Consider the following 55,342-nt stretch of genomic DNA (forward strand, 5'->3'; position numbering starts at 1 on the left):
TTGGGAGCAACCGCAGCCCCCAACAAGAGCAATTATGCCATCTCACCATGAGGGCGCCGGGCATGACACCGGCAGCCGATCGACGGGGGAGAGGTGGCGAGCGAAGCGAGCCGGTGAAGGACGGCCCTACTGGAACGGCGTCTCCAGAAAGCTGCGCAGCTTGCGCGAGTGCAGCCGGTCGAGCGGCATCTCGGCCAGCTTCTCGACGGCGCGGATGCCGATCGACAGGTGCTGCGAGACCTGCCGCTTGTAGAATTCGCTGGCCATGCCCGGCAATTTCAGCTCGCCATGCAGCGGCTTGTCGGAGACGCAGAGCAGCGTGCCGTACGGCACGCGGAAGCGAAAACCGTTGGCGGCGATGGTGGCCGATTCCATGTCGAGCGCGATCGCCCGCGACTGCGAAAGCCGCCGCACCGGTCCGCGCTGCTCGCGCAGTTCCCAGTTGCGGTTGTCGATGGTCGCCACCGTGCCGGTGCGCATGATGCGCTTGAGGTCGTAGCCTTCCAGCCCGGTGACCTCGGCTACGGCTTCCTGCAGCGCCACCTGGATCTCGGCCAGCGCCGGAATGGGCACCCACACCGGCAGATCGGCGTCGAGCACGTGGTCCTCGCGCACATAGGCATGCGCCAGCACGTAGTCGCCCAGCGCCTGGGTGTTGCGCAGGCCGGCGCAGTGGCCGAGCATCAGCCAGGCGTGCGGCCGCAGCACGGCGACGTGGTCGGTGATGGTCTTGGCGTTGGACGGCCCGACGCCGATGTTGATCATGGTGATGCCGGCATGCCCCGGTCTCTTCAGATGGTAGGCCGGCATCTGCGGCGTGCGCGGCGGCAGCGCGCCGGAGACGGGCGCGGTGGCGCCCGCCGGGGTCAGAAGATTGCCCGGCTCGACGAATTCGGAATAGCCGCCTCCGCCCTTGGCCATGAGGTCGCGGGCGTAGATGCAGAACTCGTCGATGTAGAACTGGTAGTTGGTGAACAGCACGAAGTTCTGGAAATGGTCGGGCGTGGTCGCCGTATAGTGCGGCAGCCGGTGCAGCGAATAGTCGATGCGCTGCGCGGTGAACGGCGCCAGCGGCCGCGGCTCGCCTGGGATCGGCTCGTATGTGCCGTTGGCGATCAGGTCGTCGGTGCCGTCGAGGTCCGGTACGTCGAAGAAGTCGCGGATCGGCCGGCGCAGCCGCTCGGCGACCGAGCCGTCGACATGCGTGCCTTCGAGGAAGGCGAAATGCAGCGGGATCGGCGTGTCCGATTCCGACACCACCACCGGCACGCCGTGGTTCTTCATGATGAGCTGCAACTGCTCGACGAGATAGGTCTCGAACAGATCGGGCCTGGTGATCGTGGTGGTGAAGTGACCGGGCACCGACATGTGCCCGTAGGCCTGGCGGGAATCGACCTGGGAATAGGAGAGGGTGGTGACGCCCACCTCGGGATAGTAGGCGCGGTAGCGGCCCTTCAGGTCCTTGTCGCTGCCGATGCCGGCGAAGGAGGAGCGCAGGAATTCCGTATTGCGGGCATAAAGGCGCTTCAGCGCCTCGACCGCCTTGGTGGCGTCGGTGAAGGTCTGCCGGACAAAGGGCTCCGGCGAGATGATGGTCTGGGCAGGTTCGGGATAGATTCGCTTTTCCATGAGCCATTATAGAGGGCAAACATGACAACCGGGAGAGGGCTGGAGCGGCCGATCGATTGAGGCAGAGGCTCCCGCGAGTTGGAAATGCCTCGCGGCCGTGTCCGGCCTCCTTGCGGCTTAGCCCCGCTGCAGGCTGACCAGCAGGACGAAGCCGGCGCCCATCTTCTTGGCCTGCGGCGCCTCGATCTGCAGGCTGCGGTCGCCGCCGACGGCCGGGACGGCGAGAACCGGCGCGGCGAGCAGCAGGCTGACGAGCGCGGCGCGAGCCATCAGCGGCACGATCTTCAGCGTCTTGGCGGCGAGGCGGAGCATGTGTTTGCCCTCAGTCGTGGAGACTACGTCTTGTTTGTAACGGGACTATGCCGGTCCGGCGCTGAACCCGTCCTGAGAGCGCCGTTCATTCGGCGTTCAGCTTTTTTCATCGAAGCACAGCCGCCCGGCGCCTTGCGTGGGGGCTTTCGCCGCCTAAGTCTTCGGCAGCGCAAACCGGGAGACTTTTCGCATGACCACGCAGACGCAGCCGATCGAGCTCCACTACTGGCCGACGCCGAACGGCTGGAAGATTTCCATCATGCTGGAGGAACTCGGCGTCCCCTACACGGTGAAATACGTGAACATCGGCAAGGGGGAGCAGTTCGAGCCGGCCTTCCTGAAGATCGCGCCCAACAACCGGATGCCGGCGATCGTCGATCCGGAAGGGCCTTCTTCAGACGGAAAATGGGGCGGCGAGCCCATCTCGGTGTTCGAGTCCGGCGCCATCCTGCAATATCTCGGCCGGAAGTTCGGACAATTCTATCCCGCCGACGAGCGCCAGCGCACCGAGGTCGACCAGTGGCTGTTCTGGCAGATGGGAGGATTGGGACCCATGGCCGGCCAGGCCCATCATTTCCGCCAGTATGCGCCGGAAAAGATCGACTATTCGATCAACCGCTACACCAACGAGGTGAACCGCCTCTACGGCGTCATGAACAAGCGGCTGGCCGACCGCGATTTCCTGGCCGGCGCCTATTCGATCGCCGACATGGCCTGCATCGGCTGGGTCAGGCCCTACAAGAACCAGGGCCAGGATCTGGAGGAATTCCCCAACCTCAAGCGCTGGTTCGAGACCTTGCTGGCGCGCCCCGCCGTCGAGCGCGGCCTGGCGGTCGGCGAGGAGCACCGCCGCAACATCGCCGACGACAAGGAGGCGCAGAAGGTTCTGTTCGGGCAGCGGGCGAGAGCGTGAAATGGAGCGAATAGCGATCGAAGGAGCGAATAGCGAATAGGGAGTAGCGAATAGGGTTTGGCTTGCGCGAGCCGACCCCAGTCGCAACTGTCTTCTATTCGCTATTCGCTATTCGCTATTCGCTATTCGCTATTCGCTATTCGCTATTCGCTACTGCTTCGTCCACGTCTGGCTCCGGCAGATCAGCCCGCCGAGCACGCAGCCCTTCATGCGCATGCTGCCGCCGGTAAGCGTCGCCTTGCCGGCGTAGGTCTTGTCGGTGGCCGGGTCGGTGATCGAGCCGGAATACTGGCCGCCGCCCTGCGCAGACACCTTGCCGATGCCCTTGCCCTTGTGCTTGCCGGTCTTCAGCGTGATGCAGTAGCCGCCGCCGCAATCGCCGATCGCCGCGGTCTCGCCGCTCTGGGTGCGCCAGTTGCCCTCGATCGGGTCGGCATAGGCGGCGCCGGCCGTCAGCATCATGGCCGCGAAGATCATCGTCGTCCTGCGAAACATTTCCGTCCTCCCGTCGATCCGGCGTGGTTTCACGTTCCGGCATCTTACGAAAACGTAAGCTAATCGAAGTCCGCTCCGGCGGAAAGCCGGTGCCGCTGCGGAAGATCGCCGTAATTTTTCGCCGCCTCACGCCCTCGGCACCGGCCGCGAAGCGCATTCGTGGTGAAGGAAGCGTTGACGGCGGCAGCGTAAATTTTCGGAGAATTTTCACGGCACCGCCCGGTCTGCAAGGGATACGATCCTTAATGAATTCCGAGGTTTACCGCTTGTTTGGGTTTTGTTTGCCGCCGGTTAACGACGCCGCTTAACGCCGGTTTCAAGCCTCCCCGGCATCCTTCGAACCATCGAACGAGCGAACCGGACGGGACAGCCGGGCTCTCGGGACAAGGGACAGGGACAGGCAAATGGCACGCTTTGAGATATTCGACGTCGACAGCGGAACCCTCGGCGCTTCGGCCCAGGCAGACGTACTGTGCGAGTTGGGGTTGATGTATGCGACCGGCCGCGACTGCGCCGCCGACGCGATCGCCGCGCACAAATGGTTCAACATCGCCGCGATCAAGGGCTCGGTCCGCGCCGCGGAACTGCGCTCCGAGCTTTCGGCCGGCATGTCGAAGCAGGAGATCGCGCTGGCGCTGCGCCAGGCGCGCGAGTGGATGACGACCCACTGACAGGGAATTCCCGCCGCGGCAAAACGCGCTCCAACGCGTTCGCGGCAGGCTCGGATACGATCCGGAGGCGGAAAACCGTCCCGGGCGACGGTATCCGATCGACCGCCAGCGCGGCGGTAGACCGCGCGGCACGACAGGCGAGGCATGGCGAGAGCTTGCCCGATGCCGCGACCGGTTCCTCCGCCGGTCGCGGCATCGCGCTTTCCCGGCAGGTTCATGGACCAGTTGCCGGGCCGTCGCTGGCGCTGACGTTGCGTCGCCCCATCATGGCATCCCAGCCACCTGACAAGGGGACGCCGCTCGACTATCCTGCGGCGACAAAAGGGAGGAGTTTTCCATGAAAAGACTGAAACATCTCTTCGGCGCGGCCGCGCTCAGCCTTGTTCTTGCCGACCCCGCCTTTGCCCAGGACATCTCGATCGCCGTGGTCGGCCCGATGACGGGCCAGCTCGCCAACATCGGCGACCAGTTCAAGCAGGGCGCCCAGGCGGCCGCGGCGGCGATCAACGAGAAGGGCGGCGTCGGCGGCCGCAAGATCAACATCGTCATCGAGGACGACGTGTGCGACCCCAAGCAGGCGGTGTCGGTGGCCAACCGCATCGTCGCCGAGGGCATCAAGTTCGTCGACGGCCATGCCTGCTCGGGATCGAGCATCCCGGCTTCCGCCGTCTATGCCGAAAGCGGCGTGCTGATGATGAGCCCTGCCTCGTCCAATCCGGAGCTGACCGACGCGGCGGCCGAGAAGGGTTGGCCGACGATCATGCGTCTCTATACCCGCGACGACGCGCAGGGCGCCTTCATCGGCCCGTGGATCGCCGAGAAATTCAAGGGCAAGAACGTCGTCGTGCTGCACGACAAGAGCGCCTACGGGCAGGGCGTCGCCGACGCGGTGCGCGAGACCATGAACACGGCCGGCCTGAAGGAAATCCTCTACGAGGGCCTCAACGCCGGCGAGAAGGACTATTCGGCGCTGGTCACCAAGTTGAAGGAGCTGAAGGCGGACGTCGTCTATTTCGGCGGCTATCACCCGGAGGCCGGCCTGATGCTGCGCCAGTCGGCCGAGCAGGGCTTCAAGTTCCAGCTGATCATGCCGGATTCGATCGCCTCGCCGGAATTCTGGCAGATCGCCGGCCCGGCCGGCGAAGGCACCATGTTCGTCTTCCCGTCCGACCCGCAGGCGAAGCCTGAGGCCAAGGAGGCAGTCGAGAAGATCAAGGCCGGCGGCTTCGTGCCGGAAGGGTTTACGCTGTTCTCCTACGCGGTGGTCCAGGCGATCGCGCAAGGCGTCGAACGCGCCGGCAGCGACGATCCGATGAAGGTCGCCGAGGCGCTGAAGAACGGTGAGCCGATCAGCACCGTGGTCGGCGAGGTCACCTTCGACGAGAAGGGCGACCTGAAGAACGCCAGCTACGACATCAACCAGTGGCACGACGGCAAATACGCGCCGATCGTCCAATAGGTTTGCGGTCTCAGGCAGCCGGCGGCCGGGCTTCGTCCCGGCCGTTTGCTTTTATGACGGTGCGTCCTTCGAAGCTCGCCCTGGAGGACGGCCGCTTGCTGTTCGCTCACTCCGCGAACCTGACCAGCACCGCACCCTCCGACACCTGCGCCCCCTCGACCGCGATCTCGGCGATCTCGCCGTCATGCGCGGCGGCGATGGTGTGCTCCATCTTCATGGCCTCCAGGACGAGCAGCGGCTGCCCCTTCTTGACCGCATCGCCCGCTGCCGCGCGCACCACCTTGACCAGGCCCGGCATCGGCGCCCGCATCGACCCCGCCGCCTCCGCGTCGTCGCTGCGCTCCAGCGGATCGGCGACGATGAAGTCGTAGCCGACGGCGCCGCGGAACACGGTGACGTGGCCGGGCCAACGCACCACGCGCCTCTCCCCCCTCGAGGGGGAGACGTCGGCGAAGCCGACAGAGGGGGTCGGTACGGCCGTGCTCGACCCCGCCTTCCCCGCAGGTTGCACGGTGGCGTCGCGCACGGCCGGGACGACCCCACCCCCGGCCTTCGGCCGGACCCTCCCCTCGAGGGGGAGGGAGGGCGCTGCGCCTTCGACCGCCACCTTGGCCGCACCGCCTTCGACCGCGATCCGCGCGAGAATCTCCTCCTGCCCGTAGCGCAGCGTCGTCCGCCACGGCGCGGCATGGAAATGGGCATAGCCGGCCAGCGCCGACCAAGGATCGGCCGACGGAGCCTGCTCGTCGAGACCTGACGCGGCAAGCGCCGCGTCGGCGACGACCGTTTCGTCCGGCGGCGGAAGCTGTGTCAGCGCCTCCTGCTTGCGGCCGATCAGGCCGGTATCGACGTCGCCGGCGGCGAAGTCGGCATCGGCGGCGAGCGCCGCAAGGAAGGCGAGGTTGGTGACCGAGCCGGCGACCTCCGTCGCCTCCAAAGCTTTGGCCAGCGCGGCCAGCGCGCCGGGGCGGTCCGGCCCATGTGCGACCAGTTTCGCGATCATCGGGTCGTAATAGGGCGAGATCGCATCGCCCGCCCCGACCCCGGTCTCGACACGCAGGGCGGTGCCCGCTGCCGTGGCGTCGGGAAAGCTCAGGTGATGCAGCGTGCCGGTGGCCGGCAGAAAACCTTTTGCGGCGTCCTCGGCATAGAGCCGCGCCTCGAAGGCGTGGCCGGAAAGCCGAATCTTGTCCTGCGTCTTCGGCAGCGGCTCGCCAGACGCCACCCGCAACTGCCATTCGACCAGGTCGATGCCGGTGACCATCTCGGTGACCGGATGCTCGACCTGCAGGCGTGTGTTCATTTCCATGAACCAGAAGCGGTCGGGCCGCAGCCCTTCGGAGGCGTCGACGATGAACTCGATGGTGCCGGCACCGGAATATCTGATCGCCTTGGCCGCCTTCACCGCGGCGTCGGTCATGGCGGCGCGCATCGCCCCGGTCATGCCGGGGGCAGGCGCCTCCTCGATCACCTTCTGGTGGCGGCGCTGCGCCGAGCAGTCGCGCTCGTAAAGGTGGACCGCGTTGCCGAGATTGTCGCCGAACACCTGCACCTCGATGTGGCGCGGCTTCTCGACATATTTCTCGATCAGCACATGGTCGTCGCCGAAGGCGGATTTCGCCTCCCGCCTGGCGCCGGCCAGCGCATCGGCGAAATCGTCGGGGTCGTCGACGCGGCGCATGCCCTTGCCGCCGCCGCCGGCGCGCGCCTTGATCAGCACGGGATAGCCGATCTCGCGCGCCTTGGTGGCAAGCAGCACCAGCGCCTGGGTGTCGCCGTGGTAACCCGGCACCACCGGCACGCCGGCCTTCTCCATCAGTGCCTTGGCGGCGTCCTTGAGGCCCATGGCGCGGATCGCCTTGGCCGACGGGCCGATGAAGACCAGGCCGGCCGCCGTCACCTTGTCGACGAAATCCGGATTCTCCGAAAGGAAGCCGTAGCCGGGATGGATCGCCTCGGCGCCGGTCTCGAGCGCCGCCTGGATGATCCGGTCCGCCCGGAGATAGCTCTCTCCGACCGGGGAGGGACCGATATGCACCGCCTCGTCGGCGAGGCCGACATGCAGCGCCCGCCGGTCGGCGTCGGAATAGACGGCCACCGTCCGCACGCCCATGCGCCGTGCCGTGCGCATGACGCGGACGGCGATCTCGCCGCGGTTGGCGATCAGGATTTTTTGGAACATCGATCCTCCGGAAGCGTCAAGGCGCATGGTGCTGCGCTTTGACGCGAACCGCAATGGCGGATTGACGCACCGTCATCGCCTGCCATGCGGTTGACAGTTCATACAAACGCTGAAATCTCCACACCGCCTCCCCATATGGAGGCGGATGCATTTCGCAAGAGGAGAAGGTGCGATGAAATTGTCCCGCTGGCCGCGGTTGGCCGTGTTGTTCGCAGGGCTGTCGCTGGCGCTGTCCGTGGTCGCGGTGGATTACGCCGAAGCGCGCCGCGGCGGCAGCTTCGGCAGCCGGGGCACGCGCACTTTCCAGTCGGCGCCGCCGACCCGTACGGCACCACAGCCGGCAGCCCCGGTCGAGCGCACCATGACCCCCAATCCGGGGCCGTCCACCACCAACAGCGCCGCGCGCCAGCCGCAGGCCGGGCCTCAGCGGCCGGGCTTCATGAACGGGTTCGGCGGCACGATGATGCGCGGCCTGCTGATCGGCGGCCTGATCGGCCTGCTGCTCGGCCAGGGCTTTGGCGGGCTGGCCGGCATGCTCGGCCTCATCCTGCAGGTGTTGCTGATCGGCGGCCTGGTCATGCTGGCGCTGCGTTTCTTCCGCTCGCGGCAACAGCCGGCGCTGGCCGGCGCCGGGGCGCCGATGGGCTACGCCCGCGACGAGACGCCGCGCGAGGCAGGCGGCACCAGCGGCGGCTTCCGCATTCCGAGCATCGGCTCGGGGTCTGCCGCGCCGGCTGCGCCCGTCAGCGAGGACATTTCGCTCGACCAGCGTGACCTCGACACCTTCCAGCACCTGCTGGCCGAAGTGCAGGGGGCGTTCGCCGCCGAGGACCATGCGGCGCTGCGCCGCCTCGTCACCCCTGAGATGGTGTCGTTCCTCTCCGAGGAACTCGCCGACAACGCGCAGAACGGCGTCCGCAACGAAGTCACGGACGTGCACCTGCTACAGGCCGATGTCGCCGAAAGCTGGCGCGAGGACGGCCGCGATTACGCCACCGCCGCGTTCCGCTACGAATCCCGCGATGTGATGCGCGACCGCTCCAGCGGCGAGATCGTGTCCGGCGACCCCGACGAGATCACCGAGACGACGGAACTCTGGACCTTCGTGCGCCAGAGCGGCGGCGACTGGAAGCTCTCCGCCATCCAGGAGGCGTGAGAAGGCGGGCTTTCTTCTCCCCCTCGGCGGGCAGGGTTTTACCCCCACCCCTAACCCCTTCCCACAAGAGGGAGGGGGACCGGCTGACCTTTCCGCCGAGCACTAATCGTCGACGGTTTTGCGTTGCATGGCGGCCGCAAAGTCCCCCTCCCCCTTGTGGGGAGGGGCTAGGGGTGGGGGTGCCTGTTAGTGCAAGCCGCTCCTCATCCGGCCCTTCGGCCACCTTCTCCCCGCGTGCGGAAGGTCCGGACGACGCCTCACCTTGCGGGCGCAGCCAGCGCGAACATGGCGCCCTGCGGATCCATGCACTGGATGATCCAGCTCCCGCCGGGCACTTCCATCGGTCCGTTGAGCACCTGGCCGCCGCCCGACCTGACGCGCTCGGCGGCGGCGTCGATCGCCTCCACGTTGAAATAGAACAGCCAGGCCGGTGCGGGCACCTGCTCCGGCATGTTCATCATGCCGCCGGTCTGCTGGCCGTCGACGGCGAAGAGCTGGTAGGTGCCCATCGGCCCCATATCCATCGCCTCGTCCTTGGTCCAGCCGAACTGACCGGAGTAGAAGTCGAGCGCCGCCTGCCAGTCGCTGGTGTAGAGCTCGTGCCAGCCGACGCGTCCGGGAGCCGTGGCGGGCAGCGTCGGCCCGCCATCGCCCTGCGGTGCGAACAGGAGGAACACGGCGCCCTGCGGATCGGCGACGACGGAGAAGCGGCCGACGCCTGCGATATCGGAGGGCTCGCGATGCACCGCGCCGCCGGCCTTGCGCACGCCCTCGGTCGCCTCGTCGACGTTCGCGGCATGGATATAGCCGAGCCAGGCGGGCGGCTGGCCCATGGCGCGCGCCTCTTGCGGTATCTCCATGATCCCGCCGAGGCTGACCTCGCCGGTCTTCATGATCCTGTAGAGGAAGTCGGAGCCGGGAAAGGCTTCCGCAGTCCAGCCCACTACCTTGGTGTAGAAGGCTTCCGCCGCCTCCACATCGCTTGTCATCAGTTCGTACCAGACGAAATTCGAGGCCATGGTTCGCTCCCTTGTTGTCCGCGTCCGCCGCCCGCTGCTGTACCGGACGATGCGCCTGCCCATGGCAAACGGCAACCGACCGGCGCGAGCATGCTGACAGCGCGATGGCGACAGCGGCATGACTGGGGCGCATACGGTGCCAAACAGCATGCCGGCGGACGGATTTGGCCTTGTTTTCGTGGGAACCGAGGAATTTTTCGTCGTGGGAGAGCAGAAATTCGTGCCGGGAAGAACAGAAATTCGCGCCGGATAAGCGGAAAAGTAAGCTGGCTGCGGCGCCCCGCCGGTTGCCAAACCGCAGCTCCTTGACCAAGGGAATGGGATGGACATGACGTTTCCGATGAAGGCAGGCCTGCGGCTGGCATTCGCCGCCGCCTGCTTCGCGCCCGCGCCCCTGGCGGCGCAGCAGGCCTGGCAGCCGGTGGAGAAGATCGAGGCCTACGCCATTACCGGCCAGAGCGGCATCGAGCTCTACGAATCGATCGGCGAGCGTGGGCCCAAGGCCGGCATCGGCCGCGCCGTCGCGGTCACCACCTTCAAGCTGACCTGGTCGCGCGACTACCGGCCGGAAGGCGGGGGCTGCCGTCTTGCCGCGGCAAAACCCAAGCTGACGATCGTCTACCACCTGCCGAAACCGGCCAAAAAACTGCCGCCGGCCACGCAGGCGCTGTGGGACGACTTCATCGCCGGCATCGAGGCGCATGAGCGCGTGCATGGCGAATTCATCGTCGACATGGTCAGGAAGATCGAGGCGGTGTCGGTCGGCCTCACCGTGGCCGACGATCGCAAATGCACGAAGATCCGCGAGGAACTGACGAAGCACCTAGCGGCCCTGTCGCAGGAGCAGCGGACGCGCGGCCGCGACTTCGACAGGCAGGAGCTGCGCGACGGCGGCAATGTGCACCGGCTGGTGCTGAGGCTGGTGAACGGCGACCGCGCGATGCCGCCCGGTGCGATGCCCCTGCCGGGGGAGATGCCGCTGCCGGGCGTGGCGCCGTTGCCCGGCGTAGCGGTGCCGTAGCCGGCGACGATTGCGATCCTGGGCGGCCTCCGGCGGCTTGGCTCGAGAGAAGCGCCGGGCAACATTCGCCGAGAGGCCGCGCGCCGGCGCGGCCGTCACCAGCGATGTCCAGCGCTTGCGCTGTCATGCCTATTTCGACACGTAGACCGCGCAGGCGCCGGCGACCTTGAGCTTGTATTTCGTGCCGACGGAATTGCAGTCGGCAAGGGCGCGCCTTTCGGCTTCCTTCTGCGACGGCGCATTGAAGGCGCGCCCGCAGAAGAAGGCTTCGACGCTGTAGCTGAGCGGCGTCTGCGCATAGGCCGAGTGGCCGGGCGCCGCGATATAAGCCTCGTAGACCTGCTGGCAGGGTCCTTTCATTCCGACCGGAAACTGCACGGGATAGCGCTTCTTGCCGATCTTCCCGGCAAGCGACTCCGCCTGGACCGGACCGGCGACCAGAATAGAGGCGGCGAGAATAGCCAGCGCCGCCCGAAGGCACGATTTCATCATTGTCCCCAACCCCCGTTGGCAATTGTAGGAGAACTTCTAGCTGCAATTCCTGCTTGTGGCCAGTGGAGCAGATGGCGAATTTGATCTGTCCAGATCACGTGGCCCAAGGATAATCCCGATGATCCCCGCCGCCGTTAAGCTTGCGTATACGATGGCGTGACTTGGGCGCGCGAACACATGCCCGGGCTGGCCAGACCGCTTGAATTCCGGCACGGCTCGGTCATTCTCGACGCGCGAACGCCAGGCGCTCGCGGGGGAGGGGCATCGTCATGGCGTCGGAAATTCCGGTTCTCGTCGTCGGCGCGGGTCCGACCGGCCTGTCGCTGGCGATCACGCTGCGGCTCCACGGCGTGCCCGTGCGCATCGTCGACCGCAACGCCGCGCCGGCTGCCGTGTCGAAGGCGCTGGCCGTGTGGAGCGGCAGCCTCGAGGCGCTGCACGCCATGGGCGTGGTGGACAAATTTCTGGAACGCGGGGTGCGGCTGAAATCGCTGATCGCCGGCGACGGCAGGCGCCGGCTCGGTGCCATCGCGGTCGGCGACGGCATCGACAGCCCCTATCCCTATCCGCTGCTTCTGCCGCAGTCGCGCACCGAGCAGATCCTGACCGCACGGCTGGCCGAACTCGGTGCCACGGTGGAGCGCGGCGTCGAGCTGACCGGCCTCGACCAGGACGATGACGGCGTGAGCGCGACCTTGAAACATGCCGATGGCGGCGAGCAGAGGATGCGGACAAGATACCTCGTCGGCGCCGACGGAGCGCGCAGCTCCGTGCGCCACGGCGTCGGCATCGCGTTCGAGGGTTATACCGAGCCGCAGATGTTTCTGCTCGGCGACGTCAAGATCGACGGCGCCGGCCTTGACCGGCGCAGCCTCTACATCTGGTGGCACGGCGGCAATACGGTGGCGCTGTTCCCGTTCGAGGATGGCATCTGGCGCATCTTCACCATGCGCGAGGACAGCGAGGACGCGTCGCCGCCGACGCTGGAGGAATTGCAGACGCTGATGGACCGGCATGGCCCGCTCGGCGCGCGCATCAGCGACCCGACCTGGCTTTCCTCCTTCCGCACCAACGAGCGGCTGGCGGCAAGATTCCGCGTCGGCCGCGTGTTCCTGGCCGGCGACGCCGCGCACATCCACAGCCCGGCGGGCGGGCAAGGGATGAACACCGGCATCCAGGACGCCTTCAATCTCGGCTGGAAGCTGGGCCACGTTCTGCACGGCCGCGGCGATGCCGAGCTTCTGCTCGACAGTTATGAAGCGGAGCGCCGGCCGGTGGCGCGCGAGGTGATCCGCGGCTCGGCGCAGCGGCTGCACGTCGCCTTCGCCCCGGGCAAGGTCGCGACCTTCCTGCGCGACATCGCGGTGACGGTGGTGGGCAACCTGCCGGCGGTGCAGAAGATGCTGACGGTCGAGCTGTCGGAGACGACGATCGTCTACGAGGACGGCCCGCTGGTGGCGCTGGGCAACCCGCCGCGGCGGCCGAAGCGCACAGACGTCGGCACGCGCGCGCTCGACGCGACGTTCCTCGACGCCGCGAGCGGCGAGCCGCGCGCATTGTGGGGCGAATTTTCGCCGACCCGCCACACGCTGCTGCTGTTTTCGCAATCCGGCAAGGCGATCGGGCTCGGCGACGTCCCGGAGGGCTTTTCCGATGCGGTCAGGATTGTGGCGCTGGACGAGACGAGCGACCCGAAAGGCGAGGTGCGCGACCGCTACCACGTCTCGGCGCCGGGCTGGGTGCTGGTGCGGCCCGACCAGGTTGTCGCGGCGAGGGGGGCAGGGGAGGAGATCGGAAGGGTGAGGAGGTATCTGGAGAGGGTAGGATAGACGGTGCGATCTGCCCTTCCAGGACGCCGGGGGCGAGCACCGTTCCTTAGAACTTCCCTTTGAGGAGTTGCGCTACCTCAGTTTGGACATGAGCGAGCGAAACGCCTTCGACATCGAAGCGTTCGTACAATGACGATACGAGCGGTAGAATGTGTTCGGCAAGCCGTTCGGTAATTCCTTCTGCTGGAATTTCGGCCTCAAGGAGAACCTCGTCGCTTCGCGAAGGGCGTCCAACAAGCGTCATGCCGGAAAGCGGATTTGCCCAATTCCGCAATTGCCGACCCTGCAGGCCGGTATACAGCGCCCGAAAATGGACGCTGATCGCACCGGGACTAGCCTTGGCCATAAGCCTGGAAAGCCGTTCCGCATGCAGCAGTACCTCGCCTATGCGCCAGATTGGCAGCGTCGTGTCGAAGACGCTTGCAGGGGGGAACGTCTCCTGTCCGTCCTCTTGGTAGCCGCGGATCAGAAAAAGTCGCCCGGAAGGAGTCGCTCGCCAGAAATCGCAGTGCGCAGGATCGCTCTCGAAGGCCCTATCGACATATTCCTTCGGCTCAAACCATACCTCAACGGTTCCATCCACTTGGCGCGGTGCAAGATCTTCGCGATCCAGTATGAGGAAGGCCGGCCAGCCAGTGTGCCGCGTAATCGCCTGCCGCAGAATGTTTTCGTAATCGCGCAGGGAGAATGTCTTCAATTCTCCTTCGAGATAATAATCTATCCGGTAGAAGCCGTCCGGAAACCGAGCGACATTGCCGCTTGGCAATGCATTGGTGAGAGTTCTCCAGCGCTCGATGGCTTCCCTTAAGAAGCGTTCCTGAGCGCCGCCCTGTGCCGGCTCGTCGAGAAGCCCGACCACTCGCAGGATATCGAATGCTTTTGCCAGAGTTAATGTGGTTTCTCCGCGGTCGAAACCTGCAAGAGTGGGAATGCTCACGCCGGCAAGGGCGGCATGCTCACGCTGAGTCAAGTTTTCTGCCTTGCGACGGGCGAGAGCCTCATCAACAAGCTGTTGCCAGTTTAGGGGCTTCAGCCCGCGAGAATTCTGAGACATTGATTGCCCACAATCTCCGCGAAACGGGTTGCAAATCCGCTGGGTTCTTCGCCTGGTGGCGGACGTAGGACTGGCGTTGCCCTTTCTACCCGCCTTTTGAGTTCGGAGAACGTTTGTTCGGTGACGCGGTCGTTCAAGCCGATGGCTTTGCCGAAACGACGAAAAAGGCCGCCGTCGAGTTCCTCGATATGTTGAAACTTGCCACCGATCGCCAGTCCGAAGGTTTTGTCGAAATTGTCGTAAAAAGCCGTATTGAGCACATCGTAGGCGGGTGACAGGCGCAGACCAGTTGACGTTTCGAGGAGCGAGAAATTCTTGAGATGGGCGTCGCAGTTTCCGATCAAGGCAAAGGCCACGAGGCGTCGGAAGTAGCGGGCCAGATCGATCGTCGGCCTCGAAGAGTGGGTCCTTATGATTTCGGCTACCTCTTCGTATGAGCTATCGTATTTGCCGGAATGGTCGTTGTTTCTCGGTTTAACAAGGATTTGAGCGCAGTCTTCCTGACGGAATTTTTCACCATTCGGGCCGCGATCGAAGCGAGTAATTATGAGCGCCGTGTCGTTTCCGACTCGTCCCTGCTCGAAGTCCGTCACCTCTTTCTTGCCGAGGACAGCAGCGGTCCAACGCAAGCTGCGAAGTTCGTTTCGCACAAGGCTGTCGATCGCCTCCGAATTGAATTTCGCAATGAAAGGCGCCGGCCCTGTCGGTCCGGCAGGGGCAAAGCCATCGCTATTTCGGACCACCAGAAGCTTTTTCTGAACGCCTGACACCGTCCTGCCGGGCGTCGGGCCAACTTCCGCGATGGTTTGCAGCGGGGCGGACGCCGAGGGCCTAATGCCGACCGCGCCGATGCAGTCCACGCCGTAACGCAGCAAAAGCCCGAAATCATCCTGACTATCCACGTGAGCGCTGCGCGCCTGACGTTCTCGCAACCAGCCCTCAGGTCCCAGGTGCTGGAAAAATGGGTGGAGGCCGTTCGCCCATTCATGTTCGCGCCGCGTAGCGGGAAAACAGCAGGCGATATCCGCGTCCCAGCCTTCCGCATAGGAAAAACGCGTGCCGCCGGTAACCGTCCGTTGGAGGGTTCCTGCAGGCCTATCCTTGAAAAGGACCTCGGCAATTAGTGGGTGTGAAGTTATGGGTTGTTCCTTGAAGCAAGCGCCGCAAAATTTTACCAATTATGAAATTATACCTTCCTATCTAGGGGAGTCATCCAAAAAAAGCAAGGATAACTTCATTTCTAAAAAGTGGGGCATCCCTAGGGAGGCATAGGTTCGCGAATTCGCGTGTCTATACCCTATTTCCGCTGGGATAAAATCAAACCTTGTTTTGGCCATGGCTACCAATTCCCTCACTCTCCGGCTCACGCCCCCATTCATTCCCGGTTCACCAGGCTCTCTGTAGGACGGTCGCCGCGGGGCGATGAGGAGATTTGTTCATGGCACTGATCAAGGGCACCAATGGCGGCGAAGTCATTCGCGGCACGACCGCGAGCGACGAGATCTACGGTTTCGGCGGCAATGACAGGATCTACGGCTATGAGGGCCACGATCTTGTTTCCGGCGGGGCCGGCAACGACACGCTTTACGGCGGCTCCGGCGACGACGACATCTATGGCGACAGCGGCATCAATACGCTTTATGGCGGCTCCGGCGCGGACTGGTTCCGCTCGAGCGACCGCTCGACCGGCCTGAGCGACGATTTCATCGCCGATTTCGAGCTGGGCCAGGACCGCATCGACCTGCGCGAATGGGGCGTGTCCGATTTCAACCAGGTGCAGGCGCTGCTCGGCAACACCTCGGACGGCGGCGCGATCCTCAACGCCTATCTCGGCGGCATCAACCATGTCATCGAGATCGCCGACGTGGCCCGCGGCGAGTTCGTCTCCGCCGATTTCGTGTTCGACGGCTCGACGCGGGACCGCGACATCGCCGGCACGAATTCCGCCGACGTGCTGTTCGGCGGCCGCGGCCACGACCTGATCGACGGCAATGGCGGCAGCGACAAGCTTTTGGGCGGTCTCGGCGACGACGACATCTATGGCGAAAGCGGCAACGACCAGATATGGGGCGGGCTCGGCAGCGACCTGATGTCGGGCGGCTCGGGAGACGATGTTTTCCGCTTCGTCAGCGTCTCCGAGATGACCAGTGCCTCGGGCCGCGACGTCATCGCCGATTTCCAGATCAACGACGGCGCCGGCTATGACGACCTGATCGATCTCTCGAAGCTCGACGCCGATTTGACGCGTGCCGGCAACCAGGCCTTCGACTTCATCGGCCGGGACAGCTTTGTTGCCAACAGCCCGGGCGAGCTGCGCTATACGTATAATTCGGCCGGCGACACCGTCATTGTCGGCAACATCGACAACGATACATCAGCCGAGTTCCAGATCGTGCTGATCGGCCGCCACGTTCTCGATGTGAGCGACTTCATCGTCTGATCGCCGACGGGATCGGCTGACCCCGACTTTTCGGCGTTGCAGCCGGCTGCCGGCATCCCTTTCTGAAAAACGAAGGCCCGCCTGGCGGGCGGGCCTTGCCGGATCGACCGCGGACCGATCCCTCAGTGCGGCACCGGTGCCCCGTGGCCGGGCGGCCGAGCCGTCGGCGCCTCAACCTTGGCCGCCAGCTCCCGGCGCGAGATGTAGGTGTAGAACATCGGCACCACGAACAGCGTGAACAGCGTGCCGACCAGGATGCCGGTGAAGATGACCAGGCCCATGGAGTAGCGCGCGGCGGCGCCGGCGCCCTGGGCGATGATCAACGGCACCACGCCCAGCGCCATCGCCGCCGTGGTCATCAGGATCGGCCGCAGCCGCACCTTGGCCGAAGCGATGATCGCGTCATGCCGGCTCATCCCGTGCTCCTCGCGCTGCTGGTTGGCGAATTCCACCAGAAGGATGCCGTGCTTGGTGATCAGCCCGATCAGCGTGATCAGTCCGACCTGCGTGTAGATGTTGAGCGTGCCCAGCCCGAGATTGAGCGGTATGATCGCGCCGAAGATCGACAGCGGCACCGACATCATGATGATCAGCGGATCGCGGAAACTCTCGAACTGGGCGGCAAGCACCAGGTAGATGACGACCACCGCAAGCCCGAAGGCGATCATGATGGTGTTGCCCTGGTCGCGCTCCAGCCGCGACTGGTCGGCGTAGTCGACGAAGAAGCCTTCCGGCAGCAGCGGCCGGGCGATGTCCTCAATGGTCGCCAGTCCGTCGCCGGTCGTCACGCTGGGCACTGGCAGCGCCGAGATGGTCGCCGAGTTCAGCTGGTTGAACTGCTCGATCGAAGCCGGCGACGAGTTCACCGCGATGTTCACCACCGCCGACAGCGGCACCATGTCGCCGCTGATGCTGCGCACATAATACTTGCCGAGCGATTCCGGATTGTGCCGGTAATTGTCCGGCACCTGCATGATGATGTCGTAGCTGTTGGAGTCGCGGTCGAACTGCGCGATCTTGCCGCCGCCGACCAGCAGGCCGAGCGTCGAGGCGATGTCGCTGATCGGCAGGTTGAGCGCCGCGGCGCGGTCGCGGTCGATCGTCACCGTCACCTCGGGCGCGTCGAAGCTGAGCGAGTTCTGCACGACGATGAAGCGGCCGGACGCCTGCGCCTGGTTCTTGATCTCCTCGGCGACCTGGAACACCTGGTCGGGCGAGCCGGTCGACTGGATGACCATCGAGATCGGCAGGCCGCCGCCGGCGCCCGGCAGCGAAGGCGGCGCGAACACCAGCGCTTCGACGCCGGCCACGTGCGACAGCCGCGCCTGGATGTCGGCCTGCAGCTCCTTCTGCGAGCGGCCGCGCTCCGCCCAGTCCTTGAACGCCCACACCGAGAAGCCGGAATTGGTGGCCCCGCCGATGCCGACGATGGAGAAGGTCGCCCTGAGTTCGGGGATGTCCTTGGTCAGCTCGTAGATCTGCTGGGCGTAGCGCGCCGTGTAGTCCGACGTCGCGTAGCGCGGAGCGGTCATCAGCGAGAACAGCGCGCCGGAATCCTCTTCCGGCGCCAGCTCGCTGGAGGTCTTGGTGAACATGTAGCCGGTCACCGCGACCAGCGCGACGACCACCATGAGCGTCACCGGTCGGTAGTTCAGCGAGCCGGAGACGAGGCGTTCGTAGCCGTTGGCGAGACGGTCGAAGGTGCGGTCGACGAACTGCTGGAAGCGGCTGTGGCCACCGGCCTTGAGGATGCGCGCCGACATCATCGGCGTGACGGTGAGCGCCACGATGCCGGAGATGACGACCGCGCCCGCCAGGGTGAGGGCGAACTCGCGGAACAGCGCCCCGGTGAGGCCGCCGGTGAACATCAGCGGCGCGAACACGGCGGCCAGCGTGATGGTCATCGCCACGACCGGCCCGGAGATCTCCTTCATGCCGACGAACGCCGCCTGCATCGGCGACAGGCCTTCCTCGATGTGGCGGTGGACGTTCTCCAGCACCACGATGGCGTCGTCGACCACCAGGCCGATGGCCAGCACCATGGCCAGCAGCGACAGCAGGTTGATCGAATAGCCGACGGCGAAGAGCAGGAAGCAGACGCCGATCAGCGACAGCGGGATGGTGACCACCGGCATCAGCACAGAGCGGAACGAGCCGAGGAACAGGAGGATGACCACCACGACGATGGCGACCGCCTCGGCGATGGTGGTGAAGACCTCGCGGATGGATGCGCTGATCGTCTCGGTGGCGTCGTAGACCATGGTGATGGTCATGCCTTCGGGCAGGCTCGCCTGGAGCGCCGGCAGTTCATTTATGACCGCGCCAGCCGTGTCGAGCGGGTTGGCGGCGGGCGTCGGGAAGATGCCGATGAAGGTGCCCGGTTGGCCGTTGAAGCGCACGATCGTATCGGTGCTTTCGGCGGCGAGCTCGACATTGGCGACCTCGCGCAGGCGCACCACGCTGCCGTCGGCCGACTTGAGCGGCAGCGCGCCGAAGGCCTCGGGGGTCTGCAGCGTCGACTTCATGGTGATGGCGTAGGCGACGTATTCGTTCTTGGTCTTGCCCGGCGCGGCCAGGAAGTTCGACGAGTTGATCGCCGCGAGCACGTCCGAGGCGGCGAGGCCGCGCGCCGCCAGCCGCACCGGATCGATCCACACGCGCATCGAATAGTTGGCGGCGCCCAGCACCTGCACCTCGGCCACGCCCTCGATGGTGGAGACGCGCGGCCGGATGACGCGCTCGATATATTCGGTGAGCTGCTCCGACGTCATGTTGGGGTTCTGCATCGCCAGATACATGATGGCGAACTGCTGGCCCGTGCCCTTGACGATGGTCGGATCCTCGGCGTCCTGCGGCAGGTCGCCGGTCACCTGCTGAACCTTCGACAGCACTTCCGTCAGCGCCACGTCCGGATTCGAGCCGAGCTTCATGTGCACCGTCACCACGCTTGCGGACGGGCTGCTCTGCGAGGTCACGTAGTCGATGTTCTCGGTGGTCGAGACAGCCCTGGCGATCGGCGCGGTGATGAAGCCCTGGATCAGGTCCGGGCTGGCGCCGGCATAGGCCGTCGTGACGGTGATGACCGTCTCCTCGACCTCCGGATATTCCCGGACGGAGAGGTTGAACATGCCCTGGAAGCCGAGCAGCAGGATCATCAGGGCCAGCACCGTCGACAGGACGGGCCGGCGGATGAAGACGTCGGAGATACTCATTTCGAGGCCGCCTTGAGCTCGGGCGTGACGCTGTTGTCGATCTTGACCGGCGCGCCGTTGGAGAGCCGGTTCTGTCCGGCGGTCACGACAACGTCGCCGCCCGACAGGCCGGAAAGGATCTCGACCACGCCGTCGGAGCGCCGCCCGGTCTTGACGAAGACCTGGCGGGCGACCAGCGCCGGCTCCGCGGCCTGCTGGGCCGCCGGCACGGCGCCGGTGGTCTCTCCGGCCTGGCTGGTCTGCGGGGCTTCAGGCGCCGCCGGCGCCGGTTCGTCCTTCTTCTCGGCCGGCTCGACCACATAGGCGTAGTCGCCGTAGAGGCTGGTCACCACCGCCGTCTGCACGACGGCGATCACGTCCGATTCCGTCGGGAGCTCGACGCGCACCTGCACGAACTGGCCGGGCGTGAGCTGCCCGCCCGGGTTGGAGACTTCGGCGCGGACCGACACCAGCCGCGTCGCCGGGTCGACCTTGGGATCGATGCCGGTCACCGCGCCGGAGAAGCGCCAGTCGTCCTCGGTGGTGCGCAGCCGCACCGACTGGCCGATCTCGAGATGGCCGAGCTGCTGCTCGGGGACGGTGAAGTCGACCCGCATCGTCTCCAGATCCTGCAGCGTCGCCACGATCGTGCCCGGCGTCAGGTACTGGCCGTCATTGATCCGCGGGATGCCCATGGTCCCGGCGAACGGCGCGCGCAGCTGCTTCTGGTCGAGCACCGCCTGCAGCTTGGCGACCTGCGCCGTCGACGCGGCCGCGGCCGCCCGCGCCGAATCGACGTTCACGTCGGTGCCGACGCCGCGCTTTTGCAGCTCCAGCGCGCGTTGCAGCGTCACCTGGTCGAGGTTCGCCTGCGCCTTGGTGGCCTCCAGATCGGCGCGCTCGACGCCGTCGTCGAGCTGCACCAGCACCTGGTTGGCGTCGACGCGCTGGTTCGCCTTGAAAGGGATCTCCGTGACGATGCCGGAGGTTTCCACGGTGAGATCGACGCCGTTGACGGCATTGACCGTGCCGAGCGCCTCGATGCCGGGTGTCCAGGTGATCGGCTTCACCTCCTCCGTCGAGACGGCCAGCGCCGGCCGCGGCATGTTGGCGAAGAACTGCTCGATCGCCCGGTCGCGGAAGATGTTGAAGCCGACGATCCCGCCGCAGACGAGCACGAGAAGGGCGAACGCGAAGATGAAGCGCTTGATCATGAGGTTGCCGGTTTGGAAGTTGTCCGTTGTCGGCGGGCGGATAGGGTCCGTCTTGAGCCCGTGATGCGCTCCGCTTGCAATGTGTGAGCTGTTTACTGTACCGTCTGGACGGTAATGTCAACTGCCATCCCCTTTGGGAAAGCCGGAGAATGCCGATGGGCGCCGTAAGGAAGCTACCGCCGACCGCGCTGCCGCGGCCGAGCGCGCGCGCCAGGATATTGTCGGCAGCGGCCGACCTGGCGCGCGACGTCGGCCCGGCGAATCTGTCGCTCGACGCCGTGGCGGCGCGCGCCGGCGTATCCAAGGGCGGCCTGCTCTATCATTTCCCGGCCAAGCTCGACCTGCTCGAGGCGCTGGTCGGCGACCACCTGGAAACCTTCGACCGCGACCTGGAGACGCAGCAGGCCCTGCTCGGCGCGGGGCCGGCGGCGGCGCTGCACGCCTATCTCGACGTTTCGCTGGCGGATTGCCAGAAACAGACGCCGCCGCCGGCGGGCGTGCTTGCCGCGATCGTCCAGCACCCGGAAATGCTGAAACCGATAAAGCACTTCAAGCGCCAGATCCTGGACCGGCTCAAGGCCGACACCGGCCACGACGCCACGACGCTGGTGGCGTTCCTGGTGATGGAGGGCCTGCGCAGCATGAAGCTGTTCGACGCCGACGTGCTGTCGGACGAGGAGACGGCGACGGCGATGGAAGCGCTGCGCGCGATGATCGGACGCATCGAGGAAGCCAGCGGGGCCTGATCCGGGAACCGGCCCGCGGCTTCGGCTGCGGGGCCGATCGGGACCAGAGCGCTGGCACGAGGGTCTCTCGAAGAGATACGGAAGATCGATCCCCCATCCAGGTCTGGACGCATCGTTTGCGGCAACCTTCGCTTTCCGCGTCAGGCTGCTCATACTATCGTGAAGGCCTTGGGATGGAGGTTCGGTAGCATGGCGAAGCTTGTCTTCGGAATGAACCAGTCGCTGGACGGATACGTCGACCACCTGGAAATGCGGACGGGTCCAGCGCTCTTTCGCCACTGGATAGAGCACGTGAGCGGCCTGACCGGCAGCGTGTACGGTCGCCGCATGTACGAGACCATGCGCTATTGGGACGAAGACCGTCCTGAGTGGAGTGCGGAGCAACACGAGTTCGCGGCGGCGTGGCGACGGCAACCGAAATGGGTCGTGTCGCGCTCGCTGAAATCGGTCGGCCCCAACGCCACGCTTGTGCAGGATGACGTCGAGGCGGTGGTCCGTGGCCTGAAGGCTCGGCTTGTCGGGGAGATTGCGGTTTCCGGACCAGACCTGGCACGAAGCCTGACCGACCTTGGTCTTATCGATGAGTATCGACTCTACTTCCACCCCAACGTGCTTGGTCGCGGCAAGCCATTCTTCGCCGGCCCGCGGCCGCCGCTCCGCCTTGTTTCCACCGATCGCGTTGGCGAGGACACGGTCAGGCTGACATACGTCCCTGCTTGATCGCGCAGCGGGGCGGCGGACGGCGCCAGCCCTGAACTCCCGGGCATCTGCCGGCCTCTAGGTGCAAAGGCGGCTTCGGGTTCTGAGCTGACTTACATTGCCTATTCGCTATATAATCTGTTCATTATATAATGGCTCTGCCATGAACGCCCTCGACCAGTCCTTCGCCGCCCTCGCCGATCCCACCCGCCGTGCCATCATCGCGCGGCTGGCGAAGGGCGAGGCGACGGTACAGGACCTCGCCCGTCCGTTTTCCATCAGCCAGCCCGCGATCAGCCGCCACCTGAAGGTGCTGGAGGAGGCGGGGCTGATCGAGACCCGCATCAAAGGCACCGCCCGCCCCCGCCGCCTGAAACCGGACGCCGTCGAAGCGCTCTGGGACTGGCTTGGCCAATACCGCGCACTTTGGGAGACGCAGTTCCAAAAGCTGGATGCGGTTCTCGACGGCCTGTCGGACGAAGCCGAGCAAGCCCCTTCCGGGAACCCTGAAAGGAGTACATCATGAGCATGACCCCGGATATTACCCAACTGCAGCTCGCACTGGACGGCGAAACCGACATCATCGTCCGGCGCGACTTCAGCCATCCGCCCGTCCGTGTCTGGCGCGCGCTGACCGAGCCTGATCTGATCCGCCGGTGGATGGCCCTGCGCGATACGATGACGCGCTGCGAGGTGGACCTGCGTCCGGGCGGCTCGTTTCTTTATGAATGGCCTGAGTTCTTTTTCTCGGGGCCGATCCTGGTGGTCGATGCCCCGCACCGCATGGTTCATGTCGAGCATTTCAACGGCGACACCTCTTCGGGCCCAACGGTCACGACCGATCTGGTCGCGCGTGCAACCGGGACCCGCATGACCATGACGATGCGCTACGCCGATGCCGAGGCGCGGGCCGCCGCGATCGAGTTGGGCTTTACCGACGGCCTGGACGAGGTCTTTGGCAGGCTCGAGGCACTGACGATCGGCGAATGACGGGCGTTTTGTAACAGGGCCGGCAAGTGCCTGTCCTCGGGACGGTCCGCATCGCGCCGCAGCGCCGCGCCGCCAGAGTATGCTCGGAGCAGCCTTTTGCGCTCGGCTCCGGTCAGGAGAGTGGTTTTTAACTGCGGGAATACGCCCGTCCTTCGCCCAGCGCGCGGAGGAGGAAAGTCGGCCGGAATCGGTCTCGATTTTGGATGAGCGGCAAATGGCGGAGAGGAAGGGATTCGAACCCTCGAGAAGCTTTTGACCTCTACTCCCTTAGCAGGGGAGCGCCTTCGACCACTCGGCCACCTCTCCGTGCCGCCCACGTAGCCCGAGCGCCATAGAGTATCAAGACGTTTTCTGAAAAAGCGGCGGCGATCGAGCGCCGCTCGATTCGCCGGCGCTCGGCGTCGCATCAGGCCGCGCCGGCGGCTTCATGGTTAACCGTCGGTGTCGGCGCCCGGGAAAAACGTGTCATTTGTGCCACAGCGTTTGGCGATCAACCGTGGATAGCAGTACGGCGGCGCAATCGCGATTGAACAGGCGGGTTCGATCGGTAATGTCGCTCGCGGGGAAGGGGCGAGCGATCGTACTTTTCGCTTGGGGGATGGGCAGGGAAGCTGTCCTTCAGCAAAGAAAAAAACCCGGAACCTTTTTTTAACTTTTGACTGGAGGTCAGAAAATGAACATCAAGAGCCTGCTTCTCGGCTCGGCTGCGGCCCTCGTCGCAGTCTCCGGCGCCAAGGCGGCCGATGCCGTCGTCGTCGCCGAGCCGGAGCCGATGGAATATGTGCGCGTCTGCGACGTGTACGGCACCGGCTTCTTCTACATGCCCGGCACCGAGACCTGCCTGAAGGTCAGCGGCTACGTCCGCGTCGACCTGCGTGGCGGCGACTTCTTCGCGTTCCCGAGCAACGATTCCAGCGGCGATGACTTCGAGGAAACCTACAACAACCGCGTCCGCTTCCAGCTGCGCGTCGATGCCCGTTCGGAGACCGAGCTTGGCACGCTGCGTTCCTACGCCGCCATCAACTTCAACTACCAGGCTTCGGGCGACGGCTTCGAGAATACCTACGACAACGAGGACGGCATGGGCATCGAGCATGCCTATATCGAGCTCGGCGGCTTCCGCATCGGCAAGACGGACTCCTACTTCTCGACCTTCACCGACTATTCGTCGGGCGTGCTGAACGACGGTATCGTTCCCTACGGTCCGTTCGCGACGCTGCAGATCGCCTACACCTACACCGGCGAGAACGGCTTCTCGGCCGGTATCGCCCTCGAACAGGGCGACGAGAACGAGGCTGTCAACTACACTGCCTTCGAGGCCGACGGCGTTACTCCTATCCCGCTGGCAGACGGTGTCGGCGCCGGCATCACCGAGGACTACGCTCCTTATGTGGTCGGCGGCGTGTCGCTGACCCAGGGCTGGGGCAAGGTCGGCATCGTCGCCGGCTATGACAGCTGGGAAGACGAAGTCGCGGTCAAGGGTCGCCTCGACGTCAACATCACCGAAACCGCCTCGATCTTCGTGATGGGCGCCTGGGATTCCGGTGGCGACAAAATCGAACTCAATGGCGCCGGAGACGAGGTAATCGCGAACGGGAGCAACTTCTACGCCCCTTGGGGTGGCGACTGGGCCATCTGGGGCGGCACGGCGATCAAGTTCAACGAGAAGGCGACCTTCAACGCCGAAGTCGGCTATGACGACTTCGAGAACTTCTCGATTGCCGCGAACATCGCCTACGAGCTGGTTCCGGGCTTCACCATCACGCCGGAAGTTGTCTATGCCGACAATTTCAGCGACAATATCGTGAACGTCGCCGACGAGGCTTGGGGCGTGAACGTGCGCTTCCAGCGCAACTTCTAATCCACCGGCAACGGCTGGAAGCAAGAAACCCGGCGGGCGACCGCCGGGTTTTTTGCGTGCAATCGTAAGTTCCCGGCGAGATACCCGCGGGGGTCGTGATTCGTCGGCATGCAGACTGGCCGAATCCGTCTCGGCACGACGCAGGCTGGTTCCATCGACACTCCATCTCACCCTCTCGCGAGAAGCGCCTCCGAGAAAGATGCGGGAGGCTGCCATGACCTCTCGCCAAGAGCGCGCGACACCTAATCAGCCTCTTTGCACCAGGCTCGATCCGGCACCTGTGCGGGCGTGTCGTTTGTGCAACGCAACCCGGAATAGTGGTTCGCATTTTGCGGCGCGAAGCTTTTGGAGATTGAACCGCTCGGTTCGATGAGTAAGGTCGCGAGCGAGAGAAGGGGGTGCGAGCGATCGCACACGATCGGGGGACGGGGTGGGGAAAACGCCCGTCAGCAATGAAGGGCACCCGTACTTAAACGTTACTGGAGACAAGAATGAACGTGAAAACCCTACTTCTCGGCTCGGCCGCGGCGCTCGTCGCCGTATCCGGCGCCCGCGCGGCCGATGCCGTCGTCGTCGCCGAGCCGGAGCCCATGGAATACGTGCGCGTCTGCGACGTGTACGGCACCGGCTTCTTCTACATGCCGGGCACCGAGACCTGCCTGAAGATCAGCGGCTATGTCCGCGTCGACATTCGTGCAGGCGATGCGTTCGACCGCATCTCGAACGCTGAAAAGGATACCTACAACAACCGCGTTCGTGCCCAGCTGCGTCTGGATGCCCGCTCGGAAACCGAGCTCGGCACGCTGCGTTCCTATGCCCAGCTGAACTTCAACTACCAGGGTTCCGGCGACGGATTCGACCGCACCTACGACAACCAAGACAATCTCTTCGTCGAGTTCGCCTACATCGAGCTGGGCGGCTTCCGCATCGGCAAGAACGACTCCTACTTCTCGACGTTCACCGATTATTCGTCGGGCGTGCTGAACGACGGTCTGGTCCCGTATGGTCCGTTCTCGACGCTGCAGATCGCCTACACCTACACCGGCGCGAACGGCTTCTCGGCGGGTATCGCCATCGAGCAGGGCGATGAGGACGAGGCCGTCAACTATGATGCCCTCCGGCCCGACGGCACTCCTTTTCCTGTAGCAAACGGCGTCGGCGCCGGCATCACGGAGGACTACGCTCCGTATGTGGTCGGCGGCGTTTCGCTGACCCAGGGCTGGGGCAAGGTCGGCCTCGTCGCCGGTTGGGACACCTGGCAGGAAGAAGTCGCTGTCAAGGGTCGCCTGGACGTCAACATCACCGACACCGCCTCGGTCTTCGTGATGGGCGCCTGGGATTCCGGTGGCGATGAGATCGAATTCAATGACGCTGGTACGGTAGTCGTCGACAATGGGAGCAACTTCTACGCCGGCTGGGGCGGCAAGTGGGCGATCTGGGGCGGCACGGCCGTCAAGTTCAACGAGAAGGCGACCTTCAACGCCGAAGTCGGCTATGACGACTTCGAGAACTTCTCGGTTGCCGCGAACGTCGCCTACGACCTCGTTCCGGGCTTCACCATCACGCCGGAAGTCATCTATGTCGACAATTTCGACCTGGACGACTCCGACGCCTGGGGCCTGAACGTCCGTTTCCAGCGCACGTTCTAAGCCAAGCCGCCAGAACGATTGGACGAAACCCGGCGGGCGACCGCCGGGTTTTTTCTTTCCAGAGCGGGCCGGCGCTGCGGCTCTGAGCGCTGCGGGAACGGAGCCGCCTTGCCGAGACCCGGGAATCAGCCTTCCGAGTCGGCCCGTGCCAGAAAGTCGGCGATGCGCTTTGGCAGCCCGGCGGTTTCGAGCATCGGCGGATGGCCCTGGCCGGCGACGATGATCGCTTCCATGCCCGGATGCCGGCGGCGCATCTCCTCCCCCGCCTCGGCGGCCAGCAGCTTCGAGCGTTCGCCGCGAATCGTCAGCAGCGGAACGCCGCGCAGTTCGTCGAACTGCGGCCACATCGTCGGCAAGGGCTTGGCGAGATCGAACAGCGTCAGCGTCCGCAGCAGCGCCGGATCGAAATCGGCGACGGGCCTGCCGTCCTCGTCGCGATAGAGGGCTCGCACCAGGCGCGACCAGTCGGCATCGCCGAGCGCCGGAAAATCGACGCCGTGGATGGCGCGTTGCGCGCGTTCCGCTTCGGCGAAGCTTGCAGCCGGCGATGCGGTCTCCAGATAGGAGACGATGTGGGCGAGCCCGGCGGCCTCGATCGCCGGCCCGACATCGTTGAGGATCACCGCCTTCAGCGCCGTCAGCCGCATGGCGGCGATCACGTGGATGATCAGCCCGCCGCGCGACGTGCCGATGAAGGCGGCCTCGGCAATGCCGAGCGCGTCCAGCCCCGCCAGCACATCGTCCGCCTCGCGGGCGACGTTGTAGTTCTTCCATTCGGGATCGTAAGCGGACGCGCCGCGTCCGCGATAGTCGAAGACCACGACCTTGCGCGGCGTGTCCGGGTGAGCCGACAGCAACAGCGCGAGCTCGTGGAAATCGCGGGCGTTCCGCGTCAGGCCTGGCAGGCAGATCGCCGGCAGGCTGCCGCGGCGGTCCTCGCCATAGATGCGGGCGTGCAGCCTCAGACCGTCCTTGGCGTCATAGAAGAAATCCACAAAACCGTCATTGCCGGCCATACCGCCTCCGGAATCCTATTGTTGCGGTCGAGACTAGAGCATGTCCCGAAAAGTTGCAGACTTTTCGGACCAAGATCATGCCAAAAACAAGGAGATAGAGTGGAAAGCCGATCCTTGATTGCATTCCATTCTCCGCAGGAGGGGCTTGCCAGCGCGTCGAGCTGTGAAAAGGCGTCAGCGGCCGTTCACCAGATCGCCTTCGATGTCGAACGTGCCGGTGAGCTGCATCTTGTAGACGACATAGTTCTCCATCACCCGCTGCACATAGCTGCGGGTTTCGGCGAAGGGGATGCGCTCGATCCAGTCGACGACGGTCGCGACATCCTTGCCGCGCGGATCGCCGTAGCGCGCCATCCAGTCGCGTGCACGGCGCGGGCCGGCATTGTAGCCGGCGAAAGTGAGCACATAGGAGCCGTCGAAGCGGCCGAGCTGGTCGCCGAGGAAGGTGGCGCCGAGCGTGGCGTTGTAGCCGGGATCGGTGGTGAGCTTCTGCGCCGAGAAGGCGAGGCCCGCCTTCTTGGCGACGTCACGCGCAGTGTCCGGCATGAGCTGCAGCAGTCCGCGCGCCCCGGCGGTCGACACGGCGCCGACGTTGAACTCGCTCTCCTGGCGCGCAATGGCATAGGCCAGCGCCTTGCCCGAGCCGGAAATGTCGGCGGAGGAGGGGATGGCGCCGAGCGGGTGCGACAGCGCGCCGATGTCGAGGCCGCGCCCGGCCGCCACCTTGGCGATCCTGAGCGCCAGGAAATGATCGCCGCGGTTTTCCGCCATGGTCGTCAGCAGCGCCAGCTCGCCCGGACTGGTAAGCTGGGCGGCAAGGTCGCGATAGAGCGTGTCGGCAAGATCCGGATATCCGGCGGCCTCCAGCCGCTTGATCGCGGCGACGGCTTCCCGCCCGGCGAAGTTGCGGCGGTCGGCAGGGCCGGGCGCCGGATAGGCGACGTTGACGGTCTTCAGCCCGAGCTTCTGCGCGGCAAGCTGGCCGTAGAAGGTGGTGCCGAACGCCGCGGCGCGCTGGTAGTGGTCCTTGGCACTGCCCGGCGCGCCGGCTTCCGCCGCCCGGCCGAGCCAGTAGCTGGCGCGCGAGCGCGAGATCGGTCCTTCCGCGACATCGGCGATGCGGGCGAAGTGCCTTGCCGCCGCCTTGGCGTCGCCGAGGCCGCGCAGGGCATACCAGCCGGCATGGAATTCGGCGTCGGCCTGATTGACCGGGCTTTCGGCCGCATGCGCGGCCGCCACGCGGTAGGCGGCCTTGGCGTCGCCCTCGTCGAGCAGCTCGCGCGACAGCACCCGCCGCTCGATCCACCAGGCGTCTGGATCGACGAGCGCGACACGATCCTTCGGCGCGTCGAGCATGACCGCCGCCGCCTCGGAGAACTTGTCGGCGCGGCGCAGCAGCTTTGCCCTGGCGAACAGATAGCCGGCCGAGCGCTGGGCCGCCGGTACCCGGTCGAGCAGTTTCCCCGCCGAACGGTCGTTGCGGATCACGGCGGCCCATGCCTTGAACAGCGGCTCGGCGCCGGCGAGCTTGGCGACCCGCTCCGCCGATCCGGCGCGGTCGGCATAGAGCATGCGCTCCATGCGGAAGCGATGATCCTCGGCCGGGATGATCGACCCGAACTCCTTCAGGATGGCGGCCTCGTCTGCCGCTTCCAGCTTTGCGGTACGCCAGACCGGCGAGAGCACGAAACGCGCGGCCGGCACGTCGCCGAGCGCCACATGCGCGCGGGCGAGCAGGACGGCGCCCTGCGTCGTGCGCGGCGGCGCGCCGGCAAAGGCCTTCACCACGGCCTCGGGAGCCGGCGCCTCGCGCAGGAAGGCGCGTTCGCTGCTGCGCCGGAAGGTCTCCATTCCGGGCCAGCCGGGCAGCGCCGCGACGGCCGCGGCGATCTCGCCGCTCGGCACCTGAGCGCCGCCCTTGAGCACGATCGCCCAGGCGAGGATGTGGCGGTCGAGCGCGGCCGCCGGCAGGCCGTCGCGAAAGGCGCGCGCGCCGGCGACGTCGCCGGTCATCAGGGCGTCGAGCCCGGCCTTGAGCCGCGGGCTGATGCTGGCGCGCAACCGGTCGGTCTTGCCGGCCGCGGCGGCGATGCCGGCGGTCGTCTGCCCGTCGACCTGGGCGACGGCGTCGGCCACCGGCACCACCGAGATCACGGCGGCCAGCAGCGCATGGCGAGGCCAACGGCCAAAACTGCTCATTCGGCTTCCCTGTCCTTGCCTTTGCCAAACAGGAGCGGATTCCGGCATCCTAGTCGTCGGCGATGAAGGGGACGTAAATGAAAGGTTAGCGGGACCGTTCGGATTGCATTGGTCGCTTCCTTGCCGTGCCACCGTGTCAAGACTATGGTGCGCGGCTTCGCTTTCGGCTAGAAGGCGGCGCAACCGAAGAAAGGCCGGCCGGGCCGGCCGAAAGGGGAGTTGAACCGGACATGCTGAGAGGCTCGTTGACCGCGCTCGTGACACCGTTCGAAAAGAACGGGGCGCTGGCCGAGAAAGCTTTTCGCGATCTGGTCGAGTGGCAGATCGCCGAGGGGACCAGCGGCCTCGTGCCGGTCGGCACCACCGGTGAATCGCCCACGCTTTCGCATGAGGAACACCGCCAGGTGGTGAGGGCCTGCGTCGAGGTGGCGCGCGGCCGCGTGCCGGTGGTCGCCGGCGCGGGATCGAACAATACGGCTGAAGCCGTGGGGCTCGCGCAATATGCCGAGAAGGTTGGCGCCGACGCCGTTCTCGTCGTTACGCCCTATTACAACAAGCCGACGCAGCGCGGGCTCTACGAGCACTTCGCCACGGTGGCGAAGGCGACGAGCCTGCCGATCGTCATCTACAACATCCCGCCGCGTTCGGTGATCGACATGACGCCTGAGACGATGGGGAGGCTGGCGCACGACTTCAAAAACATCGTCGGCGTCAAGGACGCCACCGGCAAGGTCGAGCGTGTCTCCGAGCAGCGCATGACCTGCGGCAAGGAATTCATCCAGCTTTCCGGCGAGGACGCGTCGGCGCTCGGCTTCAACGCTCATGGTGGCGTCGGCTGCATCTCGGTGACGTCGAACGTGGCGCCGCGGCTTTGCGCGGAATTCCAGGCGGCGACGCTCGCCAACGACAAGGAGAAGGCGCTTGCCCTGCAGGACCGGCTGATGCCGCTGCACAAGGCGATCTTCCTGGAGCCGGGAGTCGCCGGCGCTAAATACGCGCTGTCGCGGCTGGGCAAGGCGGAGAACACCGTGCGCTCGCCGCTGACCACGGTTGAGGAGGGGACGGCCGAGAAGATCGAGGCGGCGATGAAGCATGCAGGCCTGATCAACTAGCGCGGCCGCCTTCGAGGCTCGCCCGTTCGGTTTGGCGCCAGCTTCTTCGCCGCCGTTGGGGCGGTCGGTGCCTGCAACGCCGACTTTCGACGCCGTCTGTCCCGGGCGGACGCAATGCCTCGCCAAGCCAGGCGGAATCCGCGGCAATCCACGATGCCGGGGCACCCCCCCGTCCTGAGGTGCGAGGCCGCAAGACGCTGGAAAACGAAGGGCAGTTCTTCAGCGGGCGAGCCGCGAAGGACGCACCTGCAAGAAAGCATCGGCAGGACGCACCATATAGAAGGCATCGACGACAGAAGGCGTCCCCAAACCAAGCAGAACGCGAATGAACCAGGTCAAGAAATCCGATCCCAACAACCGGGTCGCCGCCGAGAACCGCAAGGCGCGTTTCTCCTACGAGATCCTCGACACCGTCGAGGCCGGCCTCGTGCTGACCGGCACCGAGGTGAAGTCGCTGCGCCAGGGGCAGGCGAACATCCAGGAATCCTACGCCACCAACGAGGGCGGCGAGATCTGGCTGATCAACTCCTACGTGCCGGAATATCTGCAGGCCAACCGCTTCAACCACGAGCCGAGGCGGCGGCGCAAGCTCCTGCTCAACAAGCGCGAGATGGCGCGGCTGACCCAGAGCACCGAGCGCGAGGGCATGACCATGGTGCCGCTCAAGATCTACTTCAACGACAAGGGGCGTGCGAAGCTGCTGCTCGGCGTCGCCCGCGGCAAGAAGCTGCACGACAAGCGCGAGACCGAGAAGCAGCGCGACTGGGCCCGCGAGAAGGGGCGGCTGCTGAAGGAACGGGGTTAGGGTTAAAGCCGCCGGGGACCACGCCCTGTCTCTGGTGGCAAGGGGGAAGATGCGATTTGTCTGGGTAATTGCCTTGCTTCTGCTGGGCTCCTTGCAAAGCTGGGCGGAAGAGACCCCAGCCGAGTTCAAGCGTCGGCTCCAGCAACATGTCGATGGCGTTCGCTATGCGCACATCGTCAGGCAGGCCGCGAACAGGGCCGATCAGAAGGGTATAATCATTCAGTTCCGGATCGGCTCGGACGGATCGCTCCAGAACGTGTCGGTAAGCAGCGGTTCGATCTCGAAGGAGTTGCGGGCCCATATCGGCCGTGCCTTCGAGCAGCTGCCGAAGCTGAAGAGCGTCCCTGGCTGGGCGGTGCATGGCATGTACAGAGTGCCGCTCATTCTCGGAGGATAGAGCCCCTCGCCATCGCCGGCTTCGTCATGACCATTCTGCCGAAATACGGCATCTGCCGTATTTCGCATGCCTCCGCATCCAGCATATGAATGGGTCGGATCGCGCGACGGCGCTGCTCGATCCGGCACACCGGCTGAAGCTTGGGGCGGTGCTTGCCGCGTTGCGTGGGCCCACAGCACCTTGGGGGAGGGACGTGGCCACCACGCAGCGGCGGTCGTGTTGTCTGGCACTGCGATTGCCGCCGCTTGCAGTGTCGGACAACCAAGAACGGCCGCGCCGGCATCCTGCGCCCTACGCGAGTGAGGCCCGCAATCCTTCGTCGGAGTTCGCGCTCCGAGTTGTTCGCGTAGATGGAACCCGTCGTCCGGCCACCGGGCGGCGGGTTTCCCTTTGCCGTCACGGACAGGCTCGCGGATCGGCTTCGATCGGGCGCATCGTCCCGTCCAGATGTCGCCGCACCGCCTCGAACACCTGGACGAACATCGCCTCCGTCAGCACGCCGGTGTTGGTGTTGTAACGCGAGCAGTGATAGCTGGAAAACAGCGTCAGGCCGCCGATCGGCGCGGCCGTGCCGTGCTTGAAGGGAAAGGCGGCGACCCGGCCGCCCAGCGCCCGCACCGTCGACTGGTGGGCGATGGCGCCCAGCGTGAGCACCGCCTCGAGATTGGGAAAACGCTGAAGTGTCGGCACGAGAAAGGTGCGGCAAGTGGCGATCTCCGCGCCGACCGGCTTGTTCTCAGGCGGCACGCAGCGCACCGCATTGGTGATGGCGGTGCCGACCAGTTCCAGCCCGTCGTCCGGCCGAGCCAAAAACTGCCCGCGGGCGAAGCCGAAGCGGATCAGCGTCGAATAGAGCAGGTCGCCGGCATAGTCTCCGGTGAACGGCCGCCCGGTGCGGTTGGCGCCGCGCAATCCCGGCGCCAGTCCGACGATGAGGAAGCGGACGGACGGGTCTCCTTCGGGCGGCAGGAAGGTCGGCACCGGCGCGTTGAACCAGGTGGGTTCGCGCAGCCGCCAGGCGGCGATGAAATCGTGCAGGCGCGGACAGAGCGGGCAGTCGCGCGACGGTTCCGCGGAAAGCACGGGAAGAGCCGTCAGATTTCGTCTTCGGCGGGCGTCGGTTCCGGACGGCGGACCGGCCGCTCGGACGGATCGCGGCCGATCTCGGCCTTGAGCGTCATCAGGTCGATGAAGTGATCGGCCTGCCGGCGCAGGTCGTCGGAGATCATCGGCGGCTGCGAGGCCATGGTCGAGACGATCGAGACCTTGCGGCCGCGCCGCTGCAGCGCGTCGACCAGCGTGCGGAAGTCGCCGTCGCCGGAGAAGATCACGTAATGGTCGACGAAGCCGGTGAGCTCGAGCGCATCGACGGTGAGCTCGATGTCCATGTTGCCCTTGATCTTGCGGCGGCCGGTTGAGTCGGTGAACTCCTTGGCCGGCTTGGTCACCACCTTGTAGCCATTGTAGTCGAGCCAGTCGATCAGCGGTCGGATCGAGGAGTATTCCTGGTCCTCGATCAGGGCGGTGTAGTAGTAGGCACGCACCAGATAGCCGCGTTTCTGGAAGGCGGCGAGCAGCTTGCGGTAGTCGATGTCGAAGCCGAGCGACCGCGACGTGGCGTACAGGTTTGCACCGTCGATGAAGAGGGCTATCTTCTCGCGCGGATCGAACATCAGCGGAATATCCTTGGTCAAAACAAATCGATCGAACCAGCAATCCAGTCGATGCACCGTCGGCTTAACGCCCCGGCGGCAAACGCCGTTCCGCATCGCTTCCTTGAACAAACAAATATCCGTCTGGCCGCCGCATTCCAAGGTCGGTCACGAAAAAGTAAACGGTCGCGTCGTCGCAGGCAGCCAGCCTGCCGCGCAAGGGTCGGGCTTGCCATGAAGCTTGTTTTCATCGGCCGTTTGGTTTATGGGCGGCACTGGTTTTCCAGACATCCAGGTATGAAAGGGGCACTCCATGGCCCGCGTAACCGTTGAAGACTGCATCGACAAGGTCGAGAACCGCTTCGAGCTGGTTCTGCTGGCCGGCCACCGCGCCCGCCAGATCAGCCAGGGCGCCATGATCACGGTGGCGCGCGACAACGACAAGAATCCGGTGGTGGCGCTGCGCGAGATCGCCGACGAGACGCTGTCCCCCGGTGATCTGAAGGAAGATCTGATCCACTCGCTGCAGAAGCATGTGGAGGTCGACGAGCCGGAAGCCGACGGTGCCGAGATCACCGACCAGACGACCGCCGCGGCCGGCGACGTCGCCGAGCAGGACGACGACGCCAACATCACCTTCGACCGCATGTCGGAAGAGGAGCTGCTGGCCGGCATCGAAGGCCTCGTGGCGCCGGAAAAAAGCGACGATTACTGAGGCTTGGCCGCCGGGCGGGCCTTTCGTGCCCGCCATATCGTGGCTATCTATCTCATGCGCCGTGTCGTCCGATGCGGCGCATGGTTCTTTTCAGGGATGCCGTAGGCGATGATGCGTCAGTACGAGCTTGTCGAGCGCGTCCAGCGCTACAAGCCAGACGTCAACGAGACCCTGCTCAACAAGGCCTATGTCTATGCCATGCAGAAGCATGGCCACCAGAAGCGCGCCTCCGGCGACCCGTATTTCTCGCATCCGCTGGAAGTCGCCGCAATCCTGACCGACATGCATCTGGACGAGTCGACCGTGGCTGTGGCGCTGCTGCACGACACGATCGAGGACACCACCGCCACCCGCCAGGAGATCGACCAGCTTTTCGGTCCCGACATCGGCAAGCTCGTCGAGGGTCTTACCAAGCTGAAGAAGCTCGACCTCGTCTCGAAGAAGGCAGAGCAGGCGGAGAACCTGCGCAAGCTGCTCCTGGCAATTGCCGAGGACGTCCGCGTCCTCTTGGTGAAGCTCGCCGACCGCCTGCACAACATGCGTACCCTCGACCACATGCGCGAGGACAAGCGGCTGCGCATCGCCGAGGAGACGATGGAGATCTATGCGCCGCTGGCCGGGCGCATGGGCATGCAGGGCATGCGCGAGGAGCTGGAGGAACTCGCCTTCCGCTACATCAATCCGGAAGCCCACCGCATGGTGACGGCGCGGCTGACCGAGATATTCGAGCGCAACCGCGGCGTGGTGGCCGAGATCGAGGCGTCGCTGTCGGAGCTGTTCCAAAAGCACAAGATCAAGGCCAGGGTGAAGAGCCGCCAGAAGAAACCCTGGTCGGTGTTCCGCAAGATGGAGGCGAAGGCTCTGTCGCTGGAGCAGCTGTCCGACCTGTTCGGCTTCCGCGTCCTGCTCGACACGGTTGAGGATTGCTACCGCGCATTGGGTGCCATCCACACCACCTGGTCGATGGTTCCGGGCCGCTTCAAGGACTACATCTCGACGCCGAAGCAGAACGACTACCGCTCCATCCACACCACCATCGTCGGGCCGTCCCGCCAGCGCGTCGAGCTCCAGATCCGCACCGCCGACATGAACACGGTGGCCGAATACGGTGTCGCTGCGCATGCGCTCTACAAGGACGGGCGCTTGAAGATGAACGGCGCCGCCCATGTGATCTCCAAGGAGACCAACGCCTATGCCTGGCTGCGCCGCACCATCGAGCAGCTGGCGGAGGGCGACAACCCCGAGGACTTCCTGGAAAACACCAAGCTCGAGCTGTTCCAGGACCAGGTGTTCTGCTTCACCCCGAAGGGTACGCTGATCGCGCTGCCGCGCGGCGCCATTCCCATCGACTTCGCCTATGCGGTCCACACCGAGGTGGGCGATTCCTGCGTCGGCGCCAAGGTCAACGGCCGCATCATGCCGCTGATGACGGAGCTGAAGAACGGCGACGAGGTCGAGATCATCCGCTCCAAGGGACAGGTGCCGCCGGCGGCCTGGGAATCGCTGGTGGTCACCGGCAAAGCGCGCGCCGCCATCCGCCGCGCCACCAAGAACGCCATCCGCAAGCAGTATTCGGGCCTGGGCATCCGCATCCTGGAGCGCGTCTTCGCGCGCGCCGGCAAGGAGTTCGCCAAGGAGAACCTGAAGCCGGTGCTGGCCCGTCTGGCCCGCAAGGATATCGACGACGTGATGGCGGCGGTCGGCCGCGGCGAGCTCGCCTCCGGCGACGTGCTGCGCGCCGTCTATCCCGACTACAAGGAGGAGCGCGTCACCACGCCGCCGCAGCCGCGCGAGGAGGGCTGGTCGAAGATCCGCAATGCCGCGGGCATGCTGTTCCAGCTTCCCGGACGCTCGCGCAAGGATCGCAAGGCGAAGAAGGACAGCGGCGCAGTGCCGATCCGCGGCGTCAGCGGCGACCTGCCGGTGCGCTTCGCTCCGGACGGTGCAGTTCCCGGCGACCGCATCGTCGGCATCATGCAGCCCGGCGTCGGCATTACCATCTATCCGATCCAGTCGCCGGCGCTCACCGATTTCGACGATCAGCCGGAGCGTTGGATCGACGTGCGCTGGGACATCGACGAGGACAACCGCGAGCGCTTTCCCGCCCGCATTTCGGTGACGGCGATCAACGCGCCCGGCTCGCTGGCCGAGATCGCCCAGGCCATCGCCATCAACGACGCCAACATCCACAGCCTGTCGATGGTGCGCACCGCGCCCGACTTCACCGAGATGCAAGTCGACCTGGAGGTCTGGGACCTGAAGCATCTCAACCGGCTGATTTCGCAATTGAAGGACTCGCCGGCCGTCAGCTCGGCCAGGCGGGTCAATGGCTAGGACCTTGGACTGGCACTTTCATGCTGCGTCGGCGATATGCAGTTCGACATGCAGGCCTGCTGCGGTCGCCATGTTCACCAGCGAATCGAGCCCGAACAGATTTATCTTGCCGTTCATGAGATCGGAGATGCGTGGCTGGGTCACGCCGAGCAACTGCGCGGCGGCCTTCTGATTCAAGCCTTCGCGGGCGATGTGGTTTTTCAGGGCGATCATCAATGCTGATCGAAGCCGCATATTCTGCGCCTCGGCGCGATTGTCCTCGATCGCGTCCCAGACGCTGGCAAAGCTATCGTTGCTCATGACTTGCTGTCCTGGATCAGTTGCTGATACCGCCTGCGCGCCAAATCCATATCGGCCTTGCTGGTGGTCTGCGTTTTCTTCTGAAAGCAATGAAGCACATAGATTGCCGACTCGAATTTCGCCACGTAGATCACGCGGAAGGCCCCGTCTATGGAACGTATGCGAATCTCGCGGACGCCTTGCCCGATTGAACTCATCGGCTTCCAATCGTCAGGATCGATCCCGGTTTGAACCTGATCGAGTTGATGTCCCGCTTCGCGACGGGCCAGCGCCGGGAAGGTTCGCAAGTCGGCAAGCGAGCTTCCAAGGAACACGATGCCTTTGACGCGTTCGGCCATGGTCGCTTATACAAAATTCTGTATAGTCGTGCAACGAAAGCCGCTGGCAGCGCAATCGCTTGGCACATGGCCTTGACAGCATGAGCCGTTGTCGAGGAACGATCGCGCGCATTGATGGAAAAGAACATGAACACAGACGAAGTCCTGGCGCTTTTCCGCGAGGCGGGCGCGGTCCTGGAGGGGCATTTCATCCTCACCTCCGGCCTGCGCAGCCCGGTCTTCCTGCAGAAGGCGCGCGTGTTCATGCATGCCGACAAGACCGAGCGCCTGTGCCGCGCCCTGGCCGACAGGATCCGCGAGGAGGTGCCGGGCCGCATCGACTATGTCGTCGGTCCGGCCATCGGCGGCCTGATCCCCGCTTACGAGACCTCACGCCATCTGGGCGTGCCGGCGATCTGGGTCGAGCGCGAGCAGGGGGTGTTCCGGCTGCGCCGCTTCGAGATAGAGCAGGGCGCCCGTGTCGTCATCGTCGAAGACATCGTCACCACCGGCCTGTCCATCCGCGAGACCGTCGAATGCCTGCGCGGCATCGGCGCCGAGGTGCTTGCCGCCGCCTGCATCATCGACCGCTCCGCCGGCAAGACCGATGTCGGCGTGCCGCTGGTGGCGCTGGCCGAATACGAGGTGCCGGCCTATCCTGCCGACAAGCTGCCGCCGGAACTCGCGGCGCTGCCCGCGGTTAAGCCGGGAAGCAGGAATATGTAGCGGCAATGTTCGTGCTCCGTCGCACCCCCCTCTGTCCTGCCGGACATCTCCCCCGCAAGGGGGGAGATTGGACGGTCGCATTGCATGGCAGCTATTCTGAAATGTTGCCGATTGGCGAAATCGTAGATGACAGTCAATCTCCCCCCTTGCGGGGGAGATGTCCGGCAGGACAGAGGGGGGTGCGACGGAGCACCGCGGTCTCCGCGAACGCCGTGGGGTACCCATGATCATCGGCATCGGCTCGGACCTGATCGACATCCGCCGCATCGCGAGTTCGCTCGACCGCTATGGCGAGCGCTTCGTCAAGCGCATCTTCACGAACGTGGAGCAGGCCAAGGCGGAAGGCCGGCGCGAGCGCGCCGCGACCTATGCGAAGCGTTTCGCCGCCAAGGAGGCCTGCGCCAAGGCCCTGGGCACCGGCATGGCACGCGGCGTGTTCTGGCGCGACATGGGCGTCGTCAACCTGCCTGGCGGCAAGCCGACCATGCACCTGACCGGCGGCGCGGCGAAGCGGCTGAAGGCGATGCTGCCGACCGGCCACCGCGCCGAAATACACCTCACCATAACCGACGACCATCCGCTCGCTCAGGCGTTTGTGATCATCGAGGCATTGCCGGCCGAACAACGGCCATGATTATGGCATTGAAGCCGGCGGCACGGCGTTGCTCCGCCTGCCCCAAGCCCTTATACCGGAACGATGACGACTGAGGACGACATGAGCGTGGCTGAAAAGACTGCGAAGAAATCCGGCGGGCTTGGCGAGACCGTCAACGTCATCGTCCAGGCGCTGCTGCTCGCCCTGGTCATCCGCACCTTCCTGTTCCAGCCCTTCTCGATCCCGTCGGGGTCGATGCGACCGACCCTGCTCGAGGGCGACTATCTGTTCGTCACCAAATGGGCCTACGGCTATTCGCGCTACTCGCTGCCGCTTTCGCCCAATCTGTTCTCAGGGCGCATCTTCGGCAGCGCGCCGGAGCGCGGCGACGTCGCCGTCTTCAAGTTCCCGCCCAACCCTTCGCTCGACTACATCAAGCGGGTCATCGGTCTGCCCGGCGACCGCATCCAGATGCAGGACGGCCAGCTCTTCATCAACGGCACCGCCGTGCCGCGCGAGAAGGTCGGGCAGATCACCAACCCTGACATCACCGAGGTCGACCGGCCGGTCGACGTCTATCGCGAGACGCTGCCCAACGGCGTCTCCTACGACACGCTCGACCTGACGCCCAACGGCATCGGCGACAACACGCGCGAATACATCGTGCCCCCCGGCCACTACTTCATGATGGGCGACAACCGCGACAACTCCACCGACAGCCGCTTCACCGTGGGCTACGTGCCGGAGGAGAACCTCGTCGGCCGCGCCAACATCATCTTCTTCTCCATCGCCGAGGGCGCGAGCCCGCTGGAGATCTGGAAATGGCCGACCGACATGCGGCCGTCGCGGCTGCTCAACTTCGTCCGCTAGGGCCATGGCGCTGAAGCGGCCGACCGGGGAAGCGCTCGCCGCGGCCCTTCACGAGCGCACGGGACACGCCTTCCGCGACATCCGGCTGGCCGAGACGGCGCTGACCCACTCCAGCGCGGTCAAGGCGGTGGTCAACAATGAGCGCCTGGAGTTCCTCGGCGACCGCGTGCTCGGGCTGGTGGTGGCGGACATGCTGTTCCGGCTGTTTCCGGAGGCGCGCGAGGGCGATCTGGCGCCGCGCTTCAACGCGCTGGTCGATGCACGCACCTGCGGCGCCGTCGGGGCGGAGCTCGGCCTCGACCAGCTGATCCGCGCCGACGCGGCGTTGAAGGCCAAGGCCGGCAAGGCCCGCAACTATCTGTCCGACGCGGTCGAGGCTCTGATCGCCGCCATCTATCTCGACGGCGGCATGGAACCGGCGCGCGCCTTCATCCTGCGCTGCTGGGAGCCGCGCTCCCGCACGGTCGTCGACAAGCCGCGCAACCCCAAATCCGAGTTGCAGGAGTGGCTGGCGCAGGCCAACGGCGCCCGCCCCGAATATGTCATCGAAAGCCGCGAGGGCCCCGACCACGAGCCGATCTTCACCGTCATGGTGACCGTTTCGGGCTTCGCCTCCTCGCGTGCCAGCGGCCCGTCGCGCCGCGCCGCTGAAGAGGCGGCGGCAACCGCTTTTCTCATTCGCGAAGGCGTGTGGACCGCCGAAAGGGCCGCATCATGACCGAAACCCAGCCTGCCGAGACCCGCTCCGGCTTCGTCGCCATCATCGGCGCGCCAAATGCCGGCAAGTCGACCCTGGTCAACCGCCTGGTCGGCGCGAAGGTGTCGATCGTCACCCACAAGGTGCAGACCACCCGCGCCATCGTGCGCGGCATCGCCACCCATGGCGCGGCGCAGATCGTCTTCGTCGATACCCCCGGCATCTTCAAGCCGCGCCGCCGCCTCGACCAGGCGATGGTCACCACCGCCTGGGGCGGCGCCAAGGACGCCGACATGGTGATGGTGCTGATCGACGCCGAGCGCGGCATCCGCGGCGACGCCGAGGCCATGCTCGACAGGCTGAAGGACGTGCGCCAGCCGAAGATCCTCGTCCTCAACAAGGTCGACCGGGTGAAGCCGGAGACGCTGCTGACGCTCGCCAGGGACGCCAACGAGCGCGCCGATTTCCAGCGCACCTTCATGGTCTCGGCGCTGACGGGAACGGGCTGCGACGACATCCTCGACTATCTCGCCGCCGCGCTGCCGGCCGGGCCCTGGTACTATCCCGAGGACCAGCTCTCCGACCTGCCGATGCGCCAGCTCGCCGCCGAGATCACCCGCGAAAAGCTGTTTTTGCGGCTGCATCAGGAGCTGCCCTATTCCTCCCATGTCGAGACCGAGAAATGGGAGGAGAAGAAGGACGGCTCCGTCCGCATCGAGCAGGTGATCTATATCGAGCGCGACAGCCAGAAGAAGATCGTGCTCGGCGCCAAGGGCGAGACCATCCGCGCCATCGGCCAGGCCGCGCGCAAGGACATTTCCGAGATTCTGGAGCAGCCGGTGCACCTCTTCCTGTTCGTCAAGGTGCGCGAGAACTGGAGCGACGATCCGGAGCGGTTCCGTGAGATGGGACTGGAGTTTCCCCACTAAGTTAGCGCATCCCATCGCGCTTCGACACGCCCGCTAGATCGGGCGTGCAGTGTTGCGCTCTTCGTGGAAACGGTGGTGCAGGGCGCGGATCTCCTCCGCCAATTCCGGCGCTGGACCCTTCACGACGACGTTCGGCGCGACCTGCTGGATCGGCAGCGGTGCGACGGGAGCCGCGGCAACGCCAAGTTCCGCGAGCCAGTCGACAAGCTGCGCGGAAGACGCGGCATAGACGATGCGGCCGAGTCCGACCCAGCCATGCGCCGCGGAGCACATCGGGCAATGCTCGCCGGAGGTGAAGACGGTCGCCTTTGCCCGGTCCTCCGGCGTCATGTTGGCGGCTGCCCAGCGCGCCAGCTCGAATTCCGGATGCCGCGTCTGGTCGCCGCCGGCAACGCGATTGTGGTCTTCCGCCAGCACGGTGCCGTCGGCCGCGACGAGAACCGATCCGAACGGCTCGTCGCCTTTCTCCAGTGCTTCGGCGGCCAGCTCCACGCAACGGCGCAGGTGCCGCAACTCAATATCATCGAACATTGTGACCTCCACCATTCCAGAGAGGATGAGCACCAGGGATATTAGCGCCCGTCGGGAGAAAGTATGCAGTGGGTTTCGGGACAAACACTTGTGGCGAATCCAAAACCGTTCGGCGCGGTAGGGAAGGCAACCGAATGCCCGGTCAGACATATGATTTGCCGGCACCAGACGCCCCACCTTGATCTTGCCTTGCTTTCCATGAAAGGCTCCGCGCCATGGAATGGCGCGACGAAGGCATCATCCTCGGCACACGCCGGCATGGCGAGACGTCTGTCATCCTGGAGGTGATGACGCGCGGCCACGGTCGCCATCTCGGCCTGGTGCGCGGCGGGCGCTCGCGCAAGCAGCAGCCGCTGCTGCAGGCCGGCAACCGCGTTGACCTGGTTTGGCGGGCCCGCCTCGACGAGCATCTCGGCACCTTCCAGGCGGAAGCGGTGGAGCTCAACGCTGCAAGGCTGTTCGACAGCGCCGCCGCCGTCTTCGGCCTGCAGACGATCGCCGCGCATTTGCGGTTGATGCCCGAGCGCGACGTGCATTCCGGCCTCTACGAGACGCTGATGCTGCTGATCCGCCATCTCGACGAGCCGCTGCTCGCCGGCGAGCTGGTGGCGCGCTTCGAGCTGATGGTACTCGAGGAGCTGGGCTTCGGCCTCGACCTTTCCGAATGCGCGGCAACCGGCGCGCGCACAGATCTCGCCTATGTCTCGCCGAAATCCGGCCGGGCGGTATCGCGGGCGGCCGGTGCGCCTTGGCAGGAAAAGATGCTGGCGCTGCCCGATTTCCTCGTCGCCGGTCCCGGCCGGCGCGCCGATCCGGCGGCGCTCGACCAGGCGTTCCGGCTGACCGGCTTCTTCCTGGCAAGGCATGTCTACGAACCGCGCGGCGTCGCCGAGCCGGAGGCGCGCGCCGCCTTTCTCGGCGCGCTGCGCAAGGCGGCAGGCCCGATCGGAGAAAACGCCGCATGAGCGAAGTCGAACTGTTTCCGGGCCATGTCTCGCGGCTTGGCCTCGGCGTCATCCCGCGCGAAGACTTGACGAGCATGCCCGGGCTGGACCTGCTGCGCCGGATGATCGCCGGCGAATACCCGGCGCCGCCGATCGCCGGCACGCTCGCCTTCACCTTGACCGAGGCCGATCCGGGCAGGGCGGTGTTCCGTGGCCTGCCGGGCGAGCGTCACCTCAACCCGCTCGGCGGCGTGCATGGCGGCTGGGCCGCGACGCTGATGGATTCGGCACTCGCCTGCGCCGTGCACACGACGCTGGAGGCCGGCGAAGCCTATACGACGGCCGAGTTCAAGGTGAATTTCCTGCGCCCGATCACGCCGGAAACGGGCGAGGTGGTGTGCGAAGGCAAGGTCGTGCACCGCGGCCGCACATTGGCGGTCTCGGAAGCCACGCTGAAAGACGCCGCCGGCAAGCTGCTCGCCTTCGGCACCGAGACATGCTCCATCTTCCCCGCCGCCAGGCTGGCGGGACGCTAAGGGGCCGCGGGCGAGGGGGCGCGGGACATGATCGACAGTTTCTTCGGTCTGCTGACCATGGTCGGCGTGGTCGTGTTGATCGTCACGGTCACGCGCCTCCGCGAGCGTGTCCGCCTGCTTGAGCGGGAGATCGGCGCGCTCCGCTCCTTCGTGTCGTCCCTGCCGGAAAAGGGCAAGGCGCAGCCCAAGCCCGCGGGTGCAACCGAGGCATCCGCGGCGGCGACGGCTGCGACGGCTGCGACAGCCGTGTCGTCGGTGGAAGAAGCCGGGATCGAGGACGAGCCCGGCCTTGCGGCGCTGCGACAGCCCGCTGCCGCCGCTGCGGCCTCGGCGACCGGAGCTGCGCGGCAGGAAATGGCTATAGGCTCCGAAGCGGTTTCCGACGAGCCCGACGCCTCGACGCCTGACGCCGAACCGGCAGCTCCTGTTTCCGAGCCGGCCAGCACCGGAGCGGACACGGCCGCCGAGGAAGCGAAGCCTGCCGAGGCCGCACCCGCCCGGCAGCGGCCAGACATCGAGACGGCGCTCGGCACACGCTGGGCGGTGTGGATAGGCGGCATCGCGCTGGCGCTCGGCGGCATCTTCCTGGTGCGCTACACCCTCGAGGTCGGCCTGTTCGGGCCGGGCGTGCGCCTGCTGATGGCAGCCCTTTTCGGCTTGGCGCTGCTCGCCGCCGGCGAGTTCGTCCGCCGCACCGGCTTTCGCGTGCCGGTTCCCGGCATCGCCGGCGCCTATATCCCGGCGATCCTCACCGCAGCCGGCGCCTTCACGCTGTTCGGCACGGTCTATGCCGCGCATGGCATATACGGCTTCATCGGACCGGCCGCCGCCTTGTTCCTGCTCGGCGCGGTCGGTATCGCGACGCTGGCGCTGGCGCTCGTGCATGGCCAGGCGCTGGCCGGTGTCGGCCTGCTCGGCGCGCTGGCGACGCCGGTGCTGGTCGCCTCGCAATCGCCCAACGCCTGGGGGCTGTTCGGCTATCTGGCGGTCGTTCTGGTCGCATCGATCGCGATCGCCCGCATCCGCCGCTGGCTTTTTCTCGCCGCGGCCGCGTTCGCCGGCGTCGGCCTGTGGTGCCTGGTCTATCTGGCGGAGGTGGAGCCGGCCGATCTCTGGATCGTGCTGTTCATCAACGCGGTCATGCTGGCCACGCTCGCCCTGGTCTGGATCGGCGGCCGCGACAAGGAGCCGTGGGAAACTGTCCGCAATGCCGTCCCGGCCGCCGTTCCCGCTCTTTTCGTGGCGCTCTCTGCCGCCGTCCTGCTGCTCGATCCCGCCCTGCGGCCGAGCGGCGGCCTTGCCGGCGGCACGGCGCTTTTCGCCGCGATGGTCGCCGTCGCCGTTTGGCGCGCCGAGGCGCTGCCGCTGCTCTTCGGTGCGGCGATCGGCGCTGCGCTCGTCTTCCTGCGCGTCGGCCTGTCCGGAACCTTCGCGTTCGAGCTGATGGGCGAGCCGGTGGAGGTCGACGGGTTTGCGGTTCTTCCTTCGACCAACGCGCTGCTCTATCCCGGCCTTGCCCTGACGGTCCTGTTCCTCGTAGCCGGCCTGTGGCGGGCTCGCGCGCTCATCGGAAGCCCCATGGCGTCGGCCACGTGGACCGGGGCTGCGGCGGCCGTTCCCTTCGTGATCCTCTGCTCGCTCTGGATCGCGCTCGGCAATCCGGATATCGACCTGCGCTACGCCTTCGCCGCACTGCTGCTCGCCGGCCTGCTCGCGGCCGGCGCCGGGCAGGCGGCGCGCCGGGAAAACCCGGCTTCCACGGGCGGACCCGCCGTCTCCATCCTGCTCGCGGGTGGCTTCGCGGCGCTCCTCGCCGCCATCCACATGGCGTTCGGTCCGGGCCTGACCACCATTCTCGCCGGCGCCGCCGCGATGCTTCCGGCACTCGCCACGCGGCGGCGCGCCTGGCCGGCGCTCGGCTGGCTGTCGGCGGCGGCGGTGGTCATGGTTCTCGTGCGCGTCGCCGGCGATCCGACCATCGTCGGCTGGATGCGGCTCGGCACCACCCCGGTCTTCAACGCGCTGCTGCCGGGATACGGCATCCCGGCGCTGGCCTTCGGCTTCGCCGCCTGGCAGCTGGCGCGCACCACCGGCGGCCGGCCCAGGCTCGCGATGGAGGCGTCGGCGCTGTTCTTCGCGCTGCTGACGCTCGCCATGCTGGTGCGCCACGCCATGCATGGCGGCATCATCGACACGGGCACGCTCACGCTGGCCGAGCAGGCGATCTACACGCTGATCGCCCTTGCCGCCGGCGCCATCCTGATCTCGCTCGACCTCAAGGCACCGAGCCCGGTGCTGCGGCATGCCTCGCTCGGCATCGGCGTGTTTTCCGTCGCGGCCATCGCCACGCAGCACCTCCTGCTGCTCAACCCACTGTTCACCGACGAATCGACCGGCGGCATCCCCTTCTTCAACCTGCTTTTCCTGGCCTATCTGCTGCCGGCTGCCGCCTGCGCGGCGCTCGCCTGGTATGCGCAGGGCCGGCGGCCGCCATGGTACTCGCTCATGCTCGGCATCGCCGCCGCGGCGCTCGCCTTCGCCTACGCGACGCTGTCCGTGCGCCGCCTGTTCCAGGGCGAGCATATCGGCTTCTGGAGCGGCATGGAGCCGCTCGAGACCTACAGCTATTCGGCGCTGTGGCTGGTCATCGGCGTCGGCCTGCTGGCGGCCGGCGTGCGCACCGGCTCCTACTTGACGCGCGCCGCTTCCGGCGCGGTGATCGCGATTGCCGTGGCGAAGGTGTTTCTGTTCGACATGTCGGCGCTCGAAGGGGTGCTGAGGGCTCTGTCCTTCATCGGGCTGGGCGCCGTGCTCATCGGCATCGGCCTGTTCTACCAGCGGCTGCTCGCCAGGGCGGCGGCGGGTTAGGTCATGAGTTGGTGCCGGGGACAGTTTACTTTTTTCCGCCCGCGCTGGCCTTGAAGCGGCACAGCTTTTCTGCGGAAAGAAAGTAAACTGTCCTCTGCGGCCGATCTTCATCGTCGCCACGCTGCCTTTCGGCCCTGGCCATTGAATCTCCCTTGCGGGAGAAGTGCGGGAAGCGGGGCGCGGGGCCGAGCCTCTCTAAGTAAAGTACGTGGCGCGGTGACCCGCGCCCCGCCGGCGTTCTTGCCCGTCCGCTAACCCGCATTCGCGCGACCTTCGCGGCTGGGGCCCGGGTCTCCAGCTCACGCCAGCCGCGCTACCGATTGCACGACCGACCCGGCGCCGACGCTCCCTCCTGATACCCGGTGCGCACCAGATTCCCGCAGGGAGCGGCTTTCGGGCGCAAGTATAGTGGAAGCGGAAGGGAAGGGGATAAAACGCCCGCGAAAAGCGATGCCTGCAGATGTGAATTCGCGGCGAGTGAGATGTAAGTGCCGGGGACAGTTTACTTTTTTCCGCAGTAAGGCACCGCCGCTTCGAGGCTGGCGCGGGCGGAAACAAAGTAAACTGTCCCCTGAGAAAAACCTACTCCGCAGGCGCCATCGCCAGCCGCTCAACCGGCTTCTCGCGGATCGGCCAGTGCACGATCGCGGCGAAGATGCCGAGCGCCACGCCAAGCCACCACACCGGATCGTAGGTGCCGAAGCGGTCGTAGAGATAGCCGCCGAGCCAGACGCCGAGGAACGAGCCGATCTGGTGCGACAGGAACACCACGCCGCCCAGCAAGCCGAGATGGCGCGTGCCGAACATGATGGCGACCAGCGCGTTGGTCGGCGGCACGGTCGAGAGCCAGAGCAGGCCCATCACGATGGCGAACACGATGACGCTGGCGGGCGTCTGCGGCAAGAGCAGGAAGGCGGTCACCGCCACCGAGCGGGCGATATAGATCAGTGCCAGGAAGATCGGCTTAGGATAATGCTGGCCGATGACGCCGGAGGCGAGCGAGCCGATGATGTTGAAGAAGCCGATCAGCGCCAGCGCGATCACGGCGTAGCTCGCCGAGATGCCGATGTCGCCGATATAGGCGGGGAAATGCGCGGTGATGAAGGCGACCTGGAAGCCGCAGACGAAGAAGCCGGACACCAGCAGCACGTAGCTCGAATGGCCGAGCGCCTCGCGCAGCGCCTGGCCGACGGTCTGCTGGAACGCCGCCTGCGCCTGCTGGGCGCTGCCGTGCGAGTTGCCGGCGAGCGGCGCGGCGAGCACGGGGATCACAAGCATGGCGATCGCCATGTAGACCAGCGTTTGCGACCAGCCGAAGGCGTCGATCATGCCCTGGCTGATCGGCGCGAACAGGAACATGCCGGCCGAGCCGGCGGCCGTACCGATGCCGAACACCAGCGAGCGTTTCTCTGGCGGGGTGTGGCGGGCGAAGGCGGCGAGCACGATCGAGAAGGACCCGGCCGCCACGCCGAGCCCGACCAGCACACCGCCGCCGATGTGCAGCATGGTCGGCGAATCCGCCGTCGCCATCAGGAGGAGGCCGGCCGCGTAGAGGATGCCGCCCAGCGCCAGCACGCGCCAGGTGCCGTAGCGATCGGCGACGGCGCCGAAGACAGGCAGGCCGAGGCCCCAGAACAGGTTCTGGATCGCCATGGCGAGGCCGAAGGTGGTGCGGTCCCAGCCCTTCTCGGCAAGCATCGGCAACTGGAAGAAGCCCATGGCCGAACGCGGCCCGAAGGTCAGCGCCGCGATCAGGCAGCCGCAGACGATGATCGCCCAGGGAAACGGCCGCGCTCCCGCCGTGCTGCTCGCCGATGCCATTGCCTGCCTCCTGTGATGCGCGGCATCCTATCCGACCGGCCATGCCGGCCGAAATGAATTGCGTAGACGTACCGTTCAGTTTCATTGATGGATTGGGAAGAATTTGCCCTTTGCCGGCGTTCTTGTGGCAGGCAACGAGCGGCCCGGCCTCCGTCGCCGAGGGCTTGTCCGACAGAGCGAAATCGGTTGAAGTCGGAAAGAGGGGGCGGTGCGAGCGTCGCGCATGGACGACAGGCGGAGAGCGATCCTGGAAGAGATCCCGCGGCTGCGCCGTTATGCGCGCGCGCTGCTGCGCGATGCCGACCGCGCCGACGATCTCGTCCAGGACTGCCTGGAGCGGGCGCTCGGCCATCTGGATAACTGGCGCACCGGCGAAAGCCCGCGCAAATGGCTGTTCACGATCATGCATCACCTCTTCGTCGACCAGATGCGCAGGGAGAAGCGGCGCGGCGAGGCCGCCATGCTGCCGCTCGACGGCCATGAGGCGATGTCGGTTGCCGCCGACCAGACCGAGGACGCCGCCTCCCGCGAGGTGCTGCAGGCGCTGCAGGCGATCAGCCCGGAGCGGCGCGCCGCCATCCTGATGGTGTCGGTCGAAGGTTTTTCCTACGCCGAGGCCTCCGTCATCCTCGGCGTTCCCGCCGGCACGCTGATGTCGCGCATCGCCCGCGGACGCGACGACCTGCGCGCCTTGCTCGAAGACGGCGCGCGCCGACGCTCGATCCGGGTGGTGGACCGATGAGCGAGCGCGATTTCACCGAGCGCGACATCCACCTGGCGCTGGACGGCGAACTGCCGAAGGACGAGCGCCCCGCCTACGAGAAGTGGCTCGAGGCCAATCCGGAGCGCAAGGCGCGCGCCGCCCGCCTGGCCGACGATGTGGACCTGCTGCGCGCGGCGGTGGCCGGAGTGGCCGAGGAGCCGCTGCCCGAGCGCCTGACGGCCGTCGTAAAGGAGGAGCGCGCGAGCGAGCCGCCACGCGCCGTCTGGTGGCGCAACGCCGCGGCCGCCGCTGCCCTCTTCGTCGTGGGAGCCCTTGCCGGCTATCTCGCCGGCGGCCTGCCGCTCGGCGGGGAGGGGGAGGGCGAGCGCCTCGCCGACGATGCGATCGCCGCCTACGCCACCTACGCCGCCGATCCGGCGCATGCCGTCGAGGTGGCGGGCGGCGACAGGGACTATCTCCAGGACTGGCTGTCCAAGCGGACGGGGTTGCGGCTGGTCGCGCCCGACCTCACGGCGCAGGGCTTCGAGCTTCTTGGCGGCCGTATCCTGCCGGCCGGGCACAAGGCGGCGGCGCTCCTGGTCTACCGCGACAAGGCCGGCGAGCAGGTGTCGATCTACATGATGGCCGAAGGCAGGGAGAAGGCCAGGGGCACCTATGCCGCCGGCGGCGACGGGCCGGTCGCCATCTGGTGGCTGGACCAGGGTTTCGGCTGCGCCATCGTCAGCTCCCTGCCGGAAGGGCGGCGCGACGAGGTGGTCGGCAGCGCCTGGCGCCAGATCAAGGAAGGGCTGGCGGGCTGATCCTGTCGGCCTTCGGCCGGGGCAAGGCCGCAGGTATCCCGGCCAGTCACAATTCGGCCCGAATCGCGGTGCGATTTCGCGCACGATGCCGCGTCGGTTTCTGACTCTGCAGGGTGCGCCGTGTCCGCTTCTCTCGCCGCAGAGGTTTCCCCGACCGCAATGACCCTCGACATCCGCCCGGCCCGCGCGTCCGATCTCGACGCCCTCGTGGCGGTGGAGGACGCCGTCTTCGCTGAGGACCGTATCTCGCGCCGGGCGTTCCGCGGGCTGATCGCCAGCCGCAGTGCCGAAGTGCTCGTCGCCGAGGAGGCGGGCAGGGTGGTCGGCTGCTGCGTCGTTCTGTCGAGGGCCGGCAGCCGCAGGGCGCGGCTCTATTCGATCGCGGCGGCGCCCGGCCGTTCCGGCGTCGGCCGGCCGCTGCTCGCCGCCGCCGAGCGAGCCGCCGCAGCGGGTGGCGCGGCGACGCTGCGGCTGGAGGTGCGCGAGGACAATCTTCGCGCCGTCCGCCTCTACGAAGCCTCCGGCTACCGGCCCTTCGGCCGCCTCGACGGCTACTATGCCGACGGCGCGCCGGCGCTGCGCTTCGAAAAGCCGCTGGCGGAGGTGGCGCATGCATCGCCTGCGCCGCCGGGGGCGAGCGCGCCGCCGCCTGCCTGAGGCCACCGTGCCGCCTCGCCGCACCAATCCGCAACGCCTTGGCAAATGGGATTCTCGATGAGCTGGGTCATTCTGACTGGCCGCAACAGCGATCTCGAACAGGTCGATACGCCGCACAAGATCATCACCAACCGCGACTACCTCGCGCATCCCGCGCTGTTCCGCGGTCAGCGGCCGAAGGTGATCAACCTGTCCAACACGTATGCTTATCAGAGCCGCGGCTACTATGCCTCGTTGCTCGCCGGCTCGCGCGGCCACAAGGTCATCCCGACGGTGGAGACGATGATCGACCTGTCGGAGCGCAAGCTCTACGAGAACGCGCTGCCGGAGCTGGAGACGGCGCTCAACAAGTGCCGCAAGGATCTCGGCGGCGCCTTTCCGGCCAAGGTCTTGATCTTCTTCGGCATAGGTCCGTCCAAGGCGTGGGACCGTTTTGCAAAGCTCCTGTTCGACTGGTTCCGCGCCCCTGCGCTCGAGGTGACGATCAAGGACAGCCAGCAATGGGCGTCGATCCATAAAATCGGGCTGCACTCGCTGGCGCGGCTGGCGCCGGAGGACAAGCCGCGCTTCCTCGCCGGCCTCGAGACCTATACGGGGCGCGAATGGCGCGATTCACGCACGCGCACCCCTGCGCGCTACAGTTTCGCGACGCTGGTCGACCCGCACGAAGAGCTGCCGCCGTCGGAGATCGGCTCGCTGCGGCATTGGGCGCGCATCGCCGACAAGATGGGCGTCGAGGTCGAGCCGATCACCCGGCGCGACCTCGCCAAGCTCGCCAACTACGACGCGTTGTTCATCCGCGAGACGACGGCGATCTCCAACCACACCTACCGCTTCGCCCGCCGCGCCCAGCAGGAGGGCATGCCGGTCATCGACGACCCGCTGTCGATGATCCGCTGCACCAACAAGGTCTATCTCAACGAATTGATGGCCTTCAACAAGATCCCGGTGCCGCCGACCGTGATGATCGCCGGCCCGGCCGACCTGCAGCTCGCCGCCGACACGCTCGGCTTCCCGCTGGTGCTGAAGATCCCCGACAGCTCGTTCTCGCGCGGCGTCAAGAAGGCGTCGACCTTCGAGGAGCTGAAGGCGCTGGCCGAGGCCTGGCTGGAGGAGTCCGATCTGCTGATCGCGCAGAAATTCATCCCGACCGATTATGACTGGCGGGTCGGCGTGCTCGGCGGCCAGCCGCTGTTCGCCGTGCATTACCTGATGGCGCGGCACCATTGGCAGATCGTCAACCACAAGGCCAACGGCAAGCCGGACCAGGGCGGCATCAAAACCTTCACGCTGAAGGAGGCGCCGCCGCATGTGGTCGAGACGGCGGTGAAGGCGGCGCGCTGCATCGGCGACGGCCTCTACGGCGTCGACCTCAAGGAGACGAAGGACGGCGTCTTCGTCATCGAGGTCAACGACAATCCCAATCTCGACCATGGCTGCGAGGACACCGGCGAGAAGGACGAGGTCTGGGTGCGGCTTACACAATGGTTCCTCGACCGGCTCGATCGGCAGGGGCGGTAGAGGCGCGCAGCCGCCTTTCGAATTTTCGAGCCTGCCGGGAATAAGGCCCGGCACCTCCCGTTTCTCCCACCGCAAGACGGTGACCACATCAGCCGGTCCCCGTTCCCAACGGAGAGACGACAATGGCGACCATCATCGGCAATGACGACGCGAACCGCATCACCGGCACCTCGGCTGCGGACAAGCTTTACGGCCGCAGCGGCGACGACCTGATCTACGGCCGCGACGGCAACGACCTGATCTATGGCGAGGCCGGCGGCGACCGCCTCTATGGCGGCAATGGCCGCGACACCATCCGCGGCGGCGGCGAGGACGACCGCATCTACGGCGAGGCCGGCGACGACGTCCTCTATGGCGACGCCGGCAACGACTTCGTCTTCGGCGGCGCCGGCATCGACCGCGTCTATGGCGGCGAAGGCAACGACCGTCTCGACGGCGGCGACGGCAACGACACGCTGTACGGCGGCGACGGCAACGACAACATCACCGGCGGCATCGGCAACGACATCATCTCCGGCGACGACGGCAACGACCGCCTTGACGGCGGGGCCGGCACCGACACGATCCGCGCCGGCGAGGGCAATGACGACGCCTATGGCGGCAGCGGCTCGGACCTGATCTATCTCGGCGTCGACAACGACCGCGCCTGGGGCGGCTCCGGCAACGACCGCATCTATGGCGAGAACGGCGACGACTATCTCAGCGGCGGCAGCGGCAACGACCTGCTGAGCGCCGGCGCCGACGACGACACGCTGTTCGGCGGCACCGGCCATGACCGGCTGTGGGGCGGCGAAGGCGACGACACCGCGCTCTGGCTGAACAACCTCGACGAGTTCAACTTCCGCCGCACCGACGCCGGCATCGAGGTCATCCACGCCCGCGGCGACCGCACGGAAGGCACCGACCTGCTGGTGTCGGGCGTCGAGACGCTGAAGTTCGACGGCCAGGAGGTGTCGCTGGACGACATCACGGCGGCGCTGGGCCGCTCCGGCTACGCCACCGGCGACGACTTCGTCTGAGCCGGCGCGCGGTGCGCCACCTCCTGCGGCGCCGGTTTTCCGCTACCGCAGGGGGCTTCTTCTGGCCGAACCTTCTGCTACCATGAGATGTACCGTGCGGAGGAAGGCACTTGAGACACGGCTCGACGATCCTCCTGGCTGCCTGCGCGATGGCCGTCGGCCTGGCCGCGACGGCCGCGTATGCGGCCGAACGGCGCTGCGGATGGTATGTCAACCCGACGCCCGGCAATCTGTGGCTGGTCGACAAGGATGCGACCTGGACGATCACCTCGCAGGGCGAGGCGGAAGGGCCGGACGCCCGAGGCGTCGACAACGCTCCCGACTTCGATTCAAAGCAGTTCGTCGAGACCAACGTTCCGGGTTCGGGGCATGGCTATGGCTGCGCATGCATGACGGTCGAGACCGATGCGGAGGACCAGCGCATCACCCGGGTCTTCGCCGGCAAGATCCTTCCGCTGTCGAAATGCAAGGCCGACAGGAGCCTGCCGCCGCCGGCCTGAGTCGGGTGCCGTGTCGCTTGAGCCGGCGGAATCGGGCGGACCGCTGAAAAAAACCGTGGCGCCGGCTTACGTCGCCGATCCTTCCGGCCTGCGGGTCTGCTTGCGCACCGCCATCCGGACGGCGGTTCGGGCTCGGACCTTGACCGGCCTGACGAGCGGTTCAGCCGACAGGAAGTAGCGGCCGGTCAACCACCAGATCAGGCCCACCACCAGCATGGAAACATAGCCGTCCACCGCATAGTGCCAGCCGGTATAGACCGAGCCGAACTGCATGATGGCGAGGAACGCCCAGCCGGCGATCGCCAGCGAGCGCTGGAAGCCGGCGAGGAACAGTGCGTTGAGCGTGGCGATGGCGATGTGCATCGAAGGCATTGCCGAGATGCCGCTGCCGAAGCTGGCGGCCCGCCCGTCATAGGTCTCGATCAGATAGGCGGCGAACCGCTTCACCGAGAGCGGGCCGTCGGCTTCCAGCGTGTCGGCGAGATGGTCGAAGCGGTAGCCGCCGTAGAACCGGTCGTAGAAGATCGGGCCGACCGAGGACAGCGCCGTCGCCATCACGGTGCCGACGACCAGCGTGGTCAACGCCAGTGCCCACAGATAGCGCTCCTTGCGCGCGCCGCCGTTCCACAGCGCGACATAGAGCAGGATGCCGAACCATTGGCCGAACCAGACCACGGAGTAGAAGAAATCGACGATGCCGGATGTCAGCCCGCGCGGCAGCTTGTGCAGCAGCCGCCACGGCTGCTGCCCGTGCAGGAGGTCGTCCAGATTGGCAAAAAACGGATCGGCGTAGAAGGGGATCAGGCGGGGTATGTTGAACTTGAAGGTGTTGTAGGCGACCACGCCGAGCAGGAACACCAGAACGATCTTGGCCGCCGCGCCGAGCTGAAACGTCCTAAATATCTTCCTGGCGCCGCTGAGCGGCGCGGCAGGGTTCTCGAGAAACGCAGCGACGCCGATCGTCACCGCGGCGATGATCGGCAGCGAAATGGCAAAGACAATGACGTGCTGCCACAAGACGATGGCAAAGTCTTTTGGAACAAATGCTGCGACGACAGCGACATAGAGTGCGCAGCACATGCCCAGGATATGCAGTGAGCCCGCCCGCACGCCCTGCCGATCTTTTTCTTGTTGTTCGCGTTTCCACCCGAAGGTTCAATGAATTTGTCGCAATCCGAAAGCTTGCGCAAGATGGAATGTTCAGACGGCTTTGCTTTTCACCGAAGATGTCGCGCCTTCGGGTAGACGCGACTTCTCCAGTTCATCGAAGCGGCGCATGAACAGGCGCTGGACATGCTTTACTGAGATCGGCGCGAGATCCTCGGCGGCGAGCGCGATGCCGGCAGGTCGGCCGAAATAGCGCGCTGCCTCCGCCGTGTCGAAGCCGGCGAGGACGGTCGCCTCGAAATAGGCGGCGACCTGGTCGGCGCGCTTGATCTGCTGCTTCAGGCTGCCGGTTCCCGGCGGGGGCAGCGAGAAGCGTTGATGGACGGCGCGGTGCAGGCGCTCCTCGACCGCCTTGTAGTCGCCGCCGACCACCAGCTTGAACGGCGAGATCATGTCGCCGATGACGTATTCCGGCGCATCGTGCAGCAGCGCCGCGAGCCGCTGGTCGGCATTCGCGTCGGGCTGCTGCCGGCAGAAGATCGTCTCCACCAGCAAAGAATGCTGCGCCACCGAGAAGGCGTGGTCGCCGGCGGTCTGGCCGTTCCAGCGCGCCACCCGCGACAGGCCG

At 66.1% G+C, this 55,342-nt stretch carries 52 protein-coding genes and 1 tRNA gene (1 of these 53 cut by a window edge); 32 read left to right on the forward strand and 21 right to left on the reverse strand.

What is annotated here, in order from left to right; genetic code table 11:
* Window positions 1-126 precede the first annotated feature (126 nt).
* Entirely contained in the window at window positions 127-1,629 is a 1,503-nt protein-coding gene (locus AC5JDC_RS14655; RefSeq protein WP_495842177.1) for an AMP nucleosidase, read from the reverse strand.
* A 117-nt stretch (window positions 1,630-1,746) separates the two neighbouring features.
* Window positions 1,747-1,941, reverse strand: coding sequence for a hypothetical protein (locus AC5JDC_RS14660; protein WP_106774952.1), 195 nt, complete (start codon window positions 1,939-1,941; stop codon window positions 1,747-1,749).
* A gap of 190 nt (window positions 1,942-2,131) precedes the next feature.
* Here AC5JDC_RS14660 and AC5JDC_RS14665 point away from each other — a divergent pair, with 190 nt between their 5' ends.
* Window positions 2,132-2,854 carry a glutathione S-transferase family protein gene (locus AC5JDC_RS14665; RefSeq protein WP_495842179.1) on the forward strand — a complete coding sequence of 241 codons (723 nt, stop codon included), beginning with the start codon at window positions 2,132-2,134 and terminating at the stop codon, window positions 2,852-2,854.
* A 150-nt stretch (window positions 2,855-3,004) separates the two neighbouring features.
* Here the strand turns inward: AC5JDC_RS14665 and AC5JDC_RS14670 are convergent, their stop codons facing one another.
* Window positions 3,005-3,349, reverse strand: coding sequence for a DUF2147 domain-containing protein (locus AC5JDC_RS14670; RefSeq protein WP_495842181.1), 345 nt, complete (start codon window positions 3,347-3,349; stop codon window positions 3,005-3,007).
* 404 nt (window positions 3,350-3,753) lie between these two features.
* Here AC5JDC_RS14670 and AC5JDC_RS14675 point away from each other — a divergent pair, with 404 nt between their 5' ends.
* Entirely contained in the window at window positions 3,754-4,020 is a 267-nt protein-coding gene (locus tag AC5JDC_RS14675; protein ID WP_495842183.1) for a sel1 repeat family protein, read from the forward strand.
* A 337-nt stretch (window positions 4,021-4,357) separates the two neighbouring features.
* Window positions 4,358-5,479: an ABC transporter substrate-binding protein gene (locus AC5JDC_RS14680; RefSeq protein ID WP_495842185.1), complete on the forward strand. Its 1,122-nt coding sequence runs from the start codon at window positions 4,358-4,360 to the stop codon at window positions 5,477-5,479.
* Between the two features lie 106 nt (window positions 5,480-5,585).
* Here the strand turns inward: AC5JDC_RS14680 and AC5JDC_RS14685 are convergent, their stop codons facing one another.
* Window positions 5,586-7,661 (reverse strand): acetyl/propionyl/methylcrotonyl-CoA carboxylase subunit alpha, encoded by a 2,076-nt coding sequence (locus AC5JDC_RS14685; protein WP_495842187.1) that lies wholly within the window; start codon window positions 7,659-7,661, stop codon window positions 5,586-5,588.
* A gap of 172 nt (window positions 7,662-7,833) precedes the next feature.
* On the opposite strand from AC5JDC_RS14685, the gene AC5JDC_RS14690 reads away from it, so the two are divergent.
* Complete coding sequence (locus AC5JDC_RS14690; RefSeq protein WP_495842189.1) at window positions 7,834-8,817, forward strand: Tim44 domain-containing protein; 984 nt, start codon at window positions 7,834-7,836, stop codon at window positions 8,815-8,817.
* A 257-nt stretch (window positions 8,818-9,074) separates the two neighbouring features.
* On the opposite strand, the gene AC5JDC_RS14695 is transcribed toward AC5JDC_RS14690, so the two are convergent.
* A complete protein-coding gene (locus tag AC5JDC_RS14695) occupies window positions 9,075-9,836 on the reverse strand; it encodes a VOC family protein (RefSeq protein ID WP_495842191.1) in 762 nt (253 codons plus the stop codon).
* Window positions 9,837-10,164: 328 nt separating this feature from the next.
* Between AC5JDC_RS14695 and AC5JDC_RS14700 the strand changes: the two genes are divergently transcribed.
* Window positions 10,165-10,857 (forward strand): DUF922 domain-containing Zn-dependent protease, encoded by a 693-nt coding sequence (locus AC5JDC_RS14700; protein WP_495842193.1) that lies wholly within the window; start codon window positions 10,165-10,167, stop codon window positions 10,855-10,857.
* A gap of 129 nt (window positions 10,858-10,986) precedes the next feature.
* On the opposite strand, the gene AC5JDC_RS14705 is transcribed toward AC5JDC_RS14700, so the two are convergent.
* A complete protein-coding gene (locus tag AC5JDC_RS14705) occupies window positions 10,987-11,346 on the reverse strand; it encodes a hypothetical protein (RefSeq protein ID WP_106774960.1) in 360 nt (119 codons plus the stop codon).
* Window positions 11,347-11,618: 272 nt separating this feature from the next.
* On the opposite strand from AC5JDC_RS14705, the gene AC5JDC_RS14710 reads away from it, so the two are divergent.
* A complete protein-coding gene (locus AC5JDC_RS14710; protein WP_495842195.1) occupies window positions 11,619-13,178 on the forward strand; it encodes an FAD-dependent monooxygenase in 1,560 nt (519 codons plus the stop codon).
* A gap of 46 nt (window positions 13,179-13,224) precedes the next feature.
* Here the strand turns inward: AC5JDC_RS14710 and AC5JDC_RS14715 are convergent, their stop codons facing one another.
* On the reverse strand, window positions 13,225-14,232 hold the full coding sequence (locus tag AC5JDC_RS14715; RefSeq protein ID WP_495842197.1) for a helix-turn-helix domain-containing protein: 1,008 nt from the start codon (window positions 14,230-14,232) through the stop codon (window positions 13,225-13,227).
* Window positions 14,208-15,410, reverse strand: a complete 1,203-nt coding sequence (locus AC5JDC_RS14720; protein WP_495842199.1) for a type II toxin-antitoxin system HipA family toxin — start codon at window positions 15,408-15,410, stop codon at window positions 14,208-14,210. Before AC5JDC_RS14720 ends, AC5JDC_RS14715 begins: the two co-directional genes overlap by 25 nt.
* Before the next feature lie 260 nt (window positions 15,411-15,670).
* Here AC5JDC_RS14720 and AC5JDC_RS14725 point away from each other — a divergent pair, with 260 nt between their 5' ends.
* A complete protein-coding gene (locus tag AC5JDC_RS14725) occupies window positions 15,671-16,672 on the forward strand; it encodes a calcium-binding protein (RefSeq protein ID WP_495842201.1) in 1,002 nt (333 codons plus the stop codon).
* Window positions 16,673-16,794: 122 nt separating this feature from the next.
* On the opposite strand, the gene AC5JDC_RS14730 is transcribed toward AC5JDC_RS14725, so the two are convergent.
* Window positions 16,795-19,884, reverse strand: coding sequence for an efflux RND transporter permease subunit (locus AC5JDC_RS14730; RefSeq protein ID WP_495842203.1), 3,090 nt, complete (start codon window positions 19,882-19,884; stop codon window positions 16,795-16,797).
* Window positions 19,881-21,077: an efflux RND transporter periplasmic adaptor subunit gene (locus AC5JDC_RS14735; protein ID WP_106774964.1), complete on the reverse strand. Its 1,197-nt coding sequence runs from the start codon at window positions 21,075-21,077 to the stop codon at window positions 19,881-19,883. Before AC5JDC_RS14735 ends, AC5JDC_RS14730 begins: the two co-directional genes overlap by 4 nt.
* 155 nt (window positions 21,078-21,232) lie before the next feature.
* Between AC5JDC_RS14735 and AC5JDC_RS14740 the strand changes: the two genes are divergently transcribed.
* The 4 genes from AC5JDC_RS14740 (at window position 21,233) to AC5JDC_RS14755 (ending at window position 23,512) form a co-directional block, all read left to right on the forward strand.
* Window positions 21,233-21,823, forward strand: a complete 591-nt coding sequence (locus AC5JDC_RS14740; protein WP_495842205.1) for a TetR/AcrR family transcriptional regulator — start codon at window positions 21,233-21,235, stop codon at window positions 21,821-21,823.
* A 189-nt stretch (window positions 21,824-22,012) separates the two neighbouring features.
* Entirely contained in the window at window positions 22,013-22,543 is a 531-nt protein-coding gene (locus AC5JDC_RS14745) for a dihydrofolate reductase family protein (RefSeq protein WP_495842207.1), read from the forward strand.
* Between the two features lie 142 nt (window positions 22,544-22,685).
* On the forward strand, window positions 22,686-23,048 hold the full coding sequence (locus AC5JDC_RS14750; protein WP_495842209.1) for an ArsR/SmtB family transcription factor: 363 nt from the start codon (window positions 22,686-22,688) through the stop codon (window positions 23,046-23,048).
* Complete coding sequence (locus AC5JDC_RS14755; RefSeq protein ID WP_495842211.1) at window positions 23,045-23,512, forward strand: SRPBCC family protein; 468 nt, start codon at window positions 23,045-23,047, stop codon at window positions 23,510-23,512. Before AC5JDC_RS14750 ends, AC5JDC_RS14755 begins: the two co-directional genes overlap by 4 nt.
* 215 nt (window positions 23,513-23,727) lie before the next feature.
* Here the strand turns inward: AC5JDC_RS14755 and AC5JDC_RS14760 are convergent.
* A tRNA-Ser gene (locus AC5JDC_RS14760) sits at window positions 23,728-23,818 on the reverse strand.
* A 367-nt stretch (window positions 23,819-24,185) separates the two neighbouring features.
* On the opposite strand from AC5JDC_RS14760, the gene AC5JDC_RS14765 reads away from it, so the two are divergent.
* Together AC5JDC_RS14765 and AC5JDC_RS14770 are read left to right on the forward strand one after the other, a co-directional pair.
* A complete protein-coding gene (locus AC5JDC_RS14765) occupies window positions 24,186-25,373 on the forward strand; it encodes a porin (protein ID WP_495842213.1) in 1,188 nt (395 codons plus the stop codon).
* 491 nt (window positions 25,374-25,864) lie between these two features.
* A complete protein-coding gene (locus AC5JDC_RS14770) occupies window positions 25,865-27,022 on the forward strand; it encodes a porin (RefSeq protein WP_495842215.1) in 1,158 nt (385 codons plus the stop codon).
* A 125-nt stretch (window positions 27,023-27,147) separates the two neighbouring features.
* Here AC5JDC_RS14770 and AC5JDC_RS14775 read toward each other — a convergent pair whose 3' ends face one another.
* Together AC5JDC_RS14775 and AC5JDC_RS14780 are read right to left on the reverse strand one after the other, a co-directional pair.
* Window positions 27,148-28,038: an alpha/beta fold hydrolase gene (locus tag AC5JDC_RS14775; protein WP_495842217.1), complete on the reverse strand. Its 891-nt coding sequence runs from the start codon at window positions 28,036-28,038 to the stop codon at window positions 27,148-27,150.
* Window positions 28,039-28,212: 174 nt separating this feature from the next.
* Window positions 28,213-30,237, reverse strand: a complete 2,025-nt coding sequence (locus AC5JDC_RS14780) for a lytic transglycosylase domain-containing protein (RefSeq protein WP_495842220.1) — start codon at window positions 30,235-30,237, stop codon at window positions 28,213-28,215.
* A 230-nt stretch (window positions 30,238-30,467) separates the two neighbouring features.
* Between AC5JDC_RS14780 and dapA the strand changes: the two genes are divergently transcribed.
* From dapA to AC5JDC_RS14795, 3 genes are all read left to right on the forward strand, one after another.
* A complete protein-coding gene (gene dapA, locus AC5JDC_RS14785) occupies window positions 30,468-31,349 on the forward strand; it encodes a 4-hydroxy-tetrahydrodipicolinate synthase (protein WP_495842222.1) in 882 nt (293 codons plus the stop codon).
* A 325-nt stretch (window positions 31,350-31,674) separates the two neighbouring features.
* Window positions 31,675-32,154, forward strand: a complete 480-nt coding sequence (smpB, locus tag AC5JDC_RS14790) for an SsrA-binding protein SmpB (protein WP_106774978.1) — start codon at window positions 31,675-31,677, stop codon at window positions 32,152-32,154.
* Between the two features lie 73 nt (window positions 32,155-32,227).
* Complete coding sequence (locus tag AC5JDC_RS14795; protein ID WP_495842224.1) at window positions 32,228-32,551, forward strand: hypothetical protein; 324 nt, start codon at window positions 32,228-32,230, stop codon at window positions 32,549-32,551.
* Window positions 32,552-32,947: 396 nt separating this feature from the next.
* On the opposite strand, the gene AC5JDC_RS14800 is transcribed toward AC5JDC_RS14795, so the two are convergent.
* Both AC5JDC_RS14800 and AC5JDC_RS14805 read right to left on the reverse strand, forming a co-directional pair.
* Entirely contained in the window at window positions 32,948-33,649 is a 702-nt protein-coding gene (locus AC5JDC_RS14800; RefSeq protein ID WP_495842276.1) for a uracil-DNA glycosylase, read from the reverse strand.
* Window positions 33,646-34,224 carry a LabA-like NYN domain-containing protein gene (locus AC5JDC_RS14805; protein ID WP_106775490.1) on the reverse strand — a complete coding sequence of 193 codons (579 nt, stop codon included), beginning with the start codon at window positions 34,222-34,224 and terminating at the stop codon, window positions 33,646-33,648. Before AC5JDC_RS14805 ends, AC5JDC_RS14800 begins: the two co-directional genes overlap by 4 nt.
* A 292-nt stretch (window positions 34,225-34,516) precedes the next feature.
* On the opposite strand from AC5JDC_RS14805, the gene rpoZ reads away from it, so the two are divergent.
* Together rpoZ and AC5JDC_RS14815 are read left to right on the forward strand one after the other, a co-directional pair.
* Entirely contained in the window at window positions 34,517-34,918 is a 402-nt protein-coding gene (rpoZ, locus tag AC5JDC_RS14810; RefSeq protein WP_106775489.1) for a DNA-directed RNA polymerase subunit omega, read from the forward strand.
* Window positions 34,919-35,026: 108 nt separating this feature from the next.
* On the forward strand, window positions 35,027-37,252 hold the full coding sequence (locus AC5JDC_RS14815; protein WP_106775488.1) for a RelA/SpoT family protein: 2,226 nt from the start codon (window positions 35,027-35,029) through the stop codon (window positions 37,250-37,252).
* Window positions 37,253-37,270: 18 nt separating this feature from the next.
* Here the strand turns inward: AC5JDC_RS14815 and AC5JDC_RS14820 are convergent, their stop codons facing one another.
* Window positions 37,271-37,552, reverse strand: coding sequence for a helix-turn-helix domain-containing protein (locus AC5JDC_RS14820; protein ID WP_106775487.1), 282 nt, complete (start codon window positions 37,550-37,552; stop codon window positions 37,271-37,273).
* Window positions 37,549-37,890, reverse strand: coding sequence for a type II toxin-antitoxin system RelE/ParE family toxin (locus tag AC5JDC_RS14825; RefSeq protein ID WP_495842227.1), 342 nt, complete (start codon window positions 37,888-37,890; stop codon window positions 37,549-37,551). Before AC5JDC_RS14825 ends, AC5JDC_RS14820 begins: the two co-directional genes overlap by 4 nt.
* 126 nt (window positions 37,891-38,016) lie before the next feature.
* Here AC5JDC_RS14825 and pyrE point away from each other — a divergent pair, with 126 nt between their 5' ends.
* The 5 genes from pyrE to era all read left to right on the forward strand — a co-directional run bounded on the left by pyrE (window position 38,017) and on the right by era (window position 41,686).
* Window positions 38,017-38,595, forward strand: a complete 579-nt coding sequence (pyrE, locus tag AC5JDC_RS14830; RefSeq protein WP_495842229.1) for an orotate phosphoribosyltransferase — start codon at window positions 38,017-38,019, stop codon at window positions 38,593-38,595.
* 223 nt (window positions 38,596-38,818) lie between these two features.
* On the forward strand, window positions 38,819-39,229 hold the full coding sequence (acpS, locus tag AC5JDC_RS14835; RefSeq protein WP_495842232.1) for a holo-ACP synthase: 411 nt from the start codon (window positions 38,819-38,821) through the stop codon (window positions 39,227-39,229).
* A gap of 81 nt (window positions 39,230-39,310) precedes the next feature.
* Complete coding sequence (gene lepB / locus AC5JDC_RS14840; RefSeq protein ID WP_106775483.1) at window positions 39,311-40,060, forward strand: signal peptidase I; 750 nt, start codon at window positions 39,311-39,313, stop codon at window positions 40,058-40,060.
* Between the two features lie 4 nt (window positions 40,061-40,064).
* Complete coding sequence (rnc, locus tag AC5JDC_RS14845) at window positions 40,065-40,778, forward strand: ribonuclease III (RefSeq protein WP_495842235.1); 714 nt, start codon at window positions 40,065-40,067, stop codon at window positions 40,776-40,778.
* Window positions 40,775-41,686 (forward strand): GTPase Era, encoded by a 912-nt coding sequence (gene era, locus AC5JDC_RS14850; RefSeq protein ID WP_106775494.1) that lies wholly within the window; start codon window positions 40,775-40,777, stop codon window positions 41,684-41,686. Before rnc ends, era begins: the two co-directional genes overlap by 4 nt.
* Window positions 41,687-41,719: 33 nt before the next feature.
* Here the strand turns inward: era and AC5JDC_RS14855 are convergent, their stop codons facing one another.
* Window positions 41,720-42,217 carry a nucleoside deaminase gene (locus tag AC5JDC_RS14855; protein ID WP_495842238.1) on the reverse strand — a complete coding sequence of 166 codons (498 nt, stop codon included), beginning with the start codon at window positions 42,215-42,217 and terminating at the stop codon, window positions 41,720-41,722.
* A 215-nt stretch (window positions 42,218-42,432) separates the two neighbouring features.
* On the opposite strand from AC5JDC_RS14855, the gene recO reads away from it, so the two are divergent.
* The 3 genes from recO to AC5JDC_RS14870 are packed head-to-tail and all read left to right on the forward strand — an operon-like array spanning window position 42,433 to window position 46,565.
* On the forward strand, window positions 42,433-43,182 hold the full coding sequence (recO, locus tag AC5JDC_RS14860; RefSeq protein WP_495842240.1) for a DNA repair protein RecO: 750 nt from the start codon (window positions 42,433-42,435) through the stop codon (window positions 43,180-43,182).
* On the forward strand, window positions 43,179-43,697 hold the full coding sequence (locus tag AC5JDC_RS14865; protein ID WP_495842242.1) for a PaaI family thioesterase: 519 nt from the start codon (window positions 43,179-43,181) through the stop codon (window positions 43,695-43,697). The genes recO and AC5JDC_RS14865 overlap by 4 nt, the downstream gene beginning before the upstream one ends.
* 27 nt (window positions 43,698-43,724) lie before the next feature.
* On the forward strand, window positions 43,725-46,565 hold the full coding sequence (locus AC5JDC_RS14870; protein WP_495842244.1) for a DUF2339 domain-containing protein: 2,841 nt from the start codon (window positions 43,725-43,727) through the stop codon (window positions 46,563-46,565).
* Window positions 46,566-47,147: 582 nt separating this feature from the next.
* Here the strand turns inward: AC5JDC_RS14870 and AC5JDC_RS14875 are convergent.
* Window positions 47,148-48,386 carry an MFS transporter gene (locus tag AC5JDC_RS14875; protein ID WP_495842246.1) on the reverse strand — a complete coding sequence of 413 codons (1,239 nt, stop codon included), beginning with the start codon at window positions 48,384-48,386 and terminating at the stop codon, window positions 47,148-47,150.
* Between the two features lie 223 nt (window positions 48,387-48,609).
* Between AC5JDC_RS14875 and AC5JDC_RS14880 the strand changes: the two genes are divergently transcribed.
* From AC5JDC_RS14880 to AC5JDC_RS14905, 6 genes are all read left to right on the forward strand, one after another.
* Window positions 48,610-49,128, forward strand: a complete 519-nt coding sequence (locus AC5JDC_RS14880; RefSeq protein WP_106775476.1) for an RNA polymerase sigma factor — start codon at window positions 48,610-48,612, stop codon at window positions 49,126-49,128.
* Window positions 49,125-49,910 (forward strand): anti-sigma factor family protein, encoded by a 786-nt coding sequence (locus AC5JDC_RS14885; protein WP_495842248.1) that lies wholly within the window; start codon window positions 49,125-49,127, stop codon window positions 49,908-49,910. Before AC5JDC_RS14880 ends, AC5JDC_RS14885 begins: the two co-directional genes overlap by 4 nt.
* Window positions 49,911-50,069: 159 nt before the next feature.
* Window positions 50,070-50,567, forward strand: a complete 498-nt coding sequence (locus AC5JDC_RS14890; protein ID WP_495842250.1) for a GNAT family N-acetyltransferase — start codon at window positions 50,070-50,072, stop codon at window positions 50,565-50,567.
* Between the two features lie 57 nt (window positions 50,568-50,624).
* A complete protein-coding gene (locus AC5JDC_RS14895; RefSeq protein WP_495842252.1) occupies window positions 50,625-52,088 on the forward strand; it encodes a RimK family ATP-grasp domain-containing protein in 1,464 nt (487 codons plus the stop codon).
* Between the two features lie 122 nt (window positions 52,089-52,210).
* Window positions 52,211-53,107 (forward strand): calcium-binding protein, encoded by an 897-nt coding sequence (locus tag AC5JDC_RS14900; protein WP_495842254.1) that lies wholly within the window; start codon window positions 52,211-52,213, stop codon window positions 53,105-53,107.
* Window positions 53,108-53,217: 110 nt separating this feature from the next.
* A complete protein-coding gene (locus AC5JDC_RS14905; RefSeq protein WP_495842256.1) occupies window positions 53,218-53,607 on the forward strand; it encodes a DUF4087 domain-containing protein in 390 nt (129 codons plus the stop codon).
* A 66-nt stretch (window positions 53,608-53,673) separates the two neighbouring features.
* Here the strand turns inward: AC5JDC_RS14905 and AC5JDC_RS14910 are convergent, their stop codons facing one another.
* Together AC5JDC_RS14910 and AC5JDC_RS14915 are read right to left on the reverse strand one after the other, a co-directional pair.
* Entirely contained in the window at window positions 53,674-54,624 is a 951-nt protein-coding gene (locus AC5JDC_RS14910) for a phosphatase PAP2 family protein (RefSeq protein WP_495842258.1), read from the reverse strand.
* Between the two features lie 183 nt (window positions 54,625-54,807).
* A protein-coding gene (locus AC5JDC_RS14915) for an HD domain-containing protein (protein WP_495842260.1) crosses the window boundary here: on the reverse strand, window positions 54,808-55,342 show its 3' portion. 116 nt of this gene lie beyond the right edge of the window; the window shows 535 of its 651 coding nt (coding positions 117-651); its start codon lies beyond the right edge, outside the window; it ends in the stop codon at window positions 54,808-54,810.

Source organism: Kumtagia sp., from assembly GCF_059502445.1.

What these genes read in the sequence shown, in the direction of transcription:
- AC5JDC_RS14655 (WP_495842177.1), bottom strand. Translation starts at nt 1,629, where the DNA reads ATGGAAAAGCGAATCTATCCCGAACCTGCCCAGACCATCATCTCGCCG.
- AC5JDC_RS14660 (WP_106774952.1), bottom strand. Translation starts at nt 1,941, where the DNA reads ATGCTCCGCCTCGCCGCCAAGACGCTGAAGATCGTGCCGCTGATGGCT.
- AC5JDC_RS14665 (WP_495842179.1), top strand. Translation starts at nt 2,132, where the DNA reads ATGACCACGCAGACGCAGCCGATCGAGCTCCACTACTGGCCGACGCCG.
- AC5JDC_RS14670 (WP_495842181.1), bottom strand. Translation starts at nt 3,349, where the DNA reads ATGTTTCGCAGGACGACGATGATCTTCGCGGCCATGATGCTGACGGCC.
- AC5JDC_RS14675 (WP_495842183.1), top strand. Translation starts at nt 3,754, where the DNA reads ATGGCACGCTTTGAGATATTCGACGTCGACAGCGGAACCCTCGGCGCT.
- AC5JDC_RS14680 (WP_495842185.1), top strand. Translation starts at nt 4,358, where the DNA reads ATGAAAAGACTGAAACATCTCTTCGGCGCGGCCGCGCTCAGCCTTGTT.
- AC5JDC_RS14685 (WP_495842187.1), bottom strand. Translation starts at nt 7,661, where the DNA reads ATGTTCCAAAAAATCCTGATCGCCAACCGCGGCGAGATCGCCGTCCGC.
- AC5JDC_RS14690 (WP_495842189.1), top strand. Translation starts at nt 7,834, where the DNA reads ATGAAATTGTCCCGCTGGCCGCGGTTGGCCGTGTTGTTCGCAGGGCTG.
- AC5JDC_RS14695 (WP_495842191.1), bottom strand. Translation starts at nt 9,836, where the DNA reads ATGGCCTCGAATTTCGTCTGGTACGAACTGATGACAAGCGATGTGGAG.
- AC5JDC_RS14700 (WP_495842193.1), top strand. Translation starts at nt 10,165, where the DNA reads ATGACGTTTCCGATGAAGGCAGGCCTGCGGCTGGCATTCGCCGCCGCC.
- AC5JDC_RS14705 (WP_106774960.1), bottom strand. Translation starts at nt 11,346, where the DNA reads ATGAAATCGTGCCTTCGGGCGGCGCTGGCTATTCTCGCCGCCTCTATT.
- AC5JDC_RS14710 (WP_495842195.1), top strand. Translation starts at nt 11,619, where the DNA reads ATGGCGTCGGAAATTCCGGTTCTCGTCGTCGGCGCGGGTCCGACCGGC.
- AC5JDC_RS14715 (WP_495842197.1), bottom strand. Translation starts at nt 14,232, where the DNA reads ATGTCTCAGAATTCTCGCGGGCTGAAGCCCCTAAACTGGCAACAGCTT.
- AC5JDC_RS14725 (WP_495842201.1), top strand. Translation starts at nt 15,671, where the DNA reads ATGGCACTGATCAAGGGCACCAATGGCGGCGAAGTCATTCGCGGCACG.
- AC5JDC_RS14730 (WP_495842203.1), bottom strand. Translation starts at nt 19,884, where the DNA reads ATGAGTATCTCCGACGTCTTCATCCGCCGGCCCGTCCTGTCGACGGTG.
- AC5JDC_RS14735 (WP_106774964.1), bottom strand. Translation starts at nt 21,077, where the DNA reads ATGATCAAGCGCTTCATCTTCGCGTTCGCCCTTCTCGTGCTCGTCTGC.
- AC5JDC_RS14740 (WP_495842205.1), top strand. Translation starts at nt 21,233, where the DNA reads ATGGGCGCCGTAAGGAAGCTACCGCCGACCGCGCTGCCGCGGCCGAGC.
- AC5JDC_RS14745 (WP_495842207.1), top strand. Translation starts at nt 22,013, where the DNA reads ATGGCGAAGCTTGTCTTCGGAATGAACCAGTCGCTGGACGGATACGTC.
- AC5JDC_RS14750 (WP_495842209.1), top strand. Translation starts at nt 22,686, where the DNA reads ATGAACGCCCTCGACCAGTCCTTCGCCGCCCTCGCCGATCCCACCCGC.
- AC5JDC_RS14755 (WP_495842211.1), top strand. Translation starts at nt 23,045, where the DNA reads ATGAGCATGACCCCGGATATTACCCAACTGCAGCTCGCACTGGACGGC.
- AC5JDC_RS14765 (WP_495842213.1), top strand. Translation starts at nt 24,186, where the DNA reads ATGAACATCAAGAGCCTGCTTCTCGGCTCGGCTGCGGCCCTCGTCGCA.
- AC5JDC_RS14770 (WP_495842215.1), top strand. Translation starts at nt 25,865, where the DNA reads ATGAACGTGAAAACCCTACTTCTCGGCTCGGCCGCGGCGCTCGTCGCC.
- AC5JDC_RS14775 (WP_495842217.1), bottom strand. Translation starts at nt 28,038, where the DNA reads ATGGCCGGCAATGACGGTTTTGTGGATTTCTTCTATGACGCCAAGGAC.
- AC5JDC_RS14780 (WP_495842220.1), bottom strand. Translation starts at nt 30,237, where the DNA reads ATGAGCAGTTTTGGCCGTTGGCCTCGCCATGCGCTGCTGGCCGCCGTG.
- dapA (WP_495842222.1), top strand. Translation starts at nt 30,468, where the DNA reads ATGCTGAGAGGCTCGTTGACCGCGCTCGTGACACCGTTCGAAAAGAAC.
- smpB (WP_106774978.1), top strand. Translation starts at nt 31,675, where the DNA reads ATGAACCAGGTCAAGAAATCCGATCCCAACAACCGGGTCGCCGCCGAG.
- AC5JDC_RS14805 (WP_106775490.1), bottom strand. Translation starts at nt 34,224, where the DNA reads ATGTTCGATCCGCGCGAGAAGATAGCCCTCTTCATCGACGGTGCAAAC.
- rpoZ (WP_106775489.1), top strand. Translation starts at nt 34,517, where the DNA reads ATGGCCCGCGTAACCGTTGAAGACTGCATCGACAAGGTCGAGAACCGC.
- AC5JDC_RS14815 (WP_106775488.1), top strand. Translation starts at nt 35,027, where the DNA reads ATGATGCGTCAGTACGAGCTTGTCGAGCGCGTCCAGCGCTACAAGCCA.
- AC5JDC_RS14820 (WP_106775487.1), bottom strand. Translation starts at nt 37,552, where the DNA reads ATGAGCAACGATAGCTTTGCCAGCGTCTGGGACGCGATCGAGGACAAT.
- AC5JDC_RS14825 (WP_495842227.1), bottom strand. Translation starts at nt 37,890, where the DNA reads ATGGCCGAACGCGTCAAAGGCATCGTGTTCCTTGGAAGCTCGCTTGCC.
- pyrE (WP_495842229.1), top strand. Translation starts at nt 38,017, where the DNA reads ATGAACACAGACGAAGTCCTGGCGCTTTTCCGCGAGGCGGGCGCGGTC.
- acpS (WP_495842232.1), top strand. Translation starts at nt 38,819, where the DNA reads ATGATCATCGGCATCGGCTCGGACCTGATCGACATCCGCCGCATCGCG.
- lepB (WP_106775483.1), top strand. Translation starts at nt 39,311, where the DNA reads ATGAGCGTGGCTGAAAAGACTGCGAAGAAATCCGGCGGGCTTGGCGAG.
- rnc (WP_495842235.1), top strand. Translation starts at nt 40,065, where the DNA reads ATGGCGCTGAAGCGGCCGACCGGGGAAGCGCTCGCCGCGGCCCTTCAC.
- era (WP_106775494.1), top strand. Translation starts at nt 40,775, where the DNA reads ATGACCGAAACCCAGCCTGCCGAGACCCGCTCCGGCTTCGTCGCCATC.
- AC5JDC_RS14855 (WP_495842238.1), bottom strand. Translation starts at nt 42,217, where the DNA reads ATGTTCGATGATATTGAGTTGCGGCACCTGCGCCGTTGCGTGGAGCTG.
- recO (WP_495842240.1), top strand. Translation starts at nt 42,433, where the DNA reads ATGGAATGGCGCGACGAAGGCATCATCCTCGGCACACGCCGGCATGGC.
- AC5JDC_RS14865 (WP_495842242.1), top strand. Translation starts at nt 43,179, where the DNA reads ATGAGCGAAGTCGAACTGTTTCCGGGCCATGTCTCGCGGCTTGGCCTC.
- AC5JDC_RS14870 (WP_495842244.1), top strand. Translation starts at nt 43,725, where the DNA reads ATGATCGACAGTTTCTTCGGTCTGCTGACCATGGTCGGCGTGGTCGTG.
- AC5JDC_RS14875 (WP_495842246.1), bottom strand. Translation starts at nt 48,386, where the DNA reads ATGGCATCGGCGAGCAGCACGGCGGGAGCGCGGCCGTTTCCCTGGGCG.
- AC5JDC_RS14880 (WP_106775476.1), top strand. Translation starts at nt 48,610, where the DNA reads ATGGACGACAGGCGGAGAGCGATCCTGGAAGAGATCCCGCGGCTGCGC.
- AC5JDC_RS14885 (WP_495842248.1), top strand. Translation starts at nt 49,125, where the DNA reads ATGAGCGAGCGCGATTTCACCGAGCGCGACATCCACCTGGCGCTGGAC.
- AC5JDC_RS14890 (WP_495842250.1), top strand. Translation starts at nt 50,070, where the DNA reads ATGACCCTCGACATCCGCCCGGCCCGCGCGTCCGATCTCGACGCCCTC.
- AC5JDC_RS14895 (WP_495842252.1), top strand. Translation starts at nt 50,625, where the DNA reads ATGAGCTGGGTCATTCTGACTGGCCGCAACAGCGATCTCGAACAGGTC.
- AC5JDC_RS14900 (WP_495842254.1), top strand. Translation starts at nt 52,211, where the DNA reads ATGGCGACCATCATCGGCAATGACGACGCGAACCGCATCACCGGCACC.